General features: G+C 65.0%; 48 protein-coding genes (1 of these 48 running past the window's edge). 38 read left to right on the top strand and 10 right to left on the bottom strand.

The window, feature by feature from the left end; all coding sequences use genetic code 11:
- The 3 genes from C7H84_RS28390 to C7H84_RS28380 form a co-directional block, all read left to right on the top strand.
- On the top strand, nucleotides 1-201 hold the 3' end of the coding sequence (locus C7H84_RS28390; RefSeq protein ID WP_121861901.1) for an MBL fold metallo-hydrolase. Its footprint begins 924 nt before the window's first position; the window shows 201 of its 1,125 coding nt (coding positions 925-1,125); its start codon lies beyond the left edge, outside the window; it ends in the stop codon at nucleotides 199-201.
- A gap of 1,818 nt (nucleotides 202-2,019) precedes the next feature.
- Nucleotides 2,020-2,715, top strand: coding sequence for a ParA family protein (locus C7H84_RS28385; protein WP_098553043.1), 696 nt, complete (start codon nucleotides 2,020-2,022; stop codon nucleotides 2,713-2,715).
- Complete coding sequence (locus tag C7H84_RS28380) at nucleotides 2,708-3,742, top strand: ParB/RepB/Spo0J family partition protein (RefSeq protein ID WP_121861900.1); 1,035 nt, start codon at nucleotides 2,708-2,710, stop codon at nucleotides 3,740-3,742. The genes C7H84_RS28385 and C7H84_RS28380 overlap by 8 nt, the downstream gene beginning before the upstream one ends.
- 93 nt (nucleotides 3,743-3,835) lie before the next feature.
- Here the strand turns inward: C7H84_RS28380 and C7H84_RS28375 are convergent, their stop codons facing one another.
- Nucleotides 3,836-5,152, bottom strand: coding sequence for a replication initiation protein (locus C7H84_RS28375; RefSeq protein ID WP_121861899.1), 1,317 nt, complete (start codon nucleotides 5,150-5,152; stop codon nucleotides 3,836-3,838).
- A gap of 2,576 nt (nucleotides 5,153-7,728) precedes the next feature.
- Between C7H84_RS28375 and C7H84_RS28370 the strand changes: the two genes are divergently transcribed.
- Nucleotides 7,729-8,037 (top strand): DUF4148 domain-containing protein, encoded by a 309-nt coding sequence (locus C7H84_RS28370; protein WP_121861898.1) that lies wholly within the window; start codon nucleotides 7,729-7,731, stop codon nucleotides 8,035-8,037.
- A gap of 364 nt (nucleotides 8,038-8,401) precedes the next feature.
- Here the strand turns inward: C7H84_RS28370 and gcvA are convergent, their stop codons facing one another.
- The gene (gcvA, locus tag C7H84_RS28365) at nucleotides 8,402-9,304 is read right to left on the bottom strand and encodes a transcriptional regulator GcvA (RefSeq protein WP_121861897.1); all 903 of its coding nucleotides are present in this window, start codon (nucleotides 9,302-9,304) and stop codon (nucleotides 8,402-8,404) included.
- A gap of 140 nt (nucleotides 9,305-9,444) precedes the next feature.
- On the opposite strand from gcvA, the gene C7H84_RS28360 reads away from it, so the two are divergent.
- From C7H84_RS28360 to C7H84_RS28350, 3 genes are all read left to right on the top strand, one after another.
- Entirely contained in the window at nucleotides 9,445-10,734 is a 1,290-nt protein-coding gene (locus C7H84_RS28360; RefSeq protein WP_121861896.1) for an adenylosuccinate synthase, read from the top strand.
- Nucleotides 10,735-10,970: 236 nt separating this feature from the next.
- Entirely contained in the window at nucleotides 10,971-11,912 is a 942-nt protein-coding gene (locus tag C7H84_RS28355) for a LysR family transcriptional regulator (RefSeq protein WP_121861945.1), read from the top strand.
- A gap of 185 nt (nucleotides 11,913-12,097) precedes the next feature.
- Nucleotides 12,098-12,253 carry a hypothetical protein gene (locus C7H84_RS28350; RefSeq protein ID WP_240462117.1) on the top strand — a complete coding sequence of 52 codons (156 nt, stop codon included), beginning with the start codon at nucleotides 12,098-12,100 and terminating at the stop codon, nucleotides 12,251-12,253.
- A 110-nt stretch (nucleotides 12,254-12,363) separates the two neighbouring features.
- On the opposite strand, the gene C7H84_RS28345 is transcribed toward C7H84_RS28350, so the two are convergent.
- Nucleotides 12,364-13,071 carry a dienelactone hydrolase family protein gene (locus C7H84_RS28345; RefSeq protein WP_121861895.1) on the bottom strand — a complete coding sequence of 236 codons (708 nt, stop codon included), beginning with the start codon at nucleotides 13,069-13,071 and terminating at the stop codon, nucleotides 12,364-12,366.
- Nucleotides 13,072-13,389: 318 nt separating this feature from the next.
- Nucleotides 13,390-13,701 carry a DUF4148 domain-containing protein gene (locus C7H84_RS28340; protein WP_121861894.1) on the bottom strand — a complete coding sequence of 104 codons (312 nt, stop codon included), beginning with the start codon at nucleotides 13,699-13,701 and terminating at the stop codon, nucleotides 13,390-13,392.
- Nucleotides 13,702-14,050: 349 nt separating this feature from the next.
- On the opposite strand from C7H84_RS28340, the gene C7H84_RS28335 reads away from it, so the two are divergent.
- From C7H84_RS28335 to C7H84_RS28325, 3 genes are all read left to right on the top strand, one after another.
- Nucleotides 14,051-14,506 (top strand): antitoxin Xre/MbcA/ParS toxin-binding domain-containing protein, encoded by a 456-nt coding sequence (locus C7H84_RS28335; RefSeq protein ID WP_006753033.1) that lies wholly within the window; start codon nucleotides 14,051-14,053, stop codon nucleotides 14,504-14,506.
- Nucleotides 14,503-14,982: an RES family NAD+ phosphorylase gene (locus C7H84_RS28330; protein WP_121861893.1), complete on the top strand. Its 480-nt coding sequence runs from the start codon at nucleotides 14,503-14,505 to the stop codon at nucleotides 14,980-14,982. The genes C7H84_RS28335 and C7H84_RS28330 overlap by 4 nt, the downstream gene beginning before the upstream one ends.
- Before the next feature lie 495 nt (nucleotides 14,983-15,477).
- Nucleotides 15,478-16,017 carry a hypothetical protein gene (locus C7H84_RS28325; protein ID WP_121861892.1) on the top strand — a complete coding sequence of 180 codons (540 nt, stop codon included), beginning with the start codon at nucleotides 15,478-15,480 and terminating at the stop codon, nucleotides 16,015-16,017.
- A 117-nt stretch (nucleotides 16,018-16,134) separates the two neighbouring features.
- On the opposite strand, the gene C7H84_RS28320 is transcribed toward C7H84_RS28325, so the two are convergent.
- Both C7H84_RS28320 and C7H84_RS28315 read right to left on the bottom strand, forming a co-directional pair.
- Entirely contained in the window at nucleotides 16,135-18,549 is a 2,415-nt protein-coding gene (locus C7H84_RS28320) for a hypothetical protein (protein WP_121861891.1), read from the bottom strand.
- Nucleotides 18,550-18,589: 40 nt separating this feature from the next.
- Entirely contained in the window at nucleotides 18,590-20,152 is a 1,563-nt protein-coding gene (locus tag C7H84_RS28315; protein ID WP_240462116.1) for a DASS family sodium-coupled anion symporter, read from the bottom strand.
- A gap of 158 nt (nucleotides 20,153-20,310) precedes the next feature.
- Here C7H84_RS28315 and C7H84_RS28310 point away from each other — a divergent pair, with 158 nt between their 5' ends.
- The 15 genes from C7H84_RS28310 (at nucleotide 20,311) to C7H84_RS28240 (ending at nucleotide 37,714) form a co-directional block, all read left to right on the top strand.
- Nucleotides 20,311-21,051: a GntR family transcriptional regulator gene (locus tag C7H84_RS28310; RefSeq protein ID WP_121861890.1), complete on the top strand. Its 741-nt coding sequence runs from the start codon at nucleotides 20,311-20,313 to the stop codon at nucleotides 21,049-21,051.
- Nucleotides 21,052-21,592: 541 nt separating this feature from the next.
- Complete coding sequence (locus C7H84_RS28305; RefSeq protein WP_121861943.1) at nucleotides 21,593-22,138, top strand: GNAT family N-acetyltransferase; 546 nt, start codon at nucleotides 21,593-21,595, stop codon at nucleotides 22,136-22,138.
- A gap of 4 nt (nucleotides 22,139-22,142) precedes the next feature.
- Nucleotides 22,143-23,681: an MFS transporter gene (locus tag C7H84_RS28300; RefSeq protein ID WP_121861889.1), complete on the top strand. Its 1,539-nt coding sequence runs from the start codon at nucleotides 22,143-22,145 to the stop codon at nucleotides 23,679-23,681.
- Nucleotides 23,682-23,948: 267 nt separating this feature from the next.
- Nucleotides 23,949-24,455 carry a GNAT family N-acetyltransferase gene (locus C7H84_RS28295; protein ID WP_121861888.1) on the top strand — a complete coding sequence of 169 codons (507 nt, stop codon included), beginning with the start codon at nucleotides 23,949-23,951 and terminating at the stop codon, nucleotides 24,453-24,455.
- A gap of 30 nt (nucleotides 24,456-24,485) precedes the next feature.
- On the top strand, nucleotides 24,486-25,427 hold the full coding sequence (locus tag C7H84_RS28290) for an ABC transporter substrate-binding protein (RefSeq protein ID WP_121861887.1): 942 nt from the start codon (nucleotides 24,486-24,488) through the stop codon (nucleotides 25,425-25,427).
- A gap of 118 nt (nucleotides 25,428-25,545) precedes the next feature.
- The gene (locus tag C7H84_RS28285; protein WP_121861886.1) at nucleotides 25,546-28,041 is read left to right on the top strand and encodes a TonB-dependent receptor; all 2,496 of its coding nucleotides are present in this window, start codon (nucleotides 25,546-25,548) and stop codon (nucleotides 28,039-28,041) included.
- Nucleotides 28,042-28,192: 151 nt separating this feature from the next.
- Nucleotides 28,193-29,194, top strand: coding sequence for an LLM class flavin-dependent oxidoreductase (locus C7H84_RS28280; RefSeq protein ID WP_121861885.1), 1,002 nt, complete (start codon nucleotides 28,193-28,195; stop codon nucleotides 29,192-29,194).
- Between the two features lie 42 nt (nucleotides 29,195-29,236).
- Nucleotides 29,237-30,559 carry an LLM class flavin-dependent oxidoreductase gene (locus C7H84_RS28275; RefSeq protein ID WP_121861884.1) on the top strand — a complete coding sequence of 441 codons (1,323 nt, stop codon included), beginning with the start codon at nucleotides 29,237-29,239 and terminating at the stop codon, nucleotides 30,557-30,559.
- On the top strand, nucleotides 30,559-32,370 hold the full coding sequence (locus C7H84_RS37605; RefSeq protein ID WP_121861883.1) for an amino acid ABC transporter permease/ATP-binding protein: 1,812 nt from the start codon (nucleotides 30,559-30,561) through the stop codon (nucleotides 32,368-32,370). Before C7H84_RS28275 ends, C7H84_RS37605 begins: the two co-directional genes overlap by 1 nt.
- An 86-nt stretch (nucleotides 32,371-32,456) precedes the next feature.
- Nucleotides 32,457-33,497 carry an LLM class flavin-dependent oxidoreductase gene (locus C7H84_RS28265; RefSeq protein WP_121861942.1) on the top strand — a complete coding sequence of 347 codons (1,041 nt, stop codon included), beginning with the start codon at nucleotides 32,457-32,459 and terminating at the stop codon, nucleotides 33,495-33,497.
- Between the two features lie 162 nt (nucleotides 33,498-33,659).
- Nucleotides 33,660-34,358 carry an energy transducer TonB gene (locus tag C7H84_RS28260; protein ID WP_121861882.1) on the top strand — a complete coding sequence of 233 codons (699 nt, stop codon included), beginning with the start codon at nucleotides 33,660-33,662 and terminating at the stop codon, nucleotides 34,356-34,358.
- Between the two features lie 69 nt (nucleotides 34,359-34,427).
- Nucleotides 34,428-35,366, top strand: coding sequence for a MotA/TolQ/ExbB proton channel family protein (locus C7H84_RS28255; RefSeq protein WP_121861881.1), 939 nt, complete (start codon nucleotides 34,428-34,430; stop codon nucleotides 35,364-35,366).
- A 12-nt stretch (nucleotides 35,367-35,378) separates the two neighbouring features.
- Entirely contained in the window at nucleotides 35,379-35,801 is a 423-nt protein-coding gene (locus C7H84_RS28250; protein WP_121861880.1) for a biopolymer transporter ExbD, read from the top strand.
- Nucleotides 35,802-35,813: 12 nt separating this feature from the next.
- The gene (locus C7H84_RS28245; protein ID WP_121861879.1) at nucleotides 35,814-36,245 is read left to right on the top strand and encodes a biopolymer transporter ExbD; all 432 of its coding nucleotides are present in this window, start codon (nucleotides 35,814-35,816) and stop codon (nucleotides 36,243-36,245) included.
- Between the two features lie 125 nt (nucleotides 36,246-36,370).
- The gene (locus C7H84_RS28240) at nucleotides 36,371-37,714 is read left to right on the top strand and encodes an LLM class flavin-dependent oxidoreductase (protein ID WP_121861878.1); all 1,344 of its coding nucleotides are present in this window, start codon (nucleotides 36,371-36,373) and stop codon (nucleotides 37,712-37,714) included.
- A 151-nt stretch (nucleotides 37,715-37,865) separates the two neighbouring features.
- Here the strand turns inward: C7H84_RS28240 and C7H84_RS28235 are convergent, their stop codons facing one another.
- Nucleotides 37,866-39,236 carry a cation:dicarboxylase symporter family transporter gene (locus tag C7H84_RS28235; protein WP_121861877.1) on the bottom strand — a complete coding sequence of 457 codons (1,371 nt, stop codon included), beginning with the start codon at nucleotides 39,234-39,236 and terminating at the stop codon, nucleotides 37,866-37,868.
- Between the two features lie 26 nt (nucleotides 39,237-39,262).
- Complete coding sequence (gene pcaB / locus C7H84_RS28230) at nucleotides 39,263-40,633, bottom strand: 3-carboxy-cis,cis-muconate cycloisomerase (RefSeq protein WP_121861876.1); 1,371 nt, start codon at nucleotides 40,631-40,633, stop codon at nucleotides 39,263-39,265.
- Between the two features lie 149 nt (nucleotides 40,634-40,782).
- Here pcaB and C7H84_RS28225 point away from each other — a divergent pair, with 149 nt between their 5' ends.
- Nucleotides 40,783-41,514, top strand: a complete 732-nt coding sequence (locus tag C7H84_RS28225; protein WP_121861875.1) for a GntR family transcriptional regulator — start codon at nucleotides 40,783-40,785, stop codon at nucleotides 41,512-41,514.
- 90 nt (nucleotides 41,515-41,604) lie between these two features.
- Complete coding sequence (locus C7H84_RS28220) at nucleotides 41,605-42,135, top strand: GNAT family N-acetyltransferase (protein ID WP_121861874.1); 531 nt, start codon at nucleotides 41,605-41,607, stop codon at nucleotides 42,133-42,135.
- Nucleotides 42,136-42,159: 24 nt separating this feature from the next.
- On the opposite strand, the gene C7H84_RS28215 is transcribed toward C7H84_RS28220, so the two are convergent.
- Entirely contained in the window at nucleotides 42,160-43,038 is an 879-nt protein-coding gene (locus C7H84_RS28215; RefSeq protein ID WP_121861873.1) for a LysR substrate-binding domain-containing protein, read from the bottom strand.
- Nucleotides 43,039-43,160: 122 nt separating this feature from the next.
- On the opposite strand from C7H84_RS28215, the gene argH reads away from it, so the two are divergent.
- From argH to C7H84_RS28160, 11 genes are all read left to right on the top strand, one after another.
- Nucleotides 43,161-44,594 carry an argininosuccinate lyase gene (argH, locus tag C7H84_RS28210; RefSeq protein WP_121861872.1) on the top strand — a complete coding sequence of 478 codons (1,434 nt, stop codon included), beginning with the start codon at nucleotides 43,161-43,163 and terminating at the stop codon, nucleotides 44,592-44,594.
- Nucleotides 44,588-45,481 (top strand): amino acid ABC transporter permease, encoded by an 894-nt coding sequence (locus tag C7H84_RS28205; protein ID WP_121861941.1) that lies wholly within the window; start codon nucleotides 44,588-44,590, stop codon nucleotides 45,479-45,481. Before argH ends, C7H84_RS28205 begins: the two co-directional genes overlap by 7 nt.
- On the top strand, nucleotides 45,478-46,281 hold the full coding sequence (locus C7H84_RS28200) for an amino acid ABC transporter ATP-binding protein (RefSeq protein ID WP_121861871.1): 804 nt from the start codon (nucleotides 45,478-45,480) through the stop codon (nucleotides 46,279-46,281). The genes C7H84_RS28205 and C7H84_RS28200 overlap by 4 nt, the downstream gene beginning before the upstream one ends.
- 95 nt (nucleotides 46,282-46,376) lie before the next feature.
- Nucleotides 46,377-47,210, top strand: a complete 834-nt coding sequence (locus C7H84_RS28195) for an ABC transporter substrate-binding protein (RefSeq protein WP_121861870.1) — start codon at nucleotides 46,377-46,379, stop codon at nucleotides 47,208-47,210.
- A gap of 7 nt (nucleotides 47,211-47,217) precedes the next feature.
- Nucleotides 47,218-48,093, top strand: a complete 876-nt coding sequence (locus C7H84_RS28190) for a polysaccharide deacetylase (protein WP_121861869.1) — start codon at nucleotides 47,218-47,220, stop codon at nucleotides 48,091-48,093.
- The gene (locus C7H84_RS28185) at nucleotides 48,090-48,998 is read left to right on the top strand and encodes a polysaccharide deacetylase (RefSeq protein WP_121861868.1); all 909 of its coding nucleotides are present in this window, start codon (nucleotides 48,090-48,092) and stop codon (nucleotides 48,996-48,998) included. Before C7H84_RS28190 ends, C7H84_RS28185 begins: the two co-directional genes overlap by 4 nt.
- Nucleotides 48,995-50,389 carry an MmgE/PrpD family protein gene (locus C7H84_RS28180; protein ID WP_121861867.1) on the top strand — a complete coding sequence of 465 codons (1,395 nt, stop codon included), beginning with the start codon at nucleotides 48,995-48,997 and terminating at the stop codon, nucleotides 50,387-50,389. Before C7H84_RS28185 ends, C7H84_RS28180 begins: the two co-directional genes overlap by 4 nt.
- Nucleotides 50,390-50,725: 336 nt before the next feature.
- Nucleotides 50,726-51,976, top strand: a complete 1,251-nt coding sequence (locus C7H84_RS28175) for a DNA repair exonuclease (RefSeq protein ID WP_121861866.1) — start codon at nucleotides 50,726-50,728, stop codon at nucleotides 51,974-51,976.
- Between the two features lie 3 nt (nucleotides 51,977-51,979).
- On the top strand, nucleotides 51,980-55,450 hold the full coding sequence (locus C7H84_RS28170) for a YhaN family protein (RefSeq protein WP_121861865.1): 3,471 nt from the start codon (nucleotides 51,980-51,982) through the stop codon (nucleotides 55,448-55,450).
- A 123-nt stretch (nucleotides 55,451-55,573) separates the two neighbouring features.
- Nucleotides 55,574-56,098 (top strand): HD domain-containing protein, encoded by a 525-nt coding sequence (locus C7H84_RS28165; protein ID WP_121861864.1) that lies wholly within the window; start codon nucleotides 55,574-55,576, stop codon nucleotides 56,096-56,098.
- Between the two features lie 8 nt (nucleotides 56,099-56,106).
- On the top strand, nucleotides 56,107-56,790 hold the full coding sequence (locus tag C7H84_RS28160; protein WP_121861863.1) for a DUF429 domain-containing protein: 684 nt from the start codon (nucleotides 56,107-56,109) through the stop codon (nucleotides 56,788-56,790).
- Between the two features lie 159 nt (nucleotides 56,791-56,949).
- On the opposite strand, the gene C7H84_RS28155 is transcribed toward C7H84_RS28160, so the two are convergent.
- Nucleotides 56,950-57,420, bottom strand: coding sequence for an ATPase (locus C7H84_RS28155; RefSeq protein ID WP_121861862.1), 471 nt, complete (start codon nucleotides 57,418-57,420; stop codon nucleotides 56,950-56,952).
- Between the last annotated feature and the right edge of the window lie 251 nt (nucleotides 57,421-57,671).

Below are 57,671 nucleotides of genomic sequence, written 5' to 3'. Positions count from 1 at the left end.
TGGCAAGAACCGTTCGAGCGCGTCACCGCGTTGGCGATGGTATGTGGCGTCGAGCTGTCGACGCCCAGGATGGGCGAACGACTCGATCTGAATGAGCCGCATCGCGGGGAGCGGTGGTGGCGAACGGTTGATCAACCGGTAAAAGTACCTGCTACGAAGACGCGCTGGTGGTCGCTTTGCGCGTCGCAGGCGACGAAGTAGGTTCGCAGGGACAGCGGTTTTCCGGCCGGAACGCCGCGAAGCGGTGCGGTGGCTGTTCGGCTCGGCACGAGGCTTGATTGGTCGACTCTTCGGTTGACGATCGTCAACGACGATCGGCCGGCCCGGAAACGCAAACCGCAGGCGTCGGCCGAGACGGACCTTCTTGGCTTGACCGCGGCCATGCGCTGCGCGTCAGCTCATCGATGCAGATTCTGCGGGATTACCGATTCGCCTCATCCGCGACAGTCGTTGCCCCCGCCACCGGCGGCATCCGAGAACGCTGACAGAATTCATTTCTGCTCGATACGCCTCTCGAGTTCCGCAACCGCATGGGCCGCCAGTCCCCGGTTCAGCTTCTCCAAAGATCCGTTAGGTCGCGATTCTGCATCGCCCATCCAGCGCGTTGTCACGTGACAACCGGCGCGCCTAATATTGATTGCACGTGTCGGCGACCTATTCGGCGGGAATCCAAGCCGGTAAGTGGTTGATCGGGCCGCTGATTGTTGCGGGGCCAGGATCATATCAATTACTACATAACACGTATCAGGCGTTACGATTTCGGGCCTATTGTCGGTGCCGCTCGAGCAACCCTGGCTTTGGATTCATGCGCCCCCATTTTGCATGTCGATCAGCCGTATTTCGCGTGAAACAACATGAAGTAAACGGCGCAACCCATTGCCAGACAACGGTTTACGCGAGGTCGCGATTTTTGGGAAATGTTTCACGACCCCGTCTAATCGCATCACTTCGTCCCATCAAGTATGCCAATTCGTCGCGGAAAGCTATCGCTTAATAGGATGCCGATGCCGATGCCGATGCCATTAAATCATTCAATCACTGACGCCACAAAACCCCTCTCCTACCCCGCTGACGCAGCACGAACGCCCCCGCTTTAATTGGGGTCATATCATTCGCTAGCGGACCAGTGCACATGATGCGCCGGGTGGCCTGAGTCGTTAGCGTACGCCGATTCAGTTCGCGGCCAACTTCCATGCTTTGGCTCATGCGCCCAATTCGCCTCGACGGTGTCGCACCGCAGTCGATCGAGCCGTCCAGCACGAGGCCGCAGCCGTTGTCACGTGACAACCACACAACCCGCGCGGTATGTCCGGCAGTGACGTGGCTCAACGAATCAGGACTGTCCGCATATCTCACCGGCCTCTGCACACACGCCCCTTCCATAGTGCCACTGATGATGCGGTGGAAGCTCATCCCGCGCCGAACTTAGGTGCGTTGTCACGTGACAACCGAGGGGGATTGCCGATCACGGCGAAGCCGGAGCCGGAGCCAGAAGCGGAAGCAAAGGCAAAGGCAAAGGCAAGGCAAAGGCAGAGGCAGAGGCAGCTGTCATCTCCAAACGCCATAGCGCCAGGAAGAATAGAAAAATCGGCCGAAACCGTGATCGGCACATCGGACTCGTCCGTTCACTATCGCCGCGCACTGTCGCCTCTTCCTCTGAGGGGCCACAAAACGCTTGTCACGTGACAACCGCAAATTCCGGCGCCGTTCACACAAGCGCGCGGTAGGAAACGACATCGTTATTTTCGGACGATGACAAGCCAAGCCGGACTCGGCGGTGCGGATTTTTGCCCGTTCTCAGAACGGACTATAAGTAATCGCCCACAAAAGTATTTGACCGATTGAAGGCTTTTCCATTTTTGTTCTCGCCTCACTTAAACCCCAAGCAGCCACCGCGCCATTCGGCCAACTTGTCACGTAACAACCACATCCTTCAGAAAATCCATCTCTGTATCTAACTCTTTCTGGACTTTCCAACAATAACTGCATATATTACGCAAAACTCCGTGGAGAAATTTTATGGCTTTCAAGATCGCCGTTAGTAATCAAAAAGGTGGTACTGGAAAGACGACCATCTCCGTCAATATCGCGGCCGCCTTCGAGGCCGGCGGCAACAAGGTCGCTTTGATCGATGCCGACCCTCAAGGCACGTCCGTCCGTTGGGTCACGAGCGGGGAAAATACGCTCCCGATGACGGTTCTCTCACTGGCCCCTGCCGGTCGCGGTATCGGCGGCGAGATCAAGAAGCAGGATGCGAACTTTGATGTGATCGTCGTCGACTGCCCGGGCAACCTCGAGGACCCGCGCATCGCCTCCGTGCTCGAAGTGGCCGATTTCTGCCTCGTGCCGCTGTCACCATCCCCAGCCGACCTGTACAGCACGGTCGCGATGATTCGCATGATCGAGTCAATGCGTTCCGTTCGTAACCCGAATTTGTCTTCCGCATTAATGCTGAATAGCGTCAATGGAAAAACTAAAATGCGTGAAGAAATTTTAAAAATTCTAAGGGCTGAAGAAATAGGGGAGCATCTGCTCGACAGTCAGATCGCGCAGCGTGAGGTCTATCGGCAGACGTTCGCGCTCGGCACCACGATTCATCATCACAACCGATACCTGAAGGGGCTGAAGGAAGCCCGCGCGGAAATCGAGAGACTGGTCACCGAAATGGCCCAATACATCGCGTCGACGCGCGCTACCGGAGCCGCACATGGCTAAGGACACCTCAAAAGACAAGAAGCCGACCGGCAATCTGCATCTCGCAGCCGGCCTGCTGCGCGGACTCGCGCAGGAAAACGCGGCGCTGGAAACACGCTTGCCCGAGCCCACGCCGGCCGCGAACCCGGCTATCGAAGCCGCACCGGCCGTCGTCGCTCCGACCGCGGCCGCGCCCGGCGACGCGCTCGATCTCGGCGCGCCACAGAAAGTCGCGGTCAAGGACTGCATCCCGAACCCGTTCAACCCGCGCGTGTTCTATTCGGAGTCGAGCCTGCACGAGCTCGCGCTGACGCTGAAGCGTGAAGGGCAGATCGAACCGATCAAGGTCACACGCCTCCCCGAATTTCCCGGCAAGCTCGTCGTGATCGACGGGCAACGCCGATTGCGTGCGACGAGCATCAACGGCGACGAAACGATCAACGCGACGTTCCGCACGGACCACACGCCCGAGCAGCTCTATACGATCGCGTATCGCGCCAATCACGACCACGAACGCCAGACGATCTTCGACGATGCCGTTGCGTGGAAGCGTCTGCTCGACGAAAAGGTCTTCCCCGACCAGAACACGCTCGCAGAGAAGATCGGCAAGGACAAGGCGTCGATCAGCAAGACGCTGTCGCTGAACGCACTGCCGAACACGCTGCTGGAACGGATGGCCAGCGCGAACGACGTGGTCGGCCTGCAGGCGGCGTACTTCCTGAAGCTGATTTTCGAGCGTCTGGGCGAACCGGCTGCCGACCGGCTGCTTACGGCAGTGATCGACCGGAAAAAATCGGTGCGCGACCTCGAGAATTTCCTGCGCGCGCAGAGCGACGGCAACAAGAAGTCGGGGCGCACGCGCTACAGCGTTCGTCACGATTTCGCGCTCGAATCGCGCGCGATCGGTCAATTGAAGACCTATCCGGACGGACGCCTCGATCTGCAACTGAAGGGTGTCGATGCATCCCACCAGGAAGCGCTCGCCGACCGGCTCAAGACCGTGATAGACGCGTACGTCGCGGAACTCGCGGGCGCAGCGCAAAAGTAAGCGAGCAAAGCAAAGGCCTCGCACCTGCATGGCATCGTGCAACCGGATGAGCTCCGGTGCACGGCGCATGCGAGGCTGCGAGGCCTTGGTCAGTCAGTTCGTCGCGAGGCTGCTCTTCAGCAGGAATTCCAGCAAGTCGTCCGAGGTCGGTTCGCCCCAGGTGTCGAGCGCGAGCCATCGGAAGAAGCTGGTTTGCGCAAGCTTGCTCGCCTTCTTCTTCGGCGACAGCGTGAGATCCTTCGAGCCGGCCACCGTCTCGTTGTACCGCTCGATCAGCTTGGTCTGGTCGTCGATCTCCAACTCGCGGAAATACGCACCGGCTTCGTCGACCTTCGCGGCCAGGTATTTGTCGCGAATCTGTTCCTGCTTGCTCTGCGCGGATTCCTTGGCCGGCGCGGCCGCTTCGGTACCCTGACCATCTGCAAGCGTATAGCCGTGCGTCAGCGCCTTGCGAAAATATGCGGCTACGTTATCGACCGGCGCCGCATTCTTCTTCGTAGTGCGATTGAGCGTATAGGCGATCGCCGCCTTGATACGCTGCACGCCGTACTGCGTGATCAACCGGCGCGCTTCCGAACGCGGGATGCCGAACTTGGCCACCTCGTCGACGAGCGCTTCGTTCTTGACGTCGCCTTCCTCGACCGTATCCGCGCTCTGCTTGCGCGTCACCTTGAACTGCACGGCTTCCACGCTGCGACCTGATTTATGTTCGATCAGCTCGAGCGTATGGTCGGAAACTTCGTTCACCTCCTGAATGCACGGCACCAGGACCTTGCTCTTGAAGAGCTTGTACTCCTTGTACGACTGCGATGCCTTGTCCTGACCGAGAATGAGATCGCGGAATTTCGGCAGCGGAATCTTCGCCGTGATGCCGATCCCCTCGTAGCGCACGGTGTTTTCCCACAGGGCGAGCGAGTGCGAGCGCCGGAACTCGCGGGCGATTCGCATATCGATGAGCGCGTAGATCTCCGGATTGAGGAGCTCGCTGCGAATCTGGTCGGAGAAGCTGTACTTCAGCACCGATTGCTCGAGCTCGGCGCCGGCGAGCAGGCCCGACGCCTTCCACACCGTCGAGCGGTCCGCGGCCAGGTAGTCCCAGTTGACGACGGTACTGATCAGCGAGTTGACCGTGTCCTTCACATACTTCGTGTTGTTGCTGTTCAACCCGCTCTCGTGCGACAGCGCGGCGAGCGAAATCGAGAAACTCGTCCGGCCTGGCTCGAACGCTTCCTGGCGAAGGGCGTTCTTGATCAGCGAGCTGAACATCTTGCGCTGCTGCAGACCGATCTTTCCGGACTTCGGTGCGATATGAATTGCCTGGACCGCCTTGCGCAGCAGATCGGGAGGCTCGGGCGTCTGAAATAGCGAAACCTGCTTGTCGGAGCCTTTGATTGCGGGCTTGCGCGGCATCGTGATGTCCGGAGAAGGTGACCGTGGTGATGGCGGACTTTATACCTTTTCGGGCCATCGAGCAACGGCTCTTTCTACAGTATCACTTTCAGTTTCATCTGCAAGTATCTGTATATGAATGGAAAACTCGTGTTTTTGCCTCCGCGAGAATTCCCATATCCATATACCTTTTAGCCAAAAACAGCTCCCAAATCCTGCTACCTGTGCGGTCCGCCGCCCTGACCCGGCACGGGACTTGCCCAACTAAAGGTACCCATTCATGGGAAACAATCGAGCGGAACATGGCGGGCGACCCGATTCGTGGTGCCCCGCAACACGATCGGATTTCTTCCCATAACACGCTACCTTAGATGCTTCCCACAGCCGGGTACCTGTGCGGATTCGCCGGGCGCCAATTTCCTCTCGGCGTCCGCGTTTGCGGCTGGAACGCCTCCCATAAACGACTACCTTCAAATTTCCCCACAGAAGGTAACCTTTCGGCTCGCCCGATCCTGTTTATGGGAGTCCGTCTGTGAAGCGGCCCCTCAAACAAGAACGGGATCGCACGAACAGCTCCCATAAGCGGCTACCTGGAGTTCGTCCCATAACCGGCAACCCGAAATAAAATGCTGTGTTTGCCAGTCCTGACGAGCCGGCGGGAAGGCCCCATAAATGGTTACCAATGGCCTCTCCCATAGATGGATACCTGACGCGTTTTTGGCTCGAAATCCCATAACAGGCTACGCGTGCCCCATATCCACAACCCCCATTTCCCACACCCCGGTACCCAATTCCCCAAATCCACAGACCTGAAACCCCATACCCTTCCGCCTGTGCTCCCATAAATGGGTACCGAACCCCTGTCAAACCCTTACCAGATAAGGCTGTGAGCCGTCTAAAAGTAGTTAAAGAAGTAAACGTGGTTTACCAAAGATGTAAACACACGTGTGCCTGTGCAGAAAAACAACCCCCATAAACCGCTACCAATGCAACCCTCCAGCGGCCCGCACGCACAGGAATCCGTGTCGTCAGCCTGTGAACCTCCGGATATTTGCCCCGCTTCTGCAAGCAGTCCAGGCCTGGTAAGGCTCTCCGTGAAGGTGAGTACCTACTCACAAGCGTGTAAACGTAGAAACTTATGGGAGGAAACCTTCGTTTTCAGTTCATAGGTTCCCGTCTATGGGACCGAAAATCCTCCGAAACGAATTCCGCCCTGTCCGGGATTACCCGGAGACTACGGTTAGCGCGGTCGGTGTGCGACTATCGCGGACGTTGGCCATTGCAGTCAGAAATCGTCAAAATCCATCGGCCGTTGGTTTTTCTGGCGCCTGTGCCCACGCTTCCGCGGATAAGTTTTCGTCGCTCAGGGAGTGGTCGGTTCGCCACTTTCCGGCGAGTGACCAGTGCACCGACGAGATTGCCCGGTGTCGCTCCGCTCATCCGGCCTCACAGTTTTCTACCTTTGGGCCGTACCGAAATCGGTACCGTTTCTTGATCAGCGGACGGGGTTACCTGAGGAATTCCTTTCCTGTGTCGCACAGGCTCACGACAGCGACCGCAGCCAATTCAATCATGGCGATCGCACCTTCCCCCGAACGTGAGGTCATCGCAATCTGCGAAGCTCACCCTCATCGAATCCCTCCTGGATCCCGAACCTTCTCACCATCGAAAGTCGTCGGCTCCTGTAAAAGCTCACCGACAAGCCGGACCACGAATTCGCAGCCCCGTCACAGGTTGCGTTCGCGTCGGGAGCCACCCCCGATCGAAATGCTGTGAGCACGCGGCACAGCGCCGGACAGGCCTGCGTTGCCGACACACAGGCTGAAGACTCTCCGCGACGTCGACGAACCTGTCCCACGCACGCATACGTCGCTACCCACGCTGGCGTGATACCCACTTCCAAACGTGGACGCACACTGATCGGTTCGTTCATGCCGGGTGGCGCCGTCACCGCAAGCAGGTGTCACCTCCCATGAGTGGCAACGAAAGGTGCCGAACAGGTAACCATGCATGCCGCGACCGGGTACCCGATGGCTCGCGCGGCCTTGTATCGACGGGTAGAGGATCGAGCTTGGCACGGTACTAAATGAATCGTTGTCGTTTATGGGACAAACCGCCGTTCGCGCGGCAGCACACGACAACCCAGCGCGCAGGTTCGGGATTCCGCTGCCGATGCCGCGTATGGAACAACGATCGCGTTGCGCGAGCGGCCCATTCCAACGGAGAAACCGCCCGCACCATGCGCGTGCGGGATCCGCCGAAACGGATCTCATCCTCATCGACAATGCGCATGTATCGACAGAGCAATCCGGTTCGTCACATCGTTGCCGCGATCGCGCCGATCACGTGGTTGCCGAACACGATAGTTCGTCTCCGCGCCAGGAGTCGACGATCTGCCGGACGCGCAGCGCAGGACACCTCGCGATACAGCACATCCCATACGTGTATCCCCAAGAATGTATGCACGATGGCGCCACATTTTTCACAACACGGTTATGATGCATAGGCCCTGATCGCCATATGACGAACGACCAGGGGCAGGGGCGGTATCACGATGTATCTCCATTCCGTGACCAATCAGATAAGAGAGCTCAGCGATGCGAATCCAGATCAGAAAACTGACGCTGGCTGCTACGGCAGCCGCGTTCCTCTTCGGCTCGGCAGCTCCGGTGTTCGCGCAGACCGACGCAAGCGCACCGGCTGCACAGGATGCGAAGGCCGCGAAAAGTGAAGCGCGCAAGGCAGCACGGGCAAAACACAAAGCCGAACGCAAGGCAGCGCGCGCGAAGAACAACGCCGAACTGAAGAAACTCGAAGACGCCGGCTACAAGCCGGCGGCCAACGATCCGAACTATCCGCAGAATCTGCAGAACGCTGAGAAGAAGGCAGCCGGCGCAAGCCAGTAAGCGTTCCCCACCGCGACAAACCCCGGCTCAGGCCGGGGTTTGTCGTTTGTGCTGCGCAAACGCGATGCGTGTCCGGGCACACCTCAGGTATCGTTTCCGATCATATCGATTCGGTATCCTGTCTTTTATGGCGTGGAGAAAACCGCATCGCGGATTTCTCGGCGGTGACGATTTCCAAAACGCCAGGTCTTCGCCGGTGCTGACGATCATGAATCGGCGCGACGAGCGGCCCGTCAAGTAAAACAGGAATCCTACGTAATACAGGGACGCGCCGGACGTATCGAAAAGCGTTCATACCCGAACGATACGGGCCGGCGCCACGCTGCCCGAAATCCGCCCGGCCAACCGGCCGTCGCGGACGCCCTCAACGTCGCACGTCCGCCGCCGCGTTCCCCGTCGCTTTCAGCCAGTCCTTGAATGCCCGCACGGCTTCGTCCTCCGCGCGCGCGACTGGCACATAGGTGAAATAGCGCCACGGCGGCAGTGCCGGTTCGCTGAATGGTTGAACGAGCCGGCCTTCGGCAATGTCGTCCGCGACGAGCGCAATCGGCCCCATCGCGACGCCGAGGCCGTCGAGCGCGCCTTGCAGCGTCAGGTAGAAATGCTCGAGCGTGAGCGAGTGCCGCGGCACCAGGTTCGCATGTCCGGCCGCCGCGAGCCATTCGGGCCACATGCCGGGGTAGGTCGCCGCGTGCAGCAGCGTGAAGCCGGCGAGGTCGGCCGGCGTACGCAGTGGCCGGCCGTCGAGCAGCTTCGGCGCGCAGACGGGCAGCCGGACCTCGCACAGGAATTCCTCGGCAACATACCCGTCGATCGCCTGCGGGCCGCCGCGGACGATCAGGTCGACTTTGTCGCGCAGTTTCTCGATCGGCTCGTTCGATGTCGAGAGCCGCACCTCGATGGCCGGATGGGCGACCTGGAACGACGACAGCTTCGGCACGAGCCAGCGCAGCGAAAACGTCGCGGGCGCGCTCACGCGCAGCACGCGCTGCTGGCCCTGGCCGAAATGCTGCGCGGTGGCCAGCGCGATCCGGTCGAACGACGCGCCGACCTCGGCGAGGTACGCGCGACCGGCATCGGTCAGATCGACACGCCGGTTGTGCCGCTCGAACAGCGGCCGGCCAAGCCATGCCTCGAGTTGTTGCACATGCCGGCTGATCGCGCCATGCGTCACGCACAGCTCGTCGGCGGCAAGCGTGAAACTGCCGAGCCGGGCCGCAGCTTCGAACGCGCGCAGCGAATTCAACGGAGGGAGTCGTCGGGCCATTTGTCGTTTCGCGTGATATTTACTCACGCGAATGCTCAGATTTAATCGTTTGATCGGGTGATCTTGCTCCGCCAATATGGCACACAACCGGCCGATGCGGCCGATATATGTGTCTGGATTTCTCACATGGAGTATGGAGCATGCCGAACGTCGTGGTGGTGGGCGCCCAATGGGGCGACGAAGGGAAGGGGCGCGTCGTGGACTGGCTGGCGGCGCAGGCCGATCTCGTCGCGCGCTATAACGGCGGGCACAACGCGGGCCATACGCTGGTCGTGGGCGACAAGACGTACAAGCTTGCGCTGCTGCCGAGCGGCATCGTGCGCGGCAAGCGCGGCGTGATCGGCAACGGCGTGGCGCTCGATCCGGAGGCACTGCTGGCCGAGATCGGACGGATGGCAGAACTTGGTCTGTCGGTGACGCCCGACAATCTGTCGATCGCGGAGAACGCGACGCTGGTCCTGCCGATTCACCGCGCAATCGATGAGGCGCAGGAGCGTCTGCGCCGCGAGCCCATCGGCACCACGCTGCGCGGAATCGGGCCGGCGTACGAGGACAAGGTCGGACGCCGTGGCTTGCGGGTCGCCGATCTCGCGGAACCGGGGCGGCTTGCCGACAAACTCGACGTGCTGGTCGATCATCACAACGCGTGGTTTCGTGGCCTGGGCCTCGAGCCGTGCTCGCGCGACGCGCTGCTGGCCACGCTGCTCGACATCGCACCGAAGATCGTGCCGTTCGTGCGTCCGGTGTGGGCCGACCTCAACGACGCGACCGAACGCGGCGAGCGCATCCTGTTCGAGGGCTCGCAGGCCGTGATGCTCGACATCGATTGGGGCACCTATCCGTTCGTGACGTCGTCGGGCACCGTCGCGTCCGCCGCCGCAGCGGGCACGGGCCTCGGGGCATCGAAGCTCGGCCACGTGCTGGGCGTGACCAAGGCGTACGCGACGCGCGTCGGTGGCGGCCCGTTCCTCACCGAACTGTCCGACGCGACCGGCGAAACGCTGCGCGCGCGCGGGCAGGAATTCGGTGTCAACACCGGCCGGCCGCGCCGCTGCGGATGGCTCGACGCCGCGCAATTGCGGCAGGCCGTCCGGATCTCGGGCATCGATTCTCTCGCGCTCACCAAGCTCGACGTGCTCGACGGCTTCGAATCGATCGCGTTGTGCGTCGGCTACGAACTCGACGGTGCACGCGTCGACCATCTGCCCGCGAGCCTCGATGCGCAGTCGCGCGCGATTCCCGTGTACGAACGATTCGCCGGATGGCACGGCACCGTGAAGGGCGTGCGCGAGCGTGCGGCGCTGCCGCGTGCCGCACGGGATTTCATCGCGCGCGTCGAGGCGGTTGCGGGTGCACCCGTGTCGATGATCACGACCGGCGCCGAGCGCGACGACACGATCGTGTTGAGCAATCCGTTCGACCCGGCCTGAGCGCGATGGCGCACGCGCAATGCGTGCGCGGCCGGCCGCCGCCATGCGGCCGGCAATGGTCCGGTACGAGCCGTCCGTCGACATCGGCTGTCGTGTGAACGAAGGCTCCCACGGCGGCGCACGGCAAACTGGACACGCCTGCACCGCTGCGTTACTGTTCCGCACAATTCGCGCCAGACCGGGCCGTGCCGGGGCGGGCGCCGCTGCAAAGCGATTTCAATCCCGGGGACATGTCGATGGACACGTTACAGATGATGCGGATTTTCGTCCGGGTGGCGGAGGAGGGCAGCTTCACGAGCGCGGCCCAGCGCCTGGACATCACCACCGCGTACGCATCGCGTTCGGTCGCGCAACTCGAAACCCACCTGCGCACGCGTCTGCTCAACCGGAGCACGCGCCGCATCGCATTGACCGATGCCGGGCAGCGCTATCTCGACCGGTGCCAGCGCATTCTCGGCTATATCGACGAAGCGGAAGCCGAGGCGGCTGATGCGCAGGCGAAGCCGTCGGGACGCCTGCATGTGCACGCGACGACGAGCTTCGGCCAGGCGTACGTCGTGCCCGCGGTCGTGCGATACCGGCAGCGCTATCCGTCGGTGGCGGTCGAGCTGACGCTGTCGCAGCACGTGCCCGACATCATCGACGAAGGCTACGACGTGTCGCTGCAGTTGAGCGCGACGGAACTGCCCGATTCGGGGCTGGTGTCGCAGCGGCTCGGCGATGTGCACAGCGTGCTGTGCGCGTCGCCCGCGTACCTGCAGGAGCGCGGCACGCCGCACACCGTACGCGATCTCGAAGCGCATTCGTGCCTGCAGATCGTCACCTCTATCTTTCCGCGCGACCGCTGGCATCTCGATGGCCCCAACGGTCGCGAGACCTTCGAGCTGCCGTTGCCCGACTTCCAGGTAAACATCGCCGATGCACTCGGCGCCGCGCTGCGTGCCGGCCTCGGGATCGGCTCGTTGCCGATGTCGAGCGCGGTGCCCGCCCTCGCGAGCGGCGCCCTGGTGCGCGTATTGCCCGATTACCGGTTGCAGAAGCTGACGGCCTATACGCTGTACGCGTCGCGCCAGTACCTTGATGCGAAGATCCGGACGTTCGTCGATTTCCTGCGGGAATGCGTGCCCGAAATGCTGTCCGCCGACGAGGCGGCGCTCCGTGGCTCCTGCGAGTCCTGAAAGTCCTGAACGAAGACGGAGAATGTGTGCCGGGTCGAATGACGCGGCGCACGTTACGTCGTCCTGAATCGACCTCCAGTTTCATCAGATACTTCGCATACCGAACTTGATGCCGATGGCTCGATGCGAATCGCGCGCAGCGCGCGTCCAAATTCTCGAAACTGTGCGGCATTCCGGAGCCGGCCGTGGCGCTCGCATTTCGCCGTGCGCGCCTTGGCATCGAACCCGTGGCGCGCGAGACGATCGCATACCAGCAGCGCATCGCGGACGTGTTCCATCAGGCGGGCATCCTGCCGAAACGCGTCGACGTCAGCCGCGCAGCGCTACCGACGCTCGTGTAACGCATTGATCTCCGCAAACGAAAACGCCACGGGCGCAAGCCCGTGGCGTTTTGCTTCACGCGCATCGCCGCATGGCAGCGGTGCGGTATCCGTGCGGTTATTGCTTGCTGCTACTTGTTCCAGAGCGTGCGCCCGAAGAACGTAAGCGTGCGATCCCACGCGAGCTGCGACCACACCGGATCGAACTGCGTGCCGCCGATGCGGCCCGGGCCGACGGCCGTCTCATTCGCGAACCCGTGATGCGCGAGATAGCGGTGGAATTCGATATCGACCTTCGCATCGGTCAGCTTCTTCTCCAGCGCATCGACCTGGTCGATCGCGAAGAACGCATCCTGCGTACCCCAGTGCCCCATCAGCGGCACCTTGAGCTTCGACGGATCGAGGTAGTCGAGCGGCGGGAAACCGTACCAGGTAACGCCTGCGTCCGCTTCGGCGAACTGCAGCGACAGCAGCGTGAGCGCACCGCCCATGCAGAAGCCGGTGACCGCCACGCGCGACGCGCGCGTCTTCAAGTATTGGACTGCACCCGGGATGTCCTGCGATGCGGCGTCGCCGAAATCGAGGCCCGTCATCAGGTGGTGCGCTTCCTCTTCCTCGACCGTCGACTTGCCGCGATACAGGTCGGGCACGAGCGCGAAGTAGCCGCAGCGCGCGAGGCGATCGGCGACGCCGCGGATCTGGTCATTCAAGCCCCACCACTCCTGGATGACGACGACCGCGGGTGCGCCTTCGGTCCGTTCCGGCGTTGCGAGGTAGCCCTGCAGTTCCTGCCCGTCCGGGCGGCGAAACGTGATCATGGAACCGGATGTTTGTGACATGAAACCGCTCCTTTTCGAAAAATGCGATGAGTGCGGCATCGGGTCGGCCAGCGAGTGCGGTATGCCCGGCAACTCGAGGCTTCGCTTGCGTTCGCTTCGGCCGGCGCCGACCACGCGGCCATTCTATGCGCAAACGCCCGCACGCTGCGTGAACGGTGCGGTGTGGCGACCGGTCCGCGCGCGTCTTGATCGGGCTTCGCGCAGCACGCCTGTCGCATGCGTCGAAAACGAAACACCCCGCTCCGAATGAACGGGGCGGGGTGTTTCGTCGGCAGCGCACGTATCGCGGTACGCGCCGCGTGTGGTGGCCTGTCGGTCTTACTGACCGAAATAGACCAAGTCGCGATCGTTTTGCTTGACCGAGTTCGCGCGACCGGTACGCACGCCGGCGGCGGCTTGGGCGCCGTAACCCGTTGCATCGTTGTTGGTCACGCGTGCTTGTGCGGTCTGCAGCGCATTCGGATAGTGCGCGTCGGACAGCTCCGGCTTGTAACCGGCCTGTTCGAGCTGGACGAGTTCCGCGCGGACCTGGGCGCGCGTCAGTTCGCCCGACGGGTTCGACTGGGCGAATGCGCCAACGGATGCGGTAAGGGCGGTGGCAGCGGCGACTGCGTAGATGAACGACTTCATGGTGACCTCCGGTTTTCGTAAATTTGGCGCTGCGCTGGTTGCGTCGAGCGAGTGATTGCATCGTAGCGATCGCACTACCGGTCGGAAATAGGCATTCCAGTGATTAATTGTTGCAACTGGGTAAACAGTCGGCGGGAAGCATGGCAATCTATGGGCGGGCATTTGTTAAAAGAGTTGTTACGTGACAACAAGATGACGTCGGTGAACCATTGCATGGGCTAGGGCCAACCGCCGTACGCGAGGCACGGTCGGCCGGCCCTGCGCCGCGCCCCGCCAACGGCGAACGTCGAAATCCGCCCGTTCCTGGCAAAACGCCTATAATGATTGGGCAAATTGCCGGAGAAGAATCATGAGCACGATCGCGTTTCACCCGTCGGGCGTCGCGCACCCGCGCCAGGCCGAATTCACGATACTCGAGCAGCTGCTCGCGATTCGCGTGCGCTCGGGCGCCGATCTCGCCGAGTTGGCGAGCGCGCGTGTCGACGTCGCGGTGATCGACCGGCTGTCGGAGCGCGGCCTGAAGTCGGACGAGCTCGCGTTCATCATCCCGCGGCGCACGCTGAGCCATCGTCGTCAGGCGCACGAGCGCCTGTCGCCGGAGGAGTCCGACAAGGCGATCCGGCTGGCGCGCATCGTCGCGCAGGCGACGGCCACGTTCGGCGACCAGGACAAGGCGATGGCGTGGCTGCGCAACGGGCTCCAGCGCTTCGGCGGCCGCACGTCGCTCGACATGTCGAGCACCGAGCATGGCGCCCGTCTCGTCGAGGAGGCCCTTACGCAGATCGACGAGGGGTACTTCGCTTGACGACGCTGTGGCGGATCAGCAATTACGCGGATCTGAAAGGTATCGGCGGATTGCGGGCCGGCGGGCGCTGGCATTTTGCCGGACAGCCGGTCGTCTATCTTGCCGAGCATCCGGCGCTTGCGCTGCTCGAGACGCTCGTTCACTTCGAAATCGCCACCGTCGCGCAATTGCCGAGCGGCTACCAGCTGCTGCGCGTAGAGGTGCCCGAATCGGTGGACGTTGCAGAGATCGCGGAAGGCGATGCGCCGGCCGACTGGCGCGACAACGTCGACTGGACCCGCAGCGCCGGCACCGAGTGGCTGCACACGCAGCCGAGCGCACTGCTGCGCGTGCCGAGCGTCGTCGTGCCGCACGCGCACAACTTCCTGTTGAATCCGCTGCACCCGGCTGCGTCCGACATCCGCGTCGCGGAAGTCATGCAGTCGCCGTACGACAGCCGCATCCTGCGACTGATCCAGTCAAATCCAGCCGAATAAAGCCTGCCGCGTTTCGTCGCGTGCACGAGGCCACTCCGTGTTCGCGCGCGAGTGTTCGCGCGCGGCACGGCCGGCGGCCGCATCGTTCGCACGCCGCGCGCGCAGCGGCCGAATGCCGACGATCCAGCACAGGGGGGCTGTCAGCGTTTCAATCTAGCCGATCGCGAGAACCCGGTTGTCGGGTCGCACCGACGGTCGGCCGAACCCCATCCATTAGGAACCCTATAGGAATGATCGCTTTCCGTGCTGACCCGCGCGTTGTTCCGGGCGCGCCGATGCATGCCGTCGCGCAACGCCAATCACGAGCCGCGCGCGATGATTGTCAAACAGTGTGAGTCAATCGTCAGCATTTGCAACCGAAGTAACAGTCCCCGCAATTTGAGGTTTTGCGACGTGAGCGCCGCTACATTAGCTCCACCTGCCGCACGTCGCGGTGAGGCATGCGACCCGCCGCAGAATGCGGCCCGCAGCAACAACGTCTTAGGGAGAATGACCATGACCAAGATTCGCACGATCCTGCTGGGTGCCGCGCTGACGGCAATCGCTTCGGCTGCATTCGCACAAACCGCCCAGACGGGCGCGGAAGGCTCCGCCGGCGTCGGCGCACAAGTCCAGACGCCGCTGCTCGGCGGCGGCGTGGGCGTGCAGGCCGGTGCAGGCGCGAATGCCGCGGGTTCGGGTTCGGGCGCAGGCAGCCTCGTCGGCGGTGCGCTGAACGGTGTCGGCAAGACGGTCGGCGGCGTAGGCTCGGCCGCCGGCAACGCGGTTGGCGGCGCGACGCAGGCGGTCGGTTCGGCCGCCGGTTCGGCGAAGGATGCGGCCGTATCGGCTGCGCACGCAACGAAGTCGCACGTGAAGCACGTCGCGAGCTCGGCAAAGAGCCACGCGCAAGGTGCGATGTCGACCGCGGGCGATGTCGCCGGCGGCGCGAAGGCGAAGGCCGGCGAAGCGCTCGAAGGCGCGACGAACTCGGTGCAGGGCGGCGCGTCGGTCGGCGTGAAGGGTTCGGCGTCGGCACAAGGCGGCGCGCTGTAAGCGGTACGTCTTCGGCGAAGGCCCGGCCCGCTTCGATGCGGGCCGGGCTTTTTTTGTTGAACGCGCACGCGAAAGCCGCACGGGCATGCGTCGCGTACACCCGGTGCGGCGCGCCTCTTAGTCCGTCTGGAAACGGATGAACTGCGCGGACGACCACACCTTGCTGTCGTTGCGCTGCCGCCCGAAGAAATAGATGGGACGGAATCCGAACGATGCGTTGCCAGGTGCGACGTCGATGCTGCCTGCCAGATCGACGGGAAGCGCCTGGTCCGTCAGACGCTCGAGCGCCACGAACAACTCCGTGCCGCCGAGTGCGTGTGTCGCCGTTCCGCGCGCGAGCAACTCCGCGCCGCTGATTTCGAAGCGGAACGCAGGCGCGTGCACGAACGGATTGCGTTCCAGCGGATCGCCGACCTTCGCGAAGCCGTCGATCGTGCCTTCGACCACGATCGTCGCGGCGGCGAGGTTCCCGATGTCGAGCTCGATGCTGTCCGCGTCGCCGTAGGTGTCGCTGCGGAACTCGACGTCGGTCGCGCCGTTGCGCCATGCCGACTCCTCGACATGCTCGAACCCGTTCGACCCGAAGCGATGGATCGTGCCGTTGACGATCCGGATCCGGCCGCGCCATGCAGCCCAGCGATAGCGGTCGCGAATGCGTGCACCGCCCCAGCGCACCCGGATCAGGCGATCCGCATAACCGAGTTCCGCATGCAGGTTGCGCTCCCACAGCAAGCCGTCGTGATCGTACGCGGCCACGTATTCCCATCCTGACTGCCCGAGCAGCCGGTAGTCCAGTCTTGCCGGCCCGCGATGCGCGAACGCGTCGCCTTGCCGGTGGTCGCCGCAGCGCACGAGCAGCGCACTGTGCTCGCCCGTGGTCGCCCACGTGTGCCGCGCGCGCAGTGCTTCGCCGACGTGCTTGCGATCGAGTGCGGTCGCGAGCACGCCGGTCAGCCCGCCGTGGACGCCGAATACCTGCACGCCGGGCGCGCCGCCGCCGGGCCGCCCGCGATGTTCGTCACCGCTGGCCGCGACGCCGAGCTGATAGCCGCGTGCGATCACGTCCTGGTACAGCCAGCCGAAATGGCCCCATGATGACGCGATCTCGACGAGCCGTTCGAGCTCCGGGTGGTGCCAGTCGGGGATGTAGCGGCGACCGCCCACATGCGGCATGACGAGATGTTGCGCGGCATCGTCCGCATACGCATCCCACAGTTCCTCGACGGGCCAGCGGCCCAGTTCGACCGCATTGCCCTTCATGTCCTCGTTCCAGACCAGCGTACGGTTGTGCTCGCCACGCGCGTTGTACGGAAAATCCGGTCGCGCATCGCCGAGGAACACCACGTTGTGATCGCCCCCTGCGGTCGAGCTGCCGCACCATTCCTGCACCGGATACACGACGAAGCGGCCCGGCTCGTTGAAGCGTTCGACCGCGTCGACGCCGAGCTGCCAGTTCTCGTCGGTGATCTGGAAATCGTTCGCGGTATAGCCGAGCACGTCGATGCCGCCAATGTCGCGTGCGTAGCGCGCGTTGTACTCGGGGCTGTTGGTGCCGACGGTGTCATGTGCGTGCACATGAAGATCCGCATACAGCGCGCGCGGCGCGGGCAGCGACGCATCGATCGTCAGCCACGCTTCGGCCGCGCGCACGTCCGCGCGCGCCGGCACGTCGGCGACGATGCGCAGCGTGCCTGCGTCGACCGGGAGATCGTCCACCGCGCAGCTCGCGAAACCCGCATCGGGCAGCGCGTGTTCGCGCTGGTAGACGGTCTCCCCGCGTGCATCGTAGGCGACGACACGCGCGATGCCACCGACATCGCGGCACGCATTGCCCCAGGGGTCCTGCAGCGACAAACGGAACGGCGCGAGCATGCCGGGTTGCACGAAGCGCGGGCCGTTCAGCAGCACGTCGGATGGCGCGCCGGCGTGGATGTCGATCGACACGTCGCCCGGCACTGCGACGAAGCGCGACGTGCCGAGCGGGTCGACATAGAGCCGGAACCGGAAGTTGTCTTCGGCGAAAGTCTGCACGCGCGTGCCGGGGCCGCGCCGGCGGTCGCCGAGGCGGATCACGATCCGGTCGCCGGCATTGACGTAACCGTCGACGACGTCGACGATCACGGCTTTCTGGAACGGCCGCTCGTGCCCCTTCTGGTCGAAACGCACGTTCAGCGCCTGCACGGTGGCCGGGCTCTGGCCCGGCACCAGCGGCGCCGCATGGTATTCGGCGCTGATGTAGTTCGCGGCGCTCGGATCGCTCGTCTGGAACAGCGCCCAGTCGGAATAGAACTTGAAGGTCGCCTTCAGCCAGCCGCCGTCGGCGATGCCGGACGAGCCGACCTGATAGTCGAGCACGATCTCGCTCCACTCGCCGGCTTCGAGCCGCGTGACGTTGCAGCGCACGCTCCCGGCAAACGGCAGGCGCTTGTGGCGCGCGTACAGCCCTTCGGGTGCGACGTGCGGGCCAAGGCGGTCGCGCAGCGAGGCGGCGCGCGCGTCAACGGGATCGATGGCGTCGTTGGATTCGCTCATTGTGGAATGCAAAATGATTGTCGATGGAAGGCGGCGCGCGTCAATGCGCGAACGGCCAGGGCGCGCTCGCATCCCACACGGGGATGCCCATGTACGCGTACCACGGGGCGATCACGCAGAGGCCATAGACGATCGCGATCAGCACCGACACCACGCCGACCTTCGCGTAGTCGGCCGTCGAGAATGCGCCGCTGCTGTACGCGATGACGCCCGCGGTGATCTGCGTGGGCAGCAGATAAGCGAAGCTATCGGTATCGCTGACGAGCATCGTGAATGCGACCGGATGCAGCCCGAGACGCGGCGCGAGCGCCAGCGCGATCGGCGCGATCATCGTGACGGCCGCGACGTTGGACAGCATGCCGATGCGAATCACGTGCGTGCCGACCATCACGATCGCGATCGCCAGCCACCAGCCGTGTCCGCGCGCGGCGACATAGACGTGATCGGCCGCCCAGCTCGCGAGCCCCGACGCACTGATTGCCGAAGACAACGACAACGCACCGGCCAGCAGGAACAGCGTGCCCCAGATCGTCCGCTGTTCGACCTCGGCCCAGCCGAACCGCAGTACGCCGGGTGCGAACAGCAGCGCCAGCGCGATCAGCGCGACGATTTCCGACGGCAGGTGGTGCAGCGGCTCGGTGGCCCACAACACCGCGACCGCCGCAAACAGGGCAAGTACGGCCCAGTCGTTGCGCGCGGCGGGCGGCTGCGCACGACGCATCGTGGCGATCGCGCCGAGGCCGCCGGGAATCGCGACGGCGCGCGAGCGGAAATGGAACTGCACCCAGGCTTGCGTGATCGCGAACATCCCGAGGTACGGCCACTGCAGTTTGAGCCACGTCAGATACGAGATCCGGATGCCGAGCTGCTTCTCGAGCAGGCCCGACACGACCATGTTCGGCAGATGGGCCGTCAGGATGCACATCCCGCTGATCATCGCGCCGTACACCAGCGTCTGGATCACGATCGCCTTGCGCGCGGCGCGCTCGCGCGGTGTTTCGCCGAACAGCCGCACGATGCCGTTCGTGACCGGCAGCAGCGTCGCGGCACGTGCGTTCGCGGCCGGCACGACGAGCGCCATCACGCAGTTCACCGCGAACATCGCCCAGATCACGCCGTTGGCCGTGCGCACCTTCAGGCGATCGAGCAGCAGCAGCGCGATGCGGCGGTCGAGCCCGCTCGCTTGCATGATCGCGGAGAACAGGAACGCGGCGAGGCAGAGGAACACGACCGGCGCGGCGAAACCGCTGGCCGCCTTCGGAAACGACGGGCTCGCGTGCGACAGCACGAGCAGCATCGGCAGCAGGATGCCGCTCACGCCGACGGGAATCGCCTCGGTGATCCATACGATCGCGACCCACGCGACGACGGCGAGCGTCGCCTTGCCTTCGGCGGACAGATGCGCGGGCGCGGGGAGCCACCACGCGATGGCGAAGAACGCCAGCCACGCGGCAGCGAAGCCGATCACGGCGCGCCACTGTGCGCTGCGCGACCGACCCGTCGCATGCGGATCGATGCGCGGCGTCGTTGCCGGTTCGGCCCGTGTCGGCCGGCTGGCCTGCGCGCCGTCGAGCGGCGGCGTGCCGATTGCGTTGTCAGTCACTGATATGCTCCCGGTGCGTCGGACTCTGAAACGGCAGCCTCGACCGTCTGTCGAGATGTCATAATACGTATTAATACAAGTTGAGCGATCCAATTGCTTTTCATATCGATATCGAAGATCGCGCAAAAGCGCGGGCCGAGCACGGAAAGGAACGACCGATGACGCTGGTGCGTGACGACACGACGTCGCTTTACGAGCAGATCGCGACGACGCTGCGCGACGAGATTGAGCAGGGCGTGTACGAGCCGACGGGAAAGCTGCCGTCCGAGGCGCAGTTGAGCGAGCGTTTCGAGGTGAGCCGCGTGACCGTCAGGCTCGCGCTCGATCGGCTGACCGACGCGCGCATCGTCGAGCGCAAGCAGGGCAAAGGGACTTTCGCCGCGAAGCGGCGGCTGCGGCATCGGCTCGACGTGCTGCGCGGGCTCCGCGATTCGATCGCCGGGCAGGGCGCACGGGCGCGGATGGAATTGCTCCGGATGGAAGCGTGCGACGTGCCGCCGGGCTTGCGGCACGCATTCGCCGCCGACGTCACGCGCTGCATCTATCTCGAACGCCTGCACTGGGTCGACGACGAGCCGATCGCACTCGCGCAGACCTGCCTGCTGCCCGACGCCGGGACCGTCACCTTCGAGCAGGCCGAGCGGATGTCGACTTACGAGGTACTGGAAGGCTTGCTGGGCTGGCGCATCACGGATGCCGATCTGTCGGTGACGGCCGTGGCCGCGCCGGAGGATATCGCCGCCCGGCTGAAGACCGTCAATGCAGCACCGCTGCTCGTGTTGCGGCGGACGTCGCGTCTGGCCGACGGTCGCACGTGCGAATCCACGGTGTTTCATATTCGGCCCGAGCGCTTTGATCTCGTCGTGCGCAGCGGCGTTGAGGCGAGGTTCGTCGGCTGAACCTTGCGCGCCCGGGCACCTGTGACGCCCGGGCATTTCGGACCGAACGCCGCGCGTATTGCGCGACCCACACGGGATTCGTTATCTGCGTGCGGCGCCGAAGCATCGCAGCAATCGATATTTTGTGCGTGATCGAGGTTGACTAAGATCAAGCGCTCGGGCGGATGCCGGTATCGTCAACCGGTCCGCCCGTGTCCGGACCATGCACATCCCAACTGATTCCCATCCGCTCATTTCGGTGCCGGAAAGCGAGCATCGCCCACGCTCGGTGCGCGCGAAGGCGCGCGTGTTTGCCGGTCCCATGTCGCGTGCGGTACGGCGCTTTCGGCGTCGCGCGTGGTATCCGGACGCGAGTCCGATGCTGATCGTGTACGAGCGTGCATCGCGCGCCGCAAGCGGATAACGACGTTCCCGCCTGTGCCGTATGCATACCGTGGCCCGATACGGCGCAACCGGCCGGCACTCCCGCAACGAGTACCCACCAATGGACAAGGAACCAGCCGGCCCTCGATTCGGGCAACGGTTCGTGAGGAGACGTTTGATGTCTGAAGTCGAGTTTTCGTTGGATCAGCAAGACCGGTTTGTTTACGTGTCGGCCAGGGACCCGCTCACGCGGCCGCTGTTCGACGAACTGGCGTACGAATACAGCAGCCGTTACGCCGCTTATATTCCTGAGGAAGAACTCGGCAAGGAGCTTGTGCGCTATCCGGTCGAAGCATTTGCGCCGCCTCAAGGCGCGTTTTTGCTGCTGTTGAGAGAAGGCCGGGCCATCGCGGGCGGTGCCTTCATGCGCCATCACACACCCGCCACAGCGGAGTTCAAGCGTATCTGGGTCAGTCGCATGCATCGCCGTCAGGGGCTCGCGCGGCGCGTGCTGGCCGAGCTCGAGGCGCAGGCGGCCCGGCAAGGCTACACGCGCGTCCATCTGGGAACCGGGCCGCGACAACCCGAAGCGGTCGGCCTTTACCGGTCGTCAGGCTATACGTTGCTGTCGTCGCACGATTTCGGCGAGGACGCGCCTCCCGGCGTGTTGTTCGAGAAGTATCTGCTGCCGGTTCCATCGGCGCATGCAAGCACCCCGGATTGAATCGATGACTCGTGACGAGCCGCATGCGTCCGTGCAGGCCGAGCTTGCAGACGCCGTTGCCCAGGCGCGACCGTCCGGCCGGTTCAGGTTGCCGGGTTGGCCGCACGACGCGCGCGGTGCTTCGCACAATGCGAGCGCCCGTGCCGACATCGTGCTCGGCATCTGCGTTGCGATGGGCTTCACCACGCTGCTCGATCAGGCGATTTTCACGCTCGCGGTGCCGGCGCTCCGGAGCGGACTGCGCGCGTCGACAGCCGAAATACAGCTGATCACGTCGGTCTATTCCATTGCGTTCGGCATCGCGCTCGTCCCCGCCGGCCGGCTCGGCGACGTGATCGGGCGCCGCCTGCTGTTTCTGGTCGGGCTCGCGATGTTCACCGGTTTCAGCGTACTGGGCGGGTTGGCCGACGATGCGCGAACGGTGATCGTCGCACGCGTGCTGCAAGGGCTCGGCGCGGGCATGATCAATACGCAGATATTCGGCTTGATCCAGGATCTGTTCGCCGGCTCGGCGCAAGCCAGGGCACTCGGACGATACGCGATGGCAGGCGGTTTGTCGGGCCTCGTCGGGCCGATTCTCGGCGGGCTGGTGCTTGCATCGGTTCCACCGGATATGGGCTGGCGGCTGCTGTTCCTCGTCAATGCTCCGTTCGGGATCGTCGTGTTCTATCTGGCGCTCCGGTATTTGCCGCGCCACCGAATGTCAGATCGCCGGTTTTCGATCGACCTGATCGGGTTGATGCTTCTGTCCGCGATCACGCTCGCGCTGATGCTCGCCACGTTGGTTGGGAGTGCCGCAATGCCGTCAAGGCGCGTCTGCCTCGCGGTCGCGCTTGCCGGGCTGCCGTTGTTTCTCGCGTGGGAAGCGGCGTATCAGCGTGGCGGCGGCACGCCGATTCTGTCGCGCAGTCTGGTCGGCTCCCGCGGCTATGTCCTCGGTACGATCGTCGCGATGTGCCAGTTTGCAGCGGGCGTCACACTCGGGATGGTCAGTGCATTGTTCTCTCTCGACGGTCTGCATCTCGACCCGCTGCTTTATGCCGCGCTGTCGGTCCCTGCCGCGCTGGCATCGATCGCATCGGCTATGTGGAGCTGGCGTTTCGTCGGGCGCTTCGGCCGTGGCGGGACGGTGTTCGCGATAGCGTGTCATGCGTTTGCAGTCGCCGCGCAAGGGGTGGCGACCAAATACTTCGAGGTTCGCTGGCTTGTATTTTCGTATCCCGCGATCGTCTTGCTGCAGGGGTTCGCCAGTGGTCTGATTCATGCACCGAATCAGGCGATGACGCTCGCGGCGATCGGCCAGGATGAAGGGCGCGGGCTTGCGGCAGGATTTCTGCAGTTATCGCAGCGGCTTGCCTGCTCGATCGGCATGTCGTGGGGAACCGGCGTCTTCCTGATGCAGGCATCGGCTTCAGCCGGTTTGGCGGCATACCGGGATGCGTTCGTCGAAGTGTTGATGCCGATATTGCTTCTGGTCGCCGGTGCGTTCGTGGCGGCCTGCGCTGACTGGACAAGCAGACGAGCGCAGCGTCCGATGGCGTGACGTGAAGCGCGAGCCGCATTTATGGCGCATTCCGATCTTTACGATATGTAATCCTGATTATGTGTATCTGTGTGCATAACGATTTCAAAAATGCTTGGTTTGCACGTGAATGGTTAACGCGCACTATTGGGCCACGCGATACGAATTAACCGTGTCGAACAAATCGAACCAATCCGGCAAATCAGAGGCAGATGACTCGAAGCATCTGGCGTAACAGTGACAGACGAAGTAATCGACACATCCCCGCTCGACCCGCTCGCGCTGCCCATGTTCGACGAGCTGTCAGTCGAGTATTCCACGCGCTACCAGGACTTTCGCTCCGTGCCCGCGGAAGTCGTGCGTGATGAACTCCTGACGTACCCCGCGGCACTATTTACGCCGCCCGACGGCGCGTTCGTGCTGATTCGGCGAGGTGGCGAAGTCGTGGGCGGCGGCGCATTTCAGCGCTACGACGAAACGACCGCCGAGCTCAAGCGCATCTGGGCGCATTCCGGCGTGCGTCGCCAGGGCGTCGCACGCCGCGTGGTGGCGGAGCTCGAAGCCCGTGCGTTGCAGCAGGGATACCGCCGCGTTTATCTGACGACCGGATTTCGTCAACCGGAGGCTTCGGCGCTCTATGCCGGCACCGGCTACGCACCGCTATACGATCCGGCGATCGCATTGGAAGTGCATTGGCGACTGCCTTTCGCAAAGGATCTGCTCGAGCCGGGCCGTACCGATCGCTTGCAGGATTTGAAGCCGGACAGGGCGTTGGGTCGGCCGTTCGGCGCATGACGAATGAATACTTCCACGGGATATCGAAAAATGAATCGTCGTCGCGGAATCGGTCTGGCATTGTCCGGTGCGTTTGCCTTCGTGGTTATGGGAGTGACTGGCATCGCGCAGTCGGCGCCATCGTTGAATCTGAGTCCAGACCAGCATGATCGCCCGCGCGTCACGCCCGATGCGGCGGCCACCAAGTTGATTCCCGAGAACTTCCGCTTCGTCGAAAAGGGCGTGCTGACGGTCGGGATCTCGGTGAGCGTTCCGCCGATCAGCGTGTATGCCATGGATGCGAAAACGATCGTCGGGGCCGATCCGGATCTCGCGCAACTGGTTGCGGACGAGCTCGGCCTGACGCTCAAGCTCGTGCCGCTCGCATGGGCGGACTGGCCGCTCGCCGTCGCGTCGGGCAAAGTCGACGCGGTGCTGTCGAACGTGACCGTGACCGAGGCGCGCAAGCAGAAGTTCGACTTCTCGACCTATCGCCGCGACGTGCTGGGTTTCTACGTCGAGCAGAACAGCGCGATCAAGCAGATTCGCGAGCCGAAGGATATCGCCGGGTTGCGGGTGATCGGCGACTCGGGCACCAACCAGGAAAAAATCCTGCTGGCATGGGATAAGGACAACGTCGCACACGGGCTGAAACCCATTCACGTGCTGTATTACGAGGATCCATCAGTACGCACGCTGGCCCTGGCATCGGGACGTGCCGATGCGATTTTCAGCGTCAACGCCGTGTTGGCTTACCAGGTGAGTCAGGGGGTGAAGATCAGGCAGGTCGGCACGGTAAGTGGCGGCTGGCCTCACACGGCCGAGGTGGCTGTCACGACCCGCAAGGACGGCGGGCTCGCAGCGCCCATCACCTATGCAATCAACGACCTGATTCAGAACGGCAAGTATCGCCAGGTACTGAGCCGCTGGAATCTCGAAAGCGAGGCGATCACGAAGGCCTCGACCAATCCTCCGGGACTTCCCGATCTCTGATCCGGTTTTGAGCGGCTGAAGACGAGCCGTCATGCGGCAGGGCGTTTTAATAATCCTATGTACTACTACTAAAAGGCATCGCGTAGCGTGCCTTCGATCGACAACGAGCGGAGAAATCATGCGGCACACACGGGGCGAAGGGGTTTCGCCGAAGACACGCAGGACAGTGATATCGGTGGCGGTGGCGGCAGGCGTTTTTCATGGCGCGGCCTGGGCACAGGAACCGGGAGCGGTGGACGGAGCCGCAGCGGCCGCGGTGCCGGCCAGTAGCGCGGTCGCACCGGCATCGTCGGCTTCGTCGGCTTCGGCCGCTTCGGCTGCTGCGGACGGCAAGGTACAGGTTCAGGACCGCGTCGTGATCACGGGTTCGCGCACCGAGACGCGGGCGAGCAAGAGCCTGACGCCGATCGACGTGATCGGCGGCGATCAGTTGCGTGCGACGGGGCAGACCAACCTGCGCGATGCGCTGGTGAAACTGTCGCCGTCGATCACGCGGACGTCGAACTCGGGCGATACCGGCGTGTTGACCGACACGCTGTCGCTGCATGGCCTCACACCCGACCACGTGCTCGTGCTCGTGAACGGCAAGCGCCGCCATACGACCGCGAACATCACGCTGGATCCGGGCCTGAATCAAGGCTCGACCGGCGTGGATATCGATACCATCCCGGTGGGCCTGATCGACCATATCGAAGTGCTGCGTGACGGCGCATCCGCACAGTATGGTTCCGATGCGATTGCAGGCGTGATCAACATCATCCTGAAGCGCAACACGCGCGGCGGTGAACTCGCGACGACCAACGGGCAGACGTATTCGGGCGACGGGTTCAAGACCGGCGAATCCGCGACGATCGGCCTGAACCTCGCCGACAAGGGCTTCCTCGATCTGAGCGCGGGATTCGACCGGCAGAACCATACGATCCGCACGGGGCCCGACGACTATTTCGGGCGGTTTCCGCAGGGGCAGGGCTATTACAACCCGATCCTCGGCGACCCTTCCAGTTCGCGCGAAACGGTCGGCTTCAACGCCGGCTACTACCTCGGCGACGACGTCGAACTCTACGGGTTCGGCACCTACGCGCACCGGAACGGCGACGCGTACCAGAACTTTCGGCCGCCGTCGGTCCTGCCGCAGGTCCACCCGAACGGGTTCGTGCCGGTCGAAACGATCAACGAGAACGATTACTCGGTGACGGCCGGCGTCAAGGGCAAGAACCTGTTCGGCTGGGCATGGGATCTGAGCACCACCTATGGCGGCGACTACAGCGTGTTCGGGATGCGCAATTCCGCCAACACGGGGTTGTACGCGGCAACGGGGTCCACGCCGACCACTTTCCATCTGTCGACCGTCAGCAACACCCAGCTGACGAACAACCTGGATTTGTCGCGGGCGTTCAATGTCCCGCTGCTGCCCGCCCCGCTGAACGTCGCCGTGGGCGTCGAGCAGCGTCGCGAAACCTACACGATCCGCAATGGCGAGCAGGCGTCGTGGATCGACGGCGGCTCGGCTGCGTTGCCGGGCCTGGCGCCGGTCAGCGCGAGCGATATCTCGCGCAACGTGATCGGCACGTACGTCGATCTGTCGACCTACCTGACGCCGAAATGGCAGGTGAATCTGGCGGGCCGTTACGAGCACTACAACGACGTCGGCGATACCACCAACGGCAAGATCTCGACCCGCTACCAGTTCTCGCCGGCCATTGCGGTTCGCGGCAGCGTGAGTTCCGGCTTCCGCGCGCCGTCGCTGGCGCAGGAGTCCTACACCAGCGTGACCACGTCGCCGGCGTCCGTGGGCGGCATCCTCGCAACGACATCGGCCGGCGCGCGCCTGATCGGTGCGCAGGCGCTGAAGCCCGAGCAGTCGACCAGCTACAACTTCGGGTTCGTGCTCAATCCCGTTCGCAACCTGCAGCTGACGATCGATGCGTACCAGATCAATATCCGCAACCGAATCGTCCTCGGCGGAACCGCGTCGGGCGCCGCCGCCATCGCCGCGCTCGAAGGCGCGGGCCTGACGGTGCCGGGATCGGTGCCGGCATCGGCAGTCAGCGCGAGTTATTTCACCAATGGCGCCAATACGCGCACGCGCGGCATCGACCTGGCGGGTACCTATCACACCAGCTTCGGTCGCTACGGCCAGGTGGACTGGGATTTAGGGGTGAACCTCAATACGACTTCGGTCACGCACGTGGCGAACGGATCGAACGGGAAACCGTCGCTGAACGGACAACAGATCGCATCGCTGTCCACCACGACACCGAAGAACAAGATCATCCTCGGCGGCACCTGGCGTCTCGACAAGTGGGCGGTCACGCTGCATGAAACGCGCTACGGGAAGACCTCGGGTGAGGGGACGTACTTTGTCGGCCCGAACGCGTTCTCGACCACGCAGTTCGTCCACTACGAGGAGGCCGCGCGATATGTGACCGACGTCGAAGTGCGCTATGACGTGACCAAGAACTTCCAGATCGCGGCGGGCGCGCAAAACCTGTTCGACGTTCGCCCGAGCAAGTTGCCGGTTGAAGCGCAACTGGAGGGCATCCAGTACAGCGGCGGCAGCACGATCGGCGTCAACGGCGGATTTTATTATCTGCGAGCGCGCTATCTGTTCTGATCGAACGACCATATCCATAGCAGAAATGACCGTAACGGCCAGATGATCCGTTATCCATAATGAATGATCTGTTCGTCATATCCGGCTGTATCGGCACCCGCTGGACGCCGCTTCGTTTCAGCGGGTCAGCCGTTCTACAAGGTTGAGCTTCATGTCTTATTCCCTTTCGATTCTCGACAAAAGCCCGATTGCAGAAGGGGCAACCGCGCATGACGCACTGAGTTTCACGATCACGCTCGCCAAGCGTGCCGAAGCACTCGGCTACAAGCGCTACTGGATCGCGGAACACCACGGCGCGCCGGGTCTCGCGAGTTCGGCACCGGAAATCGTCGTGTCGCATTTGCTCGCGCATACGCGCCGGATTCGCGTTGGGTCGGGCGGCGTGATGCTTCAGCATTACAGTCCTTACAAAGTCGCCGAGTCGTTTCGCGTGCTGGCTTCCATCGCGCCCGGCCGCGTCGACCTCGGCGTGGGCAAGGCGCCCGGCGGGCTGCCGCTCACCACGCGCGCATTGCAGTGGTTTCACGACAAGTCGAAGAAGCCGGATTTCGCCGGGCAACTCGCCGAGCTCGATGCGTTTCTCGGCGACGGCGTCGCGCCGGATCATCCGCTCGCCGGTGCGCTCGCACTGCCTGCGCCTGCGGAGCCGCCGCAGCGAATCCTGCTGGGCGGCAGTCCGGAAAGCGCCGAACTGGCTGCGCGACACGGCTGGCAGTTCTGTTACGCAGGCCACTTCAACGGCGACATTGCCAATATCGAGCGGTCGATCGACGTCTATCGCAGCGCGACGGGCCAGGTGCCGCTGCTCGCACTGTTCGCGGTCGCCGCGCAATCGTCCGAGGACGCGAAGCGTCAGGTCGGCGCGCTGAGGATCTTCAAGCTGCGCTTCGGGAACGGGCAGAGCGTCAACCTGCAAAGTGCGGAGGCGGCGGCCGACTTTGCGCGCCAGATCGGCGTGACCGACTACCGGATCGACGAGCTGCATCCGCAGGTGCTGGCCGGCACGGCGCAAGAGGTGCACCGGGAGCTGGATGCGCTGCATGAGCGCTTCGGGATCGACGAGTTCGTGATCGACAACCCGGTGACGGACCCGGCGAAACGTCTCGCATCGCTCGAAGCGCTGGCACGCGTCGAGCAGCCGATCGGCGTTTGATGGCGATCGCCCTCTTTCCTTCTTCCGCGTGCGGATTTGACCATGACCCAACGTAACCTGACATTCGGACTGATCCTTCACGGCGCCGGCGGCCACATGAATTCGTGGAAGCATCCGGCCGGCCCTGCCGATGCGAGCGTCAATATCGATTTCGTGACCGGCATCGCGCAGAAGGCTGAAGCCAACGGCGTGGCATTCGTGTTCGTCGCGGACGGCCTCTACATCAACGAGAAATCGATCCCGCATTTCCTGAACCGCTTCGAGCCGATCTCGATCCTGTCCGCGCTTGCGACGGCGACCTCGAAGATCGGGCTGGCCGGCACGCTGTCCACGTCGTACAGCCATCCGTTCACGGTGGCGCGCCAGTTCCCATCGCTCGACCTGATCAGCGGCGGCCGTGCCGGATGGAACGTCGTGACGTCGCCGCTCGAAGGGTCCGCGAAGAACTACGGCGGCGAACATCCGGACCATGCGCTGCGTTACGAGATCGCCGACGAATATCTCGAGACGGTGCAAGGCCTGTGGGACAGCTGGGACGACGACGCGTTCGTGCGCGACCGCGCGAGCGGCCGCTTCTTTGACCGCGACAAGCTGCATACGCTGAATCACAAGGGCCGCTTTTTCGACGTGGCCGGGCCGCTGAACATCCAGCGCTCGCCGCAAGGGCAGCCGGTGATCTTCCAGGCTGGATCGTCGGATGCCGGCATCGCGCTGGCCGGCAAGTATGCCGATGCCGTGTTTACCCATGCGCCGTCGCTCGACGAGACGCGTGATTTCGCCGAACGCGTGCGCGACAGCGCGGTGGCGCACGGTCGCGCACGAACCGACGTGAAGATCTTCCCCGGCATCGGGCCGATCGTCGGCGCGACGCGCGAAGAAGCCGACGAAAAGTACCGCGCGATCCGCGACCTGCTCACGATCGACGAAGCGTTGGCCTACCTCGGCCGCTTCTTCGAGCATCACGATTTTTCGCAGTATCCGCTCGACGCGCCGCTTCCGGAGCTGGGTGAGCTCGGCAAGAACAGTTTCCGTTCCACGACCGATCGCATCAAGGAAGAGGCCAGGAAACACGGTTCGACGCTCCGGGAAGTGGCGCTTGAAGTCGCGACGCCGAAACCCGGATTCATCGGTACCGGCGAGGAGGTCGCGGACGAACTGATCCGCTGGTTCGATGCAGGTGCGGCCGACGGCTTCATCCTCGGCTTCCAGGTGCAGACCGAAGGACTCGAGGATTTCGTCCGTTACGTGATTCCGGCGCTCGAAGCGCGGGGCCGCTACCACCGCGCGTTGCCGGGTGCCACGCTGCGCGACCATCTCGGCTTGCCGCGTCGCGCGAGCCGCTACGCAACCGCAGAGACTGCGTGATGAACGACCTCTCCCGGATTGCCGGCCATGCACCGTTCGTGCCCGACGCTGCGGCACCGGTGGACCCCGACTACGCGGATTACCGCGTCGTTCCCGCCCGCTATCCGGCGAGAACGGCCGGCACCGTCGCGGCGATCGTGCTGATCGCTTCCGTTCTCTATTCGGTGCTCGGCAACCCGCGCTGGGGCTGGAACGTCTTTGGGCATTGGTTTTTCTCGGAGGCCGTGCTCGCGGGCCTTGGGCAGACGCTGCTGTTGACGGCGCTCGGCGCGGTGCTCGGCTTCGCGCTGGCCATTCCGCTCGCGCTCGCGCGGCTCTCGCGTTCGCCGCTGTTGTCGTCGTGCTCGTGGGCGTACATCTGGTTGTTCCGCTCGATTCCGACCATCGTTCTGCTGCTATTGCTGAACAATCTCGGCTATCTGTACGACACGGTCAGGCTGGGAATCCCGTTCACGGACATCGTGTTCCTGCACGGCCCGACCACGGATCTGATCACGCCGTTCATGGCGGCCATTCTCGGGCTCACGCTGACCCAGGCCGCGTTTGCGGCGGAGGCGATCCGCGGCGGCATCTTGTCGGTCGACCACGGGCAACGCGAGGCCGCGGCCGCGCTCGGCCTGCCGCGCGCGCGGCAGACCTGGCGCATCGTGTTGCCTCAGGCGATGCGCGCGATCCTGCCTGCCGCGTTCAATGACGTGATCGGGCTCGCGAAGGGTACGGCGGTCGTCTATATCCTCGCGATGCCGGATCTGTTCTACACCGTGCAGATCATTTACCACCGCAACCTCGAAGTGATCCCGATGCTGATGGTCGCGACCGTCTGGTATCTGGTCATCCTGACCGCGCTGTCGGCGATCCAGCTGCATATCGAGCGCCACTATGCGCGCGGCGCGACGCGCGACCCGGTCGCCGTATCGGGCCTCTCCGCGGTCCTGCGCAGAGGCAGCCTTGCAGTCGACGCGCTGCTGTTCCGGGGCCCGGCGGCCGGCGCGCGGCCGGACGACGCTGCAGCGCCGGACGCGGAAGCGGCCGGGTGGGCGAAGCAGCGTGTCGGCGCGGCCGTCGGCATTCATCGCGTGTCGAAGAGCTTCGGGTCGCTGAAGGTGCTCGACAACGTGTCGCTGGCGATTCCGTCGGGAAGCGTGACGGTCGTGCTCGGGCAGTCGGGATCCGGCAAGTCGACGCTGTTGCGCACCATCAACCATCTCGAGCGCGTGGACGAAGGGTTCATCGACATCGACGGCGAGCTGGTCGGCTATCGCCGCGACGGCCGCACGCTTTACGAGCTCAAGGAAAAGGACATCCTGCGCCGCCGCGCCGAAGTCGGCATGGTGTTCCAGAGCTTCAACCTGTTTCCGCATTTGACCGTGCTCGAGAACATCGTAGAGGCGCCGGTCGCGGCCGGCCTGTCGCGTGCCCAGGCGGAAGCGGAAGCACGCACGCTGCTCGCGCGCGTGGGTCTGGCCGGCAAGGCCGACGCGTGGCCGCGTCAGTTGTCCGGCGGGCAGCAGCAGCGCGTCGCCATCGCGCGTGCGCTTGCGCTGAAGCCCAAGGTGTTGCTGTTCGACGAGCCGACTTCCGCGCTCGACCCGGAACTCGTGAACGAAGTGCTCGACGTGATTCGCCAGCTTGCCCGTTCCGGCACCACGCTGATCATCGTGACGCACGAAATCGGTTTTGCGCGGGAAGTGGCGGACACGATCGTATTCATGGATGGCGGGCGCGTCGTGGAGTCGGGGCCGCCGTCAGTGGTGCTGGCGGCTCCTGCACATCCGCGTACGCGCGAGTTTCTGTCGAAGGTGCTGTCGTAGGTGTGCCGTGCATGGCGGCAGTATCCGCCGGCGTATCGCGTGGGCGACATGGGCGGCGCCACGGCAAATGACGAAGGATGAAAAAGGTGAGCAACGTACGCATTGATCATATTGCCTTCCTGACACCGGGGAATTATCCCGACGAGGACGCGAGCGCGGGATTCGAGCGGACGCTCGAACTGTTCCGCGCGGGCGAGGCGCTCGGTTACGACAGCGCGTGGGTACGGCAGCGCCATCTCGAGCGTGCCGTGTCGTCGGCCGCCACGTTTCTCGCGGCCGCGAGCCAGCGGACGACCCGGATCGGACTCGGTGCGGCGGTGATCCAGATGGGCTACGAGAATCCTTTCAGGCTGGCCGAGGATCTCGCGACCGTCGACGTGCTGTCGCACGGCCGGCTCAACGTCGGACTCAGCGCGGGCGCGCCGAATCACGGCGCGCTGCTCGGCGAGCGGTTGTTCGATACCGATCCGGATCTGGTCGACTTCTCGCATGCACGCGTGGCGCGCCTGCGCCGCAATCTCGCCGGCGACTGGCTCGGCGACGACGACACCTTCGTCGAGTCGGCCGCGGGCCGGGTGCGACCGCGCGTGAGCCCTTATGCGCCCGGATTGACGGGCCGGCTCTGGTATGGAGGCGGGTCGAGGCGCTCCATCGAGTGGGCCGCCAGAAACGGCTTCAACCTGCTGATCGGCAACCTGACCACGGGCGAGGGAACCGACAGTTACGTCGATGCCCAGCTCCGGCAGCTCGAGTTGTACCGCGCGCACTGGAGCGAAGCCCACGCTCCGCGTATTGCGCTCGGGCGCGTGATCGTGCCGACCGACAGTGCGAATGCGCGCGAGCGCGAACGCTATCGCGCGTTTGCCGACGGCCGCCATGCGCGCACGCTCGCGCCGCAGGGCGAGCGGCGCACGCTGTTCGCGCCGGATCTCGTCGGCACGTCGGACGAGATCGTGGAGCGGCTGCTGGCCGACCCGGTGGTCGGACAGGTGCGGGAGCTGCGCCTCGAACTGCCTTACGACCTGCCGTTCGAGAATTACCGGCAGATTCTCGAGGACTTCATCACGCGTATCGCCCCGGCACTCGGCTGGCAGCCGGTCGGCCGGCGAGAGGCCGCCGCGGCCTGATGCGATCGACATGACATTCCATCGAATGGAGCACGAGGCCGAAGTCGGCGATGGACCGGACGCAGCCGGGCATGCCGCGTGTGTCCGGCGCGTGCGCACGGCTCGCGGCGCGTGGCGAGCCGGCGGCGACGCACCTTCGACCTCGTTGCAACTGGACCGAACATGACAACCGCTTCTCAATCCCGGCTCGCCGCAATCGGCCGCCCGCGCCGCTTCGGCAACAAGCAGACTCATCCGGTACGTCGCTTCGGCGGCATCGCGATCGCTATCGCCCTGCATCTCGTCCTGATCTGGGCGCTCGTGAACGGTCTCGCGACCCGGGTCGTCCAGATCGTCCAGCAACCGATCGAGACCCGGATCATCGTGCCGGTGAAGCCACCGCCGCCGCCCCCTCCGCCGAAGCCGGTCGAGAAGGTCGTGTCGAAGCCGCGAGTCGCACCGCCGCCGCCGTACGTGCCGCCGCCCGAGGTGCGCGTGCAGGCGCCGCCGCAGCCGACCATCACGCACCAGGACGTGCCGGCGCCGAGCGCCCCCGTGCACGAGGCGCCCCCCGCGCCGGCGCCGGTGCCGGTGCCGGTCGCGAAGCCGGTGAACCACGAGGTCGGCGTGGTCTGCCCGAATTCGGATGAAGTCCGATCGTCGATCGTCTATCCGCCGGAGGCGCAGGACAACAACATCACGGGCGATGTCGCGGTCGAATTTACGGTGGACCCGGACGGGCACGTGACGAACCTGCGGCTCGCGCAACCGGCCGACCCGGTGCTCAACCGTGCGGCGCTCAACGCCGTCAAGCGGTTTCACTGCATTGCGCAGGGGCAGCCCGTGCGCGTGCGCGTACCGTTTTCCTTCAACCTGAATTGACGCAGGCCGCGGCAAGCCGTTCGACCGGGCCGGTTTTTCGAATCGACACATGACGCATACGGAGTCCTTATGAACAAGCGCTTTCGCGCCGCGATCGCGGCAAGTCTGATGATCACGGCCGGCATCGGCGGCACGCTGGTCGCACCGCAAGCCGTGCTTGCACAGCAAGCGGCGGCATCCACGCCGAGCCAGGCGGGCTCCGGCGTGGCACTGACCTCGGCGGCACCGGCTGTCGCAAGTGCGGTCGATCATGCGGTGCCGCCGCCCGCGCCGGCGACGTCGGCAACCGTCGAGAATCCGTACGGATTGGGTGCCCTGTGGGCGAACGGCGACTTCGTCGCCCGCTTCGTGCTCGGGCTGCTCGTGGTCATGTCGCTCGGCAGCTGGTACATCATGATCACCAAGTTCGTCGAGCAGGTGCGGGCGAACGGCCGCGCGAAATCGGCCGACGAGCAGGTCTGGAATGCGCCGACGCTGGCCGAGGGCGCGGCCCAGCTCGACGATGCATCGCCGTTTCGCTTCATCGCCGAGAATGCGATCGAAGCGGGCGAGCACCACGACACCGCGTTGCTCGATTCGGTCGACCGCAATACCTGGATCGACCTGAACATCGAGCGTTCGATCACCAGCGTGTCGAACCGGCTGCAAGACGGCCTGGCGTTTCTCGGCACGGTGGGTTCCACCGCGCCGTTCGTCGGCCTGTTCGGCACCGTGTGGGGCATCTATCACGCGCTGACCGCCATCGGCATCGCGGGTCAGGCGTCGATCGACAAGGTTGCCGGCCCGGTGGGCGAGGCGCTGATCATGACCGCGATCGGTCTGGCGGTGGCCGTGCCGGCCGTGCTCGGCTACAACTTCCTCGTGCGCCGCAACAAGTCCGTGATGGAGCGCGTGCGCGACTTCGGGGCGCAACTGCACACCGTATTGCTCGCGGGCGGCAGACGCGCGGCGGGCAGCGTCGCGACGCCGGCGGCCCAGGCGCCGCAGGCGCTGGCGGTTCAGTCATAAGCGGGGCGCGTCATGGCAATCAGTGTCGGCGGTGACGACAACGACGAGGTCATCTCGGCGATCAACACGACGCCGCTCGTGGACGTGATGCTGGTATTGCTGATCATCTTCCTGATCACGATCCCGGTGGTGACCCATACGATCCAGGTGCAGTTGCCGGCGGAGCGCGTCCAGCCGCTGCAGACGCAGCCGAAAAGCATCGAGATCGCGGTGAACCGGCAGGGCGACGTGTTCTGGGGCACGGAGCATCTGGACCTGCCGACGCTGGTGGCGCGTCTGAAAGACGTGTCGGCGCAGGCGCCGCAGCCGGACGTGCACGTGCGCGGCGACCAGGCCACGCCCTATCAGTACATCGGCAAGGTCGTGACCGCGTGCGAGCGGGCCGGGATCGGCAAGGTCGCCTTCATAACGCAACCGCCCGCACGGGGCGGCTAGGGAGTTCGAACGATGGGTATGAACGCAGGCTCCGGTGCAAGCCGGGACGACCCCGAGGTGATGGTCGACATCAACACCACACCGTTGATCGACGTGATGCTGGTGCTGCTGATCATGTTGATCATCACGATCCCGATCCAGATGCATTCGGTGAAGATGAACCTGCCGGTCGGGAATCCGCCGGTGCCGCCGCATCCGCCCCAGGTGGTGCAGATCGACATCGGCGCGGACGGGACGGTCAACTGGAACGGCGTGGCGGTTCACGGCGGTGCGGGGCTGGACGCGAAGTTCCGCGAGGTAGCGGCCGAGGCCGACCAGGACGAGATCCGGTTGCGCCCCGACAAGTCCGCCCCTTACAAGGCGGTGGCCGAAGTGCTGGCCTCCGCGCAGCGCGAAGGTGCGACGAAGATCGGATTGATCGGCAGCGAGCAGTTCTCGCAATGAGTCGTTCGAAAGCGCCGGCTAGCATCGCGCAATCGATGTTTCCCGATCCTCGGCACAGGTGAAGTCGGCACAGGCGAGAAAGCGCCTTTACCTTTAATCTCAGTACAACAAACGAATATTCGATCATGAGCGAAACGCAGGCAGTGCGGCAGAACGGGCGTTCCAGGCAGATCCATCTTGGCGCGACGATCCACGGTCCCGGCGGACATTACGCCGGCTGGCGCCATCCCGACGCGGTAATCGACGCGAGCATCAATCCGGATTTCGCCAAGCGCGTGGCGCGCCAGGCCGAGGCCGCAAAGTTCGATTTCGTGTTCGTCGCGGACGGCTTGCATATCAACGCGAAATCGATCCCGCACTTCCTGAATCGCTTCGAGCCGCTCACGCTGTTGTCGGCACTGTCGGCCGTCACCGAGCGGGTGGGGCTGGTGGGCACGCTGTCGACGTCGTACAGCGAACCGTTCACCGTTGCCCGGCAGTTCGCGAGCCTGGACCACCTGAGCCGGGGGCGCGCAGGCTGGAACGTCGTGACGTCGCCGCTCGAAGGTTCCGCACGGAATTTCTCGCGCACCGAGCATCCCGAACATGACGAACGTTACCGGATCGCCGACGAATATCTCGAAGTGACAAAAGGGCTCTGGGATTCATGGGAGGAAGACGCGTTCGTGCGCGACCGTGCGAGCGGCGTGTTCTTCGATCCGGCCAAGCTCCATACGCTCAATCACAAGGGCAAGTATTTCTCGGTCGAGGGGCCGCTGAACGTCGGGCGTTCGCCGCAGGCTCGCCCGATCCTGTTCCAGGCCGGCGCGTCCGATGCCGGCAAGCAGCTCGCGGCCACGCACGCGGATGCCGTCTTCACCCATCACGATACGCTCGCCCAGGCGCGCGAATTCTATGCGGATCTCAAGCGCCAACTGATCGAGCAGGGCCGTCACCCCGACGAGCTGAAGATTTTCCAGGGGATCGGCGTGATCGTCGGGCGCACGGCCGAGGACGCGGAGCAGCAATACCAGGAGAGCCTGAAACTGATCACGGTCGGCAGCGCGCTCGACCATCTCGGCCGATTTTTCGAACATCACGATTTCGGCCAGTATCCGCTCGACGAGCCGTTTCCCGAGCTGGGCGACCTCGGCAGCAACAGTTTCCGCAGCGGAACCGACGAGATCAAGCGCAATGCGCGCGAGCGCGGACTGACGTTGCGCCAGGTCGGGCTCGAAGCGGCTGCACCGCGGCCGCGTTTCATCGGTACGCCCGAGCACGTTGCGAACGGCTTGCAGGAATGGTTCGAAGCCGACGCCGCGGACGGTTTCATCGTCGGTGGCGGCACGCCAACGGCGTTCACCGACTTCGTCGAGCAGGTGGTGCCGATCCTGCGGGAGCGTGGACTGTTCCGTGCCGAGTATCAAGGCGTAACCTTGCGCGATCATCTCGACGTAGCTTATCCCCGCAATCGTTACGCGTCAGCGTAAGGGTGTCGAAATTCGCACTGGCGGCTCGGTGCAACCGTGCACCGAGCCGCGCCCGCACAACGCTATCCGATTCGCCGTCCCGTTCGTCGTTTGCGCGTCGGTGTTGCGATAGAGCTATCCATTCTTCAAACCATGGCACTGCCGAGCGGCACTACTGCCGTGCCGGGCTTTCGCCGCGTCGCAGATTGGTATCGTCCAACCGCGCATCCTCCCGCGCTGTTTCGGGATGGCGCTCGGGATAGAGATGGCGTTGCGCGACGGTCTCGTCGAACGTACCGGACCACTTCGCGACGACCACCGTGGCCACGCTGTTGCCGATCGTGTTGCACGTTGCGATCGCCATCGACATGAAGCGGTAGACACCGAAGATCAGCGCGAGCCCTTCCACCGGCAACATGCCGGTCGACGTCACCGTAGCGGCGAACACGACGAACGACCCGCCTGATACCGTCGCGGCGCCTTTGGACGTCATGAGCATCAGCAACAGAATTCCAAGCTGGTGCTCGAGCGTGAGCGGTATGTTGTACGCATGGGCGATGAACATCACGCCCATCGACATGAAAATGGACGTCCCGTCGAGATTGAATGCATAGCCGGTCGGCAACACGAGCCCGACGGTCTGTTTTGCGCAGCCGAGCCGCTCGAGCTTGATCAGCAGGCGTGGAAGCGCGCTTTCCGACGATGCCGTCCCCAGCACGATCAGGATCTCGTCCTTGATGTAGCGCAGGAAGCGCCACATGCTGAAGCCGGCCAGTTTCGCGATGACGCCCATCACGACGGCGATGAACAGCAGGACGACGGCATAGAAACTGAGCACGAGCTGCGCCAGCGCGATCAGCACCGCTGTCCCGTTGCTGCCGACCGCAAAGGCGATCGCGCCGAAAGTGCCCAACGGTGCGAGCTTCATCACGAGATTGATGAACGAGAACAGCACTTCGGAGATCTGGTCGAGCCCGTCGTTGACGCGTGCGCGTCTCGCTTCGGGAATCGCGAGAATGCCGATGCCGACCATCACCGCGAGCACGACCACCTGCAGCAGCTCGCCTTTCGCGAATGCGCCGATGAAGTTGTCCGGCACGAGATGCATCACGAACTCCGTGAACCCTTGCGGCGCCGCTTTGGCCGCGGCGACCGGCACCTTGTTGAGCGCGACGGACGTCATTCCTTGACCAGGTTGCAGCAGGTTGCCGGCGAACAGGCCGAATGCCAGTGCAATCGTGGACACGACTTCGAAGTAAATGATCGCGCGCCAGCCGACTCGGCCGGCACTCTTCACATCGCCGGCGGACGCAATGCCGTGCACGATCGTCAGGAAGACGAGCGGCGCGACGCCGGCCTTGATCAGCGCGAGGAAAACGTCGCCGAGGATCTTCAGTTGCGTGGCGAATTTCGGGAACATTAGCCCGACAACGATGCCGAGCAGCAGTGAGGCGAGCACCTGCATGCCGAGCCTGCGATACCAGGGGCGCTTCGGCATGGCGGGACCCGCTGTGTCGCGCGACGTCTTCTGTGATTGATTCATGATCGTGTCTCCTCCACGGCGTGGCGTCAGATATCGCGGGACAGTGCGATGGCCCTATCCACCATCTGCGGTGCGAGCCCCAGATAGTTGGCCGGATCGGTCATCCGATCGATCGCGTCGCGATCGAAATGCCGCGTCACTTCGGGCAGGGCGGCGAGCGCTTCGGCGAGCGTCCCGCCTGTTTCATTCACGGTCCGGCACGCGTCGTACACGATGTCGTGCGCTTGCTGGCGCCCCGTGAACGGCGCCAGCTGCATCATCGCGGCCTCCGCGACGATCAGCCCCTTGCTGATGCCGAGGTTCTGCTTCATCCGCTCCCTGTCGACGATCAACCCTCCGAGTGCAAACTTCGCCTGGTGCAGCGCGCCGGACGTCAGGATGAAGCTCTCGGGGATCGCGATCCATTCCGCGTGCCACGGGCCCGTCGCTCGTTCGAAGTCCTGAACCATCGCGTCGACCATCAGGCCGGCATGCTGTCGCACCGCCTTGGCCGCCGCGAGCATCAGCTCGCTCGAGATCGGGTTGCGTTTCTGCGGCATCGTGCTGCTCGCGCCACGTCCCTTGACGAACGGCTCATAGACTTCCGAGAATTCGGTCGACGCCATGATCATGATGTCGACGGCGATCTTGCCAAGCGAGCCGGTGATCAGCGCGAGCAGGTTCACGGCCTCGGCGAAACCGTCGCGCGCGACATGCCACGTCGTTGCGGGCACGCTGAGCTTCAGTTCTTCGGCGAGCGCCTTCTGAACCTCGAATCCCTTGTCGCCGAGTGATGCCAGCGTGCCGGCCGCGCCCGCGAATTCGACGACCGCGACACGCGATCGCAATTCCGCGAGCCGCTGTTGGTGCCGGTCGAACATCGCCAGCCAGATGGCCGCCTTGTATCCGAACGTGACCGGCAACGCTTGTTGCAGATGGGTTCGGCCAGCCATCGCGGTATCGCGGTGCTTGCGCGCCAGGTCGGCCAGGATCTCGCGCAGCGCGCGGATGTCGCCGTCGATCGAGTCGAGCGCGTCGCGCACTTGCAGCGCCACGGCGGTGTCCATGATGTCCTGCGTCGTGGCGCCCCAGTGCACGTAACGGCCCGCCTCGCCACACATCGCGACGAGCTGGTGCACGAGCGGCAGGATCGGGTAGCCGACGATGTCCGTCTCCTCGCGCATGTGGTCGAAATCGATGCGCTCGATGCTGGATTCGCGTGCAATCACGTCGGCCGCGTCGGCCGGAATCACGCCGACCCGCGCTTCGGCTTTGGCGAGCGCGACTTCGACATCGATGTAGCGCTGCACGAGCGCGTAGTCGGAAAAGAGCGAGCGCATCTTCGCTGTACCGAACGCATCGCGAAACAGGATCGAATCGACGACGGTGCTGGACACGGGAAGGGGTTGGCTGGGCATGGCGACCTCGGAAAGGGGTAAGCGGGATCAGACTTTCGACGCTGAACAATTGCGATATGTCCGGACATATTGAAGCGTATTATGTCCGGACATATCGCTCAAGCGATGTTTACCCTTAAACTGTTGACGACGATCGATTTGCCGAGACAATGAACAGACCCCACTTTGCCGAGATTGCGCGCGACCTGACGGAAGGCATCGCATCGGGCCGCTTCCCGGTTGGCTCCTATTTGCCGACCGAGCTTGAATTGCGCGACCTGTACAAGACCAGCCGGCATACGATCCGCGCGGCGCTGCACGAACTGCAGCAACTCGGCTTCGTGTCGCGCCGCAAGAACGCGGGCACGCGTGTCGAGTCGGCGCAGCCGAAGAACGATTTCCGTCCGTCACTCTCGTCGGTCGAGGATCTCGTTCAGTTCGGCTCCGAGAACTGGCGGGTGGTGCAGTCGGTGGAGGAGCTTGCCGTTGCCGGCACGCTAGCGAAGGTCTTGAAGTGCGAAGAGGGCGCACGCTGGCTGCGAATTTCGAGCCTGCGGGTCGAACACGACACGTCGCGTCCGCCGATCGGCTGGACGGATGTCTATATCGATCCCGGCTATGCCGAAATTGTCGAGACGGCCCGCAGCGAACCGGACACGCTGATCAGTTCATTGATCGAGGCGCGCTACGGCCGATGCGTGGCGGAGATCCAGCAGAACGTGCAGGCGGTGAACGTCTCGCCCGAAATGGCTGCACGGTTGAAGATCCCGGCGGGAACGGCCGCGCTCGAAATCGTGCGACGCTATCTCGATTCGGCCGGCATTGCGTTCGAAGTCTCCATCAGCATCCACCCGGCCGAACGCTTTTCAGTATCGATGAAGTTGAAACGGTCTGAGAGTTGAGTTGTTGATTCGACTTCGCGGCCCGGATCGTCGAGAATCGGTTGGTTCGAACCGCGTGCAACAGCGCACTGTTGCCGAAGAGAGTCGTCAATGACTGGAATTTCCATCAGGTCCGCCCATCTCGACGACGCCCAGGCGATCGCCGATTTTCACGTGAAGGTGTGGCGGCACACTTACCGGGAACTGGCGCCGGCGCAAGCGTATGCGGTCCTGGACGAACGCTATCGCGGCGAGCGCTGGAAGGAAAAGCTGGCGTCGAACGACGGCGACCAACTCGTGCTCATCGCGCAAGCCGACGAACGGATCGTCGGAATCGGTGCCGCGGGTACGCCGTCCGAAGCGATCTTCGGCGGCCGCGGCGAAATCAAATTCCTGTATGTCGATCCCGAATTCAAGCGTCGCGGCATCGGCTGCAGGTTGCTCGCGCAACTGGCCGCTCACTTGACGAAGTCGCAGTACCGGGGCGCCGCGTTGAGTGTCGTCAAGGGCAACGATGCCGCGATCGACTTCTACGCGGCGCTGAACGGCCGGCTTGCCGGCGAGTACATCGATGCGGGCCCGATCTGGCGCTCGCACAACATCGTCATGGTGTGGGACGACCTGACCGATCTCGATTACTGAACGTCAACGCAGCGAGAACGCGCGTCATGCGAGGCGTCCGCGCAGCCACGACGTGAACGCGGTCACGAGCGGCGTCTCGGCCAGCTCGTGACGCGTGACGAGATAGTACGCATGACGTGACGGCACCGCCGCGCTGAACGGGCGCACGAGCGTGCCGTCGATCAGATCGTCGCGCACGGACAGACTATCGCCGAGCGCGACACCTTGCCCGTGCACCGCGGCTTCGACGCCAATGTGCGCGTTGCCGATTTCGAGGATGCGGATGCCGGGCAGCTTGTCGGCGTTCGCTTCGGCCAGCCAGCGCATCCACGAGCCCGCATGCTCGCAGAACAGCGTGCGGCCCGCGAGATCCTGCACCTTGCGGATCGCATCGGGCCCGTTCATCAAGGCCGGGCTCACCACCGGGAACAGCGCCGGATGCGCGAGCAAGTCGACGCGCCGGTTGCGCCAGTTGCCTTCCCCATAGCGGATGCAGACGTCGACGTCCGGCGAATAGACTTCCCGATCATCGTTGGACGGAATCACCTTCAGGTGGATACCCGGATAACGCTCGAGAAAATTGCCGATATGCCGGGCGAGCCAGCGCGACGTCAGCGACAGCGGGGTCGAGACGGCGAGATCGCCGACGGCTGCCGGCGAATCGAGCCGGACGGTCGCGTTCGCGATCATGTCGAACGCGGCGCCGACCGGTTCCAGCAGCGCCTCGCCTTCGGGTGTGAGCTTCACGCGCGCCTTTGATCTGACGAAAAGCGCGACGCCCAGCGTGCTTTCCAGAATCCGGATCTGGTGGCTGACCGCGCTCGCGGTCACGTGCAGTTCGTCCGCGGCAGCCGAGACGCTGCCGCGCCGGGCCGCGGCCTCGAATGCGCGCAGCGGATTCAGCGGAGGCAGGCGGTTGCGCATCGGCGGCTCCGGATCACGAGGTATTGAGAAAAATTTCATTTAAACGGATTCAATTTCTCGCTACAACAAAAAAAATTGAATGCCTACAGTGGGGTAATTCAACCGAGTCGAGGTCGACAGCAATGAGCCTTACCGAACCGATCGAACGCTTGTGGGGCGGCCGCTTTCAGTCGGCGCCGTCCGACGCGCTGCAGAACCTGTCCCGCTCCGATCCCAGTTTCTTCCGCCTCGTGCCGTACGATCTCGCCGGTTCCCGCGCGCACGCACGCGAATTGAACCGCGCCGGCATCGTGAACGACGACGAACTTTCGCAACTGCTGGCCGCGATGGACGGCATGGCGCGCGACTACGCGGCCGGCGCGATCGCGCCGTCGCTTGCCGACGAGGACGTGCACACCTTTCTCGAGCGCGTGCTCACGCAGCGGTTGCCGGCGCTCGGCGGCAAGCTGCGGGCCGGGCGCTCGCGCAACGATCAGGCCGCGAACGATTTGCGCCTGTATCTGCGTGACAAGGCACGCACGATCGTGCGCGGCGTGCTCGATCTGCAGGATGCGCTGCTCGGCCAGGCACGCGCGCACGTCGACACGGTGACCGCCGGGTTTACCCACCTGCAGCCCGCGCAGCCGATCGTGTTCGGCCATCAGCTGCTCGCGCATGCGCAGTCGCTGTATCGCGACGCCGACCGTCTGGTCGACTGGGACCGGCGCACCGCGCGCTCGCCGCTCGGCGCGGCCGCGCTGGCCGGTTCGGCGATCTGCGTGCGGCCCGAACTGTCCGCGCAGGAACTCGGTTACGACGCGCCGTGCGAGAACTCGATCGACGCCGTGGCCGCGCGCGATCATGTCGCCGAATTCGTGTTCGTCACGAGCATGCTGGCCGTCAATCTGTCCCGCCTGTCGGAAGAAGTGATCCTGTGGACGTCGCGGCAATTCCGCTGGGTGGAACTCGACGACGGCTATGCGACCGGCAGCTCGATCATGCCGCAGAAGAAGAATCCGGATATCGCGGAGCTCACGCGCGGCAAGGCGGGGCGGTTGATCGGCAATCTCGCGGGTCTGCTGGCGACGCTGAAGTCGCTGCCGCTCGCGTATAACCGCGATCTCGCGGAAGACAAGATCGCCGCCTTCGATTCGATCGATACGCTGGAGCTCGTGCTGCCTGCGATGGCGGGAATGATTCGCACGATGCGCGTGAATGCCGACGAGATGCGTCGCCAGGCGCCGCTCGGCTTCACGCTGGCCACCGAGGTCGCTGACTGGCTCGCGTTGAGCGGCGTGCCCTTCAGCGAAGCGCACGAGATCACCGGTGCGCTCGTGCAGGTGTGCGAGCGCGACGGCATCGAGCTGGCCGATGCGAGCGCGGAACAGCTGCAGGCCGTCGACCGGCGCCTTGCGCCGGCCGTGCGCGCGCACCTGACGCTCGACGCAGCCGTCGCGGCCCGGCGCGGCGCGGGCGGCACGTCGCCCGCGCAGGTACGCGAGCAGATCGGGCGCCTGCACGATGCGATCGAACGCCAGGCTGCATGGGCACGCGACTATCGGGGGCCGTCATGCTGAGCGCCTCCGATTCCCGCCGTCTCGACGGCGCGCCGCAGCCACCCAGCGACGCATCCGATGATGCCGTCAACCTCGTGCGCGTGCGCCGGCGCTACTGGGGCCGCTATGTCGCGTCGGTCGCGATCATTGCCGCGCTCGCGTATGTGGTCGCCGCGTTCGCGCGCGGACAGATCGAGTGGCGTGTCGTCGGCCAGTTCCTGACCGCGCGCTCGATCCTGACGGGGCTCGGCAACACGATCGTCATGACCGTGCTCGCGATGACGCTCGGCGTCGTGCTCGGCGTCGTGACCGCGGTGATGCGGCTGTCGTCGAACCCGGTGCTCGGCGCGATCGCGCAGGGCTACATCTGGCTGTTCCGTGGCACGCCGGTGATCCTGCAACTGCTGCTGTGGTTCAACCTTGCGCTGGTGTTTCCGACGCTCGGCATCCCGGGCATCGCCGAGTTCCGGACCGTCGACGTGATGACGCCGTTCCTCGCAGCGGTGCTCGGGCTCGGCATCAATCAGGGTGCCTATACGTCGGAAGTCGTGCGTGCCGGATTGCTGTCGGTCGACACCGGCCAGTACGAGGCCGCGAAGTCGATCGGCATGGCGCGTCTGCAGGCGCTGCGCCGGATCATCCTGCCGCAGGCGATGCGCGTGATCGTGCCGCCGATCGGCAACGAGCTGATCAGCATGGTCAAGCTGACGTCGCTCGCGAGCGTGGTCCAGTACGCAGAGATGCTGCACAACGCGCAGAACATCTATTACGCGAACGCTCGCGTGATCGAGTTGCTGATCGTCGCGGGGATCTGGTATCTCGCGGTCGTCACCGTGCTGTCGCTCGCGCAGGCGCGCGTCGAACGGCGCTTCGCGCGCGGCGCGGGGCGGGCGGCGGGCCGCACATGAACGACACGATCCAATACCATCGGGAGAACGTCATGACGAACGCGGTCGTTCGCGCGGTAGACGTACGCAAGTCGTACGGCGATTTCCAGGCGCTGCACGGCATCACGCTCGACGTCGCGCAGGGCGAAGTGCTGTGCATCATCGGGCCGTCGGGTTCGGGCAAGAGCACGTTCCTGCGCTGCATCAACCAGCTCGAGACGGTCAGCTCGGGCGCGCTGTGGGTCAACGGCGAGCTGGCCGGTTACCGGCGCGCCGGTGATCGCTTGCACGAGCTGTCCGAGCGAGAGGTTGCGCGCCAGCGGCTGGCGACGAGCATGGTGTTCCAGCGCTTCAACCTGTTTCCGCACAAGACCGCGCTCGAGAACGTGACCGAAGGCCCGATCCAGGTGCTCAAGCGTCGCCGCGCGCAGGCGCAGGACGAAGGCCGCGCACTGCTCGCGCGCGTCGGGCTCGCGCACAAGTGCGACGCGTTTCCGGTCGAGCTGTCGGGCGGTCAGCAGCAGCGCGTCGCGATCGCGCGGGCGCTCGCGATGCATCCGCAACTGATCCTGTTCGACGAGCCGACGTCGGCACTCGATCCCGAACTCGTCGGCGAAGTGCTGGCCGTGATGCGCGATCTCGCGAAGAGCGGGATGACGATGATCGTCGTCACGCACGAGCTCGGCTTCGCGCGCGAGGTGGCGGACCGCGTCGTGTTCATGGACGGCGGCCGAATCGTCGAGAGCGGTCCGCCCGATCAGGTGCTGTCCGCGCCGACGCATGCGCGCACGCGCGAGTTCATTTCCGCGGTGATTGCTTGACCGGGCCGGGCGCCCCGTTTCGCAGCGCCCGAACGTTTAAGCCGCCGACGAGAGCGGCGTAGCTCCACTACTCCATCATGACAAGGCGACATCCCATGAAAGCATCCGTCCTGACCCGCACGCTGGCCGCCGTCGCATTCGGCGCGCTCGCCCTTCATGCGCCGTTCTCCGCCGCGCAGTCCGCCGTCGCGAAGCGCACGCTGAACGTCGCGATCGTGCCGAACTACCCGCCGTTCGAATACAAGGACCCGGCGACCGACAAGCTGGCCGGCTTCGACGTCGACCTCGGCGAGGCGCTCGCCGCGAAGATGGGCGCGAAACTGAACTGGGTCGAAACGAGCTTCGACCAGATGATGAGCGCCGTCGCGACGCAACGCGTCGACATGATCCTGTCCGGCATGACCGACCTGCCGACGCGCCGCGATGTGATCACCTTCATCGACTACATCGAGACGGGGCCGCAGTTCTACACGCTGAAGACGCGCGCGGGCGACTTCCCGCAGATGAGCGCGCTGTGCGGCAAGCGCGTCGGTTCGAGCCGGCGCACGTCGTTCCCGGACAACACGACCGCATGGAGCGCGGAGAATTGCGTGAAGGCCGGCAAGCCGGCGATCGTCGTGGTCGGTACGGACGGTTCGTCGGACGCGCGGATGCAGCTGCGCCAGAACCGTATCGACGCGGCGGTGCAGGGCGGCGAGACGTTGCCGTACCAGAACGGCCTCGAGCAGAACGCGTATGCGCCGCTCGGCAAGCCGTTCCTGTCGCAATACACGGGTATCGGCGTCGCGAAGAGCAACACGGCGCTGAGCAGCGCGCTGACGACGGCGCTCGACCAGATCATCGCGGATGGTTCGTACCAGAAGCTGCTTGCGAAGTGGGGGCTGCAGGAGCATGCGGTGCCGAAGGCGATGATCAACGCCACGCGTTGAGCGCGCGATGACCGATCTGGCTCCCCGCTGGCCGGACGCGAAGCGCGCATGCGTCGCGCTCGCGTTCGATGTCGACGGTCCGACCGGCGATGCGATGCTGAACGGCTCGATCTGGCGCAACCCCGCGTATTTCACGCTCGGCAGCTACGGGCCGTGGCGCGCGCTCGCGCGGCTGCTCGACGTGCTCGCGTCGTTCGACCTGCCCGCGACGTTCTTCGTGCCCGCGTGGGTCGCGCGGACGTGGCCCGCGCAATGCGCGGCGATCGTCGAGCGCGGTCACGAGATCGGCTATCACGGCGATCGGCACGAAGCGTTCTGGACGCTCGAGCCCGAGCGGCAGCGCGAGATCATGGCGCAATCGGCCGACGTGTTCGCGCGCACGCTCGGCGTGCGGCCGGTCGGATTCCGCACACCGTCCGGCGACTGGAGCGATGCAACCGTGACCGTGCTGCGCGAAGCGGGCGTGCGCTATTCGAGTTCGATGCGCGGCGACGACCGGCCGTATCTGCTGCATGGCGAAAACGGCGAGCCGCCGCTCGTCGAGATTCCCGGGCGCTGGGAGACCGACGATTACGCGTCGCTCGCGTATCACCGCAACCCCGACTACCCGGCCGGACTCGACCGGATTGCCGGCTACGGCGCGACGCTCGACAACTGGATGCGCGAATTCGACGGCGTATATCGCGAAGGGCTGTGCCTGACGACGCTGCTTCATCCGAAGGTGTGCGGCAAGCCGGGGCGTATCGCGCTGCTGGAGGCGTGGTTCGGCCATATGCGCGCGCACGACGACGTATGGTTCGCGCGTTGCCGAGACGTAGCCGACTGGTGGCTCGCGCGGCACGCCGCGGCCACACCACAGACGCAACCACGGAGCGGCACGTGACGACACTCCCCTCTTGGCCGGGCGGCGCGCGATGTGCGGTCGCGATAACGGTCGACTTCAACGACATTCATGGTATCCAGACGCGCGAACCGCGCATCGTCGGCCGCGAGAAATCGCTGTCGGCGTGGCATTACGGCGCGACCCGCGGCGTCGATCGGCTGCTCTCGACACTGGATGCGTTCGGTGTGCCGGCGAGCTGGTTCGTGCCGGGCGTCGTCGCGGAAACACACGGCAGTGCAGTGCGGGAGATTGCTGCCGCCGGTCATGAACTGGGCGTGAGCGGCTATCGCTGCGAGGATTTCGATGCGCTGTCGCTCGACGCGCAGTTCGACGCATGCCGTGCCGGGCGCGCGGCACTCGCGGACGCAATCGGCCGCGACGCGGAAGGCTTTCGCTCGTTCACCGGCAATTGGGCCGACGGCTTCGCGGATTTTCTCGTGGCGGAAGGCTTCACCTGGTCGTCGTCGTGGCGCGGCGACGATCTGCCGTACAGGCATCCGCGCGGCGACGGCTGCGCGGAGGGCCTGCCACTCGTCGAACTGCCGCTGCACTACGAACTCGAGGACGAGCCGTACTTCGAATTCAACCTGTCGCCTCCGGTGCCGGCCGGCCAGCCGCGCATTGCCGCGTACCGCGACGTGCTGGACAACTGGCGGTACGACGTCGACGGGTTTCGGCGCTTCGGGCTGTGCTGCGTGCTCCGCCTGCACCCCGAGATCATCGGCACGGCTGCGCGGATCGATCTGCTGCGCGCGTTGCTCGCCCACCTGCGCGACGCGGGTGATGTCTGGTTTGCGACCGGGAGCGACGTCGCTCGCTGGTGGCGCGAGCACGGGCCGTCCAATGCGCCGGGTCATCCCGTCGATGTGTTTGCACGCTGCGTGGCAGAGGCGTCGGCGCGATGACGCAGGAAGCGCAAACGCGTGCGACGCGACTCGCGACGTTCGTTGCGCAGACGGCCGCGGACGCACTGCCCGACGACGTGATCGCGAAAGCCAAGCGGCACATGCTCGATACGTTCGGTGCGGCGCTCGCCGGGACGTCGGCCGTCGAGACCCGCACTGCGCGCGCGCTGACCGGTGGCGTCGTATGTGGCGGCGCGTCGCTATGGGGCACACGGCTGACCGCGGGCGCACGCGACGCCGCGTTCGTCAACGGGATTGCCGCGCATGCGCTCGAACTCGACGATTCGGGCGGCTGCGATCATTCCGGTGCGGTCGTGCTGCCGGCGGTGCTGGCTGCACTGTCGTGCGCCGCCCGTCCGGTTTCGGGCCGTGAATGCATCGCGGCGATCGTACTGGGCTACGACGTCGGCCGGCGCGTGCTCGAGGCAGCGGGCGGCTACTCCGCCCACAACGGCAGCGGCTGGCACTCGACGCTCAGTTGCGGCGTGTTCGGCGCGGCCGCGGCGAGTGCTCGGGTGCTCGGTCTCGATGCCGTGCAGACGCGCGACGCGCTCGGCCATGCGGCGAGTTTCGCCGGCGGCCTGTGGGGCTTCATCCACGACGGATCGCAGACGAAGCGGCTGCATGCCGGACGCGCGGCAGAAAGCGGCGTGCTGGCGGCGCTGCTTGCGCGCGAAGGCGTGAGCGGTCCGTCGCATGTATTCGACGACGTCTGGGGCGGGTTTTTCAACACGTTCGCCGCGCACGCGCAGGTACCCGAAGCGCTGACCGACGGCCTCGGCGTGCAATGGAAGCTGATGCGTTGCTCGATCAAGCCGCACGCATCATGTCGCAGCGCACATGCGGCGATCGACGCCGCATTGCAACTCGCGAACGGGAGTACGCTCGCGGTCGATGAAATCGAGCGAATCGTGGTTCGCGCGAGCGCGTTCGTTACGCGGATGTGCGGTGGCCGCGACCTGTCGACGCTATCGTCCGCGCAGATGAGCCTCCCGTACGCGGTAGCGGCTGCATTTGCGTTCGGCGACACGGGGATCGGTGTCTATCGCGCAGGCCGGCGCGTCGATCCGCGGGTCGGCGCGCTGCTCGCACGCATCGTGGTCGAGGTCGATCCCGTACTGGGCGATCTCGACGAGCCGACGGTGATCCTGCATCGCGCCGACGGGACGCAGGACACGCGTCACGTGCCGATTGCGCTCGGCGATCCGCGCAATCCGTTATCGGATCCCGCGCTGTTGGCCAAATATCGTGCGCTGGCCGGCATGGCGCTCGATGGTGCGCGGGCCGACGCGCTCGGCGACATGTGCCTGTCGCTCGAGCGACTGGCGGACGCGCGCATGCTGAATCAACAACTCGCCGGCGACGGCGAAAGCGCGCCGGCGATCGTCTGAGCGGATGTCGCGTCAATCTGCGCGGTCCACGCCAGCCGCCGCACGTTTGCGCATGCCGGTGCTGTTCCCTGAAGCCCGCCTGGCCCATCCATGCCGGGCATGAACGCTTCGTACACAAACCACACCCCTCTGCCGTTGCCTGCCCGCCATGCTTAAATAGCGGGGCGTCCGATCTCCAGGCCGGCATCGCGGCGGCGCGACCGGCTGACATGAGCGCCGTACCCGCGACGGGGCGCCGGCAGCTGCCCCAATTCGAGCCAGCCGCCGCGCCCGTCGATCCACAGTGCACAATGCCGGTCGACATCGCCCCCTTCGTCATGAATCAGAGGAACCTTCGTGAAGTTCATCCACGCGGCAGACATTCACCTTGACAGCCCGTTGCACGGCCTGAGCGCGTATCCCGACGCGCCGGCCGCGCAGTTGCGCAACGCGTCGCGCGAGGCGCTGCGGCAACTCGTGGATCGAGCGATCGAAGAGGAGGTCGCGTTCCTCGTGATCGCCGGCGACCTGTACGACGGCGACTGGAAGGATCACAACACCGGCATTTTCTTCGGCCAGCAGATGGGACGCCTGCGCAAGGCCGGCATTCGCGCGTTCGTGCTCGGCGGCAATCACGATGCCGAAAGCGAGATGACGAAGAAGCTGACGCTGCCCGACAACGTCACCGTGTTCGGCCATCGCAAGCCGGAAACCGTCAGGTTGGCGGAATTCGACGTCGCGCTGCACGGGCAGAGCTTCAAGGACAAGGCGGTCGTCGACAATCTCGCGATCGCGTACCCGGACCCCGTGCCGGGCCATTACAACATCGGCGTGCTGCACACCGCGCTCGAAGGCTATGCGGCACATGCGAACTATGCACCGTGCACGCTGGCGGAATTGCACGCGAAAGGCTACGACTACTGGGCACTCGGCCACGTGCACGAGTTCCAGCAGTGGTCGGGCACGTCGACCGTCGTGTTTCCCGGCAACCTGCAGGGTCGCCATATCCGCGAGACGGGCCGTCGCGGCGCGGTGCTCGTGACGGTCGAGCAGGGTCGCACGCAGGTCGAACGCCTGTACCTCGACGTGCTGCGCTGGGAAGCCGTCTCGGTCGACGCGTCCGACTGCTTCACGGTCGCCGATCTGTCGAGAAAGATCGGCCAGTCGCTCGAGGCGCTGCTGAGCGTCGATGGCCACGTGCCGCGCGCGGTGCGCGTGACGGTCACCGGGCGCACGCCCGCGCACGGTCACTTTTTCGGCCGTGCGCCGCAATTGCGCGCGGAGGTGCTGAACCAGATCGGCATCATCGGCAACGAGCGGTTGTGGCTGGAGAAGGTGCGGCTCGCGACGTCCGCGCCCGAGCAGCCGCAGGGCGAAAGCGAGCAGCTGGAGGCGCTGGAGGATCTGAAGCAGATCCTGGCCGACGCCGCGCACGATCCGGATTTCCTCGCGCTGCTCGAGCGCGACCTGAAGCCGTTCGTCGGCAAGGTGCGCAGCGACGTGAAGGAGGAGGTGCCGCTGCTGACGATGGCGCGCGCCGGCGAACTCACGGCGCTCGTCGAGCAGGTCGGTCCCGCGTTGCTCGCGCGGCTGGCGAGGGGGGAATAAGCGATGCGCATCAGCCAGCTCGATCTGATCAAGTACGGCAAGTTCACCGACGAGACGCTGCGCTTCCCGTCGGCCGGACACGATTTCCACGTGATCGTGGGGCCGAACGAGGCCGGCAAGTCGACGATCCGCACGGCCGTGTCCGAACTGCTGTTCGGAATGAAGCTGCAGACACCGCTCGATTTCCTGCATGCCACACCCGAACTGCGGATCGGCGGCGTGCTGGAGAGCAGTACCGGTGCGCTCGCGTTTCATCGCGCGCGCGGGCGCAGCCCGTTGCGTACGCCCGCCGACGACAAGCTGCCGGACGACACGCTCAACGCGATCCTCGACGGCGCGACGCGCGAGTTCTTCGAGCAGATGTTCGGGCTCGACCATGGGCGGCTCGTCGACGGCGGCCGGAGCATTCTCGACGCGTCCGACAAGCTCGGCCAGGTGCTGTTCGAATCGGCGGCGGGGGTCGGCACGCTCGGGCCGGTGCGCGAGGAGCTCGACGCGCGCGCGGGCGAGCTGTGGGCGCCGCGCCGCAGCGGCAGCGCATTCGTTCAGGCCGAGACGTCGTTCAACGAAGCGGTCGGTGAGTTGAAGGCGGTCCAGGTGCGTACGCGCGACTGGGTCGATCGCAAGGAGGCGCGCGACGCGGTCGAGCAGGAGATCGAGCAGGCGCGCGCGGAGCAGCGTCGACTCGAAGCGCTGCGCTCGAAGCTCGAACGTGTGCGACGGCTCGCGCCTTACTTGAAGGAATTGACGATCAAGGAAGCGGCGCTGGCCGAACTGGGCGCCGTCGTCGAGTTGCCGCCGACTGCATACGCCGATCTGCTGAAAGCGCAAGGCGATCTCGCGGCCGAACGGAAGGTGCTGGAAGAGCGGCGTGCGGACCTGCTCGCGAAACGGCAGGCGCGTGATGCGATCGATCCGGATGCCGACGCGCTGGCACTCGAAGGCGACATTGAAGCGCTCGACCGCTTGCGCGGCGCCTGCATGAATCACGCGCAGGATCTGCTGTTGCTCGGGGCGGATGTCGAGCGGCATTTGTCCGCCGCGGGTTCGGCCGCAGCGCAGCTCGGCTGGCCGACCGACGAGGCGTCGCTGCGCGCGGCACTGCCGAGCGCGCTGTCGCTGAAGACGGTCGCGAACCTGTTGCGCGACCATGGCGCGCTGCACCAGGCGCTGGCCGGTGCGCGCGAATCGCTCGACGAGCGCACGCAGGAACTTGCGCAGGCGCAGGAACAGCTGGCGCGCCTGTCGACGGTCGAGGTGCCGGAGGTGCTGCGCGCGGCGCTGGCCGATGCCCAGGGGTATCGCAGCAGCGGCCAGCGTGAACAGGCGCTCGAACGCGACATCGCTGCTGCCGAGCGCACGCTCGCCGACGCACTCGATGCGCTTGGCCAGTGGCGCAAGCCGGTCGATGCGCTGCGGGTGCTCGACGTGCCGTCGGCGGCGCGGCTCGGTGCATTGCTCAACGAAGCAAGCGAGCGCGCGAGCGCGGCGGCGGCTGCACGCGACGCACGGGACAGCGCGCAGGAAGAATTCGAGCGGCTCGAACTCCAGGAGAAGCATTTCGCGGAGAGCCACAAAGTCGTCACGACCGCCGACGTGCTGGCGGCGCGCGCGCGTCGCGACGGTGCGTGGGGCGACATCCGCAGCGGGGCGGTCGATCTTGCAACCGGCGCGCCGGCCGTCGACGATGCGATTCGCCTCGCCGACGAGCTCGTCGATGCGCAACTCGGCGCGACCCAAGCGGCGGCGACGCTGCAATCGCTGCGTCAGCAGGTCGAGTCCGCGCGCGCCGTGTTGACGCGCCGGCAGTCGACATTGGACGAGCGTGAACGCGAGCTGGCCGCGCATCGCGACACGTGGTCCGAGCTGGCCGCGACGGCCGGCGTGCCGGGCATGCCGCTGGCGGCGATGAGCGACTGGCTCGCGAAGCGCGATGCGGTGTTTGCCGCGCAACTCGAGCTTGACCGGCAGCGCCGCGATTTCGCGACGATCCGCGATGCGCGCGCCGGCGCCGAAGCTGCATTGCGTTCGGCGCTGCGCCTGGTATCGCGCGGTAGCGACACCGACGGGCTGGCGGCGCTCATCGCGATCGCCGAGACATTCGTGCAGTCGGCGGAGAAGACGCTCGCGCAGAAGGACAGCCTCGAGGATCGTGCGCGCGAAGCCGAACGCGGATGCGGGACGGCCCGCTCGCGCGCCGGTCACGCGCAGGCTGCGTACGATGCGTGGCAAGCGCAATGGCGCGACGCGCTCGCCGACGCGAAACTGTCCGCGAACGCCGTGACGCTGGCGGCGGCGGAAGGCGCGCTCGGCCTTGCGAATGCGGTGACGGCCGAACTGGCCGACGCCGATGCGCCGCGCAACCGGATGGCCGCGATCCGTGCGGAGCTGGCTGCGCTCGAGGCCGGCGCACGGCGGCTGGCCGAAGCGCTGGAGCCCGCGTGGCTCGCGAGCGGCGACTGGCTGGATGTTGCGCGCCGGTTGTCGATGCGCGTGGCGGCGGCACGGGAAACCGCGCGCGCCATCGCGCGTGCCGACGACGCGGTGCGTCACGCCGACAGCAAGGTCGCCGATGCGGCCGCCGCGGTCGCGGGCGCGGATGCACGCATTCAGCCGTTGCTGCAGTTGGCCGGCGTCGCGTCGATCGACGCGGCGCTGCCGCTGGCCGAGCAATCGGATCGGCAGCGTCAGCTTCGGCAGGCCGTCGATGCCGCGAAGGAAGCGTTGGTGCGCGACGGCGACGGGTTGTCGCAGGCGGCCGTCGAGGCCGAGGTCGCGGAGCAGGACATCGCCGACGTGCCCGCGCATCTGGAAGCAGTGAAACAGTCGCTCGACGACGTCGGCAAGCGCCTGAACGCACTCGCACAGCAACAGGTCGTCGCGCAGCAGGCCTTCGGCGCGATCGACGGCCAGGCGAACGCGGCGGTGGCCGAGGCGAAGCGGCAGGAAGCGCTGGCCGCGATGGGCGATGCGGCCGAACAGTATCTGGAAGCGGCGACCGCAAGCCGGCTGCTGAAATGGGCAACCGATCGCTATCGCGACCAGAAGCAGGGGCCGATGCTGCGCCGGGCGAGCGAGATATTCGCGGGGCTCACGCTCGGCGAATTCGCGCGGCTGACCGTCGACACCGAGCGGACGCCGCCCGCGTTGTATGCGCGGCGCACCAAGGGCACGTCGGTCGAGGTCGCCGGCCTGAGCGAAGGGACGCGCGACCAGCTGTTCCTCGCACTGCGGATCGCGGCGCTCGAATTGCAGCTCGCCAGCAGGACCGGGCTGCCGTTCGTGGCCGACGATCTGTTCATCAACTTCGACGATGCGCGCGCGAAGGCGGGGCTCGAGGCGCTGCGCGATCTGTCGACGCGGACCCAGGTGCTGTTCCTGACGCACCACGATCACCTGCTGCCGCTCGTGCGCGACGTGTTCGGTGCGCAGGTCAACGTGGTCGCGCTGCAGCGCGAGGCGGCACGCGCATGACGTCGGGCGTCGCGATGTTCCAATATATGGGAATGGTCATCGCGTACAGGTAGTATGTGCGGTTCCGAAAACGCACGCGACCGGTTCTGCCGGTTGCGGGTGGGGCCATACGGGGGGATCGATATGAACAAGCTGGTAGCCGCCATCGCGTTCGCGGCGGACAAGCATCGCAATCAGCGGCGCAAGGACGACGAAGCGTCGCCTTACATCAACCATCCGATCGCGCTCGCCGACGTGCTGGCCAACGAAGCCGGCATCGAGGACGAGCGTGTGATCGTCGCGGCGGTGTTGCACGACACGATCGAGGATACGGAGACGACCGAGCAGGAATTGCTGCGGCTGTTCGGCAAGGACGTCGCGGACATCGTGATGGAAGTCACCGACGACAAATCCTTGCCGAAGGACGAGCGCAAGCGCCTGCAGGTCGAGCATGCGGCCACCATCAGCCGGCGTGCGAAGCTCGTGAAGCTTGCCGACAAGATCTGCAACCTGCGCGACATCGCGCGCCATCCGCCCGCCGACTGGCCGCTCGAGCGCAAGCAAGCGTATTTCGACTGGGCGAAGTCGGTCGTCGACCGGATGCGCGGCGTGCATCCGGGCCTCGAAGGGATCTTCGATGCCGCGTACGACGCGCGGCCGACGGACTGACGCGCACCATGCCGGCGGCCCGATCCCGATCGCTTGCTCGGTCGCTGCCCGCGGTGGCCGGCGTCGACGTGGGTGGTGACAAGAAGCAATGCGATCTCGTGATCCTGCGCGGCACGACGATCGTCTGCCGCGCAGCGCGGATCGCGCCCGAAGCGCTGCCTGCGCTGTGCATCGAACATGACGTAGTGGCCGTGGGCGTCGACGCGCCGAGCCTGTGGTGGACGGGAGCCGGGCGCCGGGCCGCCGAGCAGGCGCTCGCGCGCGAACGGATCTCGTGTTTCCCGACGCCATCGCGCGAACAGGCGGTGGCGAGCACGTCGGGCTTCTTCGACTGGATGTTCATGGGAGAGCGCGTCTACCGCGCGCTGGCGGATGCTTATCCGCTGCTCACCGACGCGCGATATGCCGGCGGGCGCGTGAGCTTCGAGACCTATCCGTACGCGATTACCTGCGCAATGCTCGGCAAGGCGATCGCATCGGCGAAGCAGAAGCGCAACCAGCGCCGGCAACTGCTGACGCAGCTCGGGATCGACGTGTCGACGCTGCGATCGGTCGACGCGCGGGATGCCACGCTGTGCGCATTGACCGCGCAATATGTGATCGACGGATACGCGCACGCGTATGGCGATGCGGAGGGCGGGTATATCCGTGTGCCGATCGTCGGCGAGTCGATCGTTCTCGATACGCTGTAGTCAACCCACGACACGGCTGGCGGCCGGCGCGTACCCGTGCCGGCAAGGTGAGCTTTTTCGGGAGCTTTGCGGGGCGCCGTACTTGAACGGCTCGAGCCGCGCGAGTTGGCGTACGCGACAGGCTCGGTCGCTGCACGGTACGCGTTCTCGCCGTGGCGCTCAGTCTTCGAGAATGGACTTCGGTACGCTTGCGAGATCGCAGGCGGCCGCTTGTTCGAAATAGCCTTGCGCATCGTCGATCATCACGACCGCGACGTCGATCAGTTCATCGAGCCGCTGCAGCAGCGATTCGCGCCACTCGATGTCCTCGTCGCGCTCGGGTGTCTTGTCGAGCTGCTCGATGATCGAGTCGGCGGTTTGCAGGAACGGGATCGCCTGCTGATAGTTTTCGATCGAGACCATCGCTGCGTTGCGCGCGCCGACGAGCCGCTCGCGGTGCTCGTCCGCCAGGTCGGACACACCGCTGATGCGCGGCAGCAGATCCGAGATGCGTTGCAGGAGCGGCGGGACCTGTTCTTCCAGCATGACGGCGCGTTCGCGCAGCGCGGCATATTCGTCGCGAAGATCGGCGTCGCCAGATTGAGTGGTGCTGTCCATCGTCGGTATGAGTGCGTTGTTCGATCGCGGCATGATACTCGACGGCGCGATGCCGCTTCCAGCTTCTACGTTCCTCTGTCTGGTGACAGGCGCGAAGCGAATATGAGGCTGAAGCATGCAGATCGGGGTGGCGGGTGTTGTCGGCCTCCTTCCTATATAGGAGGAACGTTGGACTTGCTGCGTATACGGTGCGCGTCTCTTCTCTTGAGCTACGGTATGTAGGGCGTCATGCGTTGAGCCCGTGCGCGGCAGCGCACGGGGGCTTTTTCAAAATATTTTCACAA

Source organism: Burkholderia sp. Nafp2/4-1b, from assembly GCF_003635165.1.
GTDB lineage: Bacteria > Pseudomonadota > Gammaproteobacteria > Burkholderiales > Burkholderiaceae > Burkholderia.
The sequence above is the reverse complement of the archived record's forward strand: the minus strand, read 5'-3'. Positions and strand labels throughout refer to the sequence as shown.

Excerpts from the sequence above, each read along its gene's own strand:
- gcvA (WP_121861897.1), bottom strand. The coding sequence starts at position 9,304 with ATGGCCCGACGACTCCCTCCGTTGAATTCGCTGCGCGCGTTCGAAGCT.
- C7H84_RS28290 (WP_121861887.1), top strand. The coding sequence starts at position 24,486 with ATGAATCGTCGTCGCGGAATCGGTCTGGCATTGTCCGGTGCGTTTGCC.
- C7H84_RS28170 (WP_121861865.1), top strand. The coding sequence starts at position 51,980 with ATGCGCATCAGCCAGCTCGATCTGATCAAGTACGGCAAGTTCACCGAC.
- C7H84_RS28295 (WP_121861888.1), top strand. The coding sequence starts at position 23,949 with ATGTTCGACGAGCTGTCAGTCGAGTATTCCACGCGCTACCAGGACTTT.
- C7H84_RS28190 (WP_121861869.1), top strand. The coding sequence starts at position 47,218 with ATGACCGATCTGGCTCCCCGCTGGCCGGACGCGAAGCGCGCATGCGTC.
- C7H84_RS28160 (WP_121861863.1), top strand. The coding sequence starts at position 56,107 with ATGCCGGCGGCCCGATCCCGATCGCTTGCTCGGTCGCTGCCCGCGGTG.
- C7H84_RS28180 (WP_121861867.1), top strand. The coding sequence starts at position 48,995 with ATGACGCAGGAAGCGCAAACGCGTGCGACGCGACTCGCGACGTTCGTT.
- C7H84_RS28340 (WP_121861894.1), bottom strand. The coding sequence starts at position 13,701 with ATGAAGTCGTTCATCTACGCAGTCGCCGCTGCCACCGCCCTTACCGCA.
- C7H84_RS28380 (WP_121861900.1), top strand. The coding sequence starts at position 2,708 with ATGGCTAAGGACACCTCAAAAGACAAGAAGCCGACCGGCAATCTGCAT.
- C7H84_RS28275 (WP_121861884.1), top strand. The coding sequence starts at position 29,237 with ATGACCCAACGTAACCTGACATTCGGACTGATCCTTCACGGCGCCGGC.
- C7H84_RS28285 (WP_121861886.1), top strand. The coding sequence starts at position 25,546 with ATGCGGCACACACGGGGCGAAGGGGTTTCGCCGAAGACACGCAGGACA.
- C7H84_RS28155 (WP_121861862.1), bottom strand. The coding sequence starts at position 57,420 with ATGCCGCGATCGAACAACGCACTCATACCGACGATGGACAGCACCACT.
- C7H84_RS28280 (WP_121861885.1), top strand. The coding sequence starts at position 28,193 with ATGTCTTATTCCCTTTCGATTCTCGACAAAAGCCCGATTGCAGAAGGG.
- C7H84_RS28335 (WP_006753033.1), top strand. The coding sequence starts at position 14,051 with ATGAGCACGATCGCGTTTCACCCGTCGGGCGTCGCGCACCCGCGCCAG.
- C7H84_RS28305 (WP_121861943.1), top strand. The coding sequence starts at position 21,593 with ATGTCTGAAGTCGAGTTTTCGTTGGATCAGCAAGACCGGTTTGTTTAC.
- C7H84_RS28225 (WP_121861875.1), top strand. The coding sequence starts at position 40,783 with ATGAACAGACCCCACTTTGCCGAGATTGCGCGCGACCTGACGGAAGGC.
- C7H84_RS28200 (WP_121861871.1), top strand. The coding sequence starts at position 45,478 with ATGAACGACACGATCCAATACCATCGGGAGAACGTCATGACGAACGCG.
- C7H84_RS28235 (WP_121861877.1), bottom strand. The coding sequence starts at position 39,236 with ATGAATCAATCACAGAAGACGTCGCGCGACACAGCGGGTCCCGCCATG.
- C7H84_RS28220 (WP_121861874.1), top strand. The coding sequence starts at position 41,605 with ATGACTGGAATTTCCATCAGGTCCGCCCATCTCGACGACGCCCAGGCG.
- C7H84_RS28375 (WP_121861899.1), bottom strand. The coding sequence starts at position 5,152 with ATGCCGCGCAAGCCCGCAATCAAAGGCTCCGACAAGCAGGTTTCGCTA.
- C7H84_RS28260 (WP_121861882.1), top strand. The coding sequence starts at position 33,660 with ATGACAACCGCTTCTCAATCCCGGCTCGCCGCAATCGGCCGCCCGCGC.
- C7H84_RS28345 (WP_121861895.1), bottom strand. The coding sequence starts at position 13,071 with ATGTCACAAACATCCGGTTCCATGATCACGTTTCGCCGCCCGGACGGG.
- C7H84_RS28240 (WP_121861878.1), top strand. The coding sequence starts at position 36,371 with ATGAGCGAAACGCAGGCAGTGCGGCAGAACGGGCGTTCCAGGCAGATC.
- C7H84_RS28215 (WP_121861873.1), bottom strand. The coding sequence starts at position 43,038 with ATGCGCAACCGCCTGCCTCCGCTGAATCCGCTGCGCGCATTCGAGGCC.
- C7H84_RS28205 (WP_121861941.1), top strand. The coding sequence starts at position 44,588 with ATGCTGAGCGCCTCCGATTCCCGCCGTCTCGACGGCGCGCCGCAGCCA.
- C7H84_RS28320 (WP_121861891.1), bottom strand. The coding sequence starts at position 18,549 with ATGAGCGAATCCAACGACGCCATCGATCCCGTTGACGCGCGCGCCGCC.
- C7H84_RS28360 (WP_121861896.1), top strand. The coding sequence starts at position 9,445 with ATGCCGAACGTCGTGGTGGTGGGCGCCCAATGGGGCGACGAAGGGAAG.
- C7H84_RS28255 (WP_121861881.1), top strand. The coding sequence starts at position 34,428 with ATGAACAAGCGCTTTCGCGCCGCGATCGCGGCAAGTCTGATGATCACG.
- C7H84_RS28385 (WP_098553043.1), top strand. The coding sequence starts at position 2,020 with ATGGCTTTCAAGATCGCCGTTAGTAATCAAAAAGGTGGTACTGGAAAG.
- pcaB (WP_121861876.1), bottom strand. The coding sequence starts at position 40,633 with ATGCCCAGCCAACCCCTTCCCGTGTCCAGCACCGTCGTCGATTCGATC.
- C7H84_RS28195 (WP_121861870.1), top strand. The coding sequence starts at position 46,377 with ATGAAAGCATCCGTCCTGACCCGCACGCTGGCCGCCGTCGCATTCGGC.
- C7H84_RS28165 (WP_121861864.1), top strand. The coding sequence starts at position 55,574 with ATGAACAAGCTGGTAGCCGCCATCGCGTTCGCGGCGGACAAGCATCGC.
- C7H84_RS28370 (WP_121861898.1), top strand. The coding sequence starts at position 7,729 with ATGCGAATCCAGATCAGAAAACTGACGCTGGCTGCTACGGCAGCCGCG.
- C7H84_RS28245 (WP_121861879.1), top strand. The coding sequence starts at position 35,814 with ATGGGTATGAACGCAGGCTCCGGTGCAAGCCGGGACGACCCCGAGGTG.
- C7H84_RS28310 (WP_121861890.1), top strand. The coding sequence starts at position 20,311 with ATGACGCTGGTGCGTGACGACACGACGTCGCTTTACGAGCAGATCGCG.
- C7H84_RS28325 (WP_121861892.1), top strand. The coding sequence starts at position 15,478 with ATGACCAAGATTCGCACGATCCTGCTGGGTGCCGCGCTGACGGCAATC.
- C7H84_RS37605 (WP_121861883.1), top strand. The coding sequence starts at position 30,559 with ATGAACGACCTCTCCCGGATTGCCGGCCATGCACCGTTCGTGCCCGAC.
- argH (WP_121861872.1), top strand. The coding sequence starts at position 43,161 with ATGAGCCTTACCGAACCGATCGAACGCTTGTGGGGCGGCCGCTTTCAG.
- C7H84_RS28355 (WP_121861945.1), top strand. The coding sequence starts at position 10,971 with ATGGACACGTTACAGATGATGCGGATTTTCGTCCGGGTGGCGGAGGAG.
- C7H84_RS28300 (WP_121861889.1), top strand. The coding sequence starts at position 22,143 with ATGACTCGTGACGAGCCGCATGCGTCCGTGCAGGCCGAGCTTGCAGAC.
- C7H84_RS28250 (WP_121861880.1), top strand. The coding sequence starts at position 35,379 with ATGGCAATCAGTGTCGGCGGTGACGACAACGACGAGGTCATCTCGGCG.